The 57,671-nt window shown below is 42.5% G+C and carries 52 protein-coding genes and 1 other annotated feature (2 of these 53 only partly in view); of the genes, 11 read left to right on the top strand and 41 right to left on the bottom strand.

Annotated features, from left to right (window positions below; translation table 11 throughout):
• The 10 genes from icd to dnaE form a co-directional block, all read right to left on the bottom strand.
• On the bottom strand, window positions 1-291 hold the beginning of the coding sequence (gene icd / locus LOR49_RS03030; RefSeq protein WP_338021124.1) for an NADP-dependent isocitrate dehydrogenase. The gene continues 1,005 nt to the left of window position 1, outside the view; the window shows 291 of its 1,296 coding nt (coding positions 1-291); its start codon is at window positions 289-291; its stop codon lies beyond the left edge, outside the window.
• Between the two features lie 30 nt (window positions 292-321).
• Window positions 322-1,437 (bottom strand): citrate synthase, encoded by a 1,116-nt coding sequence (gene citZ / locus LOR49_RS03025; protein ID WP_240374629.1) that lies wholly within the window; start codon window positions 1,435-1,437, stop codon window positions 322-324.
• Window positions 1,438-1,732: 295 nt separating this feature from the next.
• Window positions 1,733-2,206: a DUF441 domain-containing protein gene (locus LOR49_RS03020; protein ID WP_240374628.1), complete on the bottom strand. Its 474-nt coding sequence runs from the start codon at window positions 2,204-2,206 to the stop codon at window positions 1,733-1,735.
• Window positions 2,207-2,288: 82 nt separating this feature from the next.
• A complete protein-coding gene (locus LOR49_RS03015; RefSeq protein ID WP_240374627.1) occupies window positions 2,289-2,684 on the bottom strand; it encodes an FxsA family protein in 396 nt (131 codons plus the stop codon).
• Window positions 2,685-2,812: 128 nt separating this feature from the next.
• Entirely contained in the window at window positions 2,813-4,567 is a 1,755-nt protein-coding gene (gene pyk, locus LOR49_RS03010; RefSeq protein ID WP_240374626.1) for a pyruvate kinase, read from the bottom strand.
• A 75-nt stretch (window positions 4,568-4,642) separates the two neighbouring features.
• Window positions 4,643-5,602 carry a 6-phosphofructokinase gene (pfkA, locus tag LOR49_RS03005; protein WP_240374625.1) on the bottom strand — a complete coding sequence of 320 codons (960 nt, stop codon included), beginning with the start codon at window positions 5,600-5,602 and terminating at the stop codon, window positions 4,643-4,645.
• Window positions 5,603-5,661: 59 nt separating this feature from the next.
• Window positions 5,662-6,648 carry an acetyl-CoA carboxylase carboxyl transferase subunit alpha gene (gene accA / locus LOR49_RS03000; protein ID WP_240374624.1) on the bottom strand — a complete coding sequence of 329 codons (987 nt, stop codon included), beginning with the start codon at window positions 6,646-6,648 and terminating at the stop codon, window positions 5,662-5,664.
• A 5-nt stretch (window positions 6,649-6,653) separates the two neighbouring features.
• A complete protein-coding gene (accD, locus tag LOR49_RS02995) occupies window positions 6,654-7,508 on the bottom strand; it encodes an acetyl-CoA carboxylase, carboxyltransferase subunit beta (protein WP_240374623.1) in 855 nt (284 codons plus the stop codon).
• Window positions 7,509-7,619: 111 nt separating this feature from the next.
• The gene (gene ystJ / locus LOR49_RS02990) at window positions 7,620-8,822 is read right to left on the bottom strand and encodes an NADP-dependent malic enzyme (protein ID WP_240374982.1); all 1,203 of its coding nucleotides are present in this window, start codon (window positions 8,820-8,822) and stop codon (window positions 7,620-7,622) included.
• Between the two features lie 153 nt (window positions 8,823-8,975).
• Complete coding sequence (gene dnaE / locus LOR49_RS02985; protein WP_240374622.1) at window positions 8,976-12,290, bottom strand: DNA polymerase III subunit alpha; 3,315 nt, start codon at window positions 12,288-12,290, stop codon at window positions 8,976-8,978.
• Window positions 12,291-12,458: 168 nt separating this feature from the next.
• On the opposite strand from dnaE, the gene LOR49_RS02980 reads away from it, so the two are divergent.
• From LOR49_RS02980 to LOR49_RS02970, 3 genes are all read left to right on the top strand, one after another.
• A complete protein-coding gene (locus tag LOR49_RS02980) occupies window positions 12,459-12,797 on the top strand; it encodes a YtrH family sporulation protein (protein WP_240374621.1) in 339 nt (112 codons plus the stop codon).
• Window positions 12,794-13,303 carry a sporulation membrane protein YtrI gene (gene ytrI / locus LOR49_RS02975; RefSeq protein WP_240374620.1) on the top strand — a complete coding sequence of 170 codons (510 nt, stop codon included), beginning with the start codon at window positions 12,794-12,796 and terminating at the stop codon, window positions 13,301-13,303. Before LOR49_RS02980 ends, ytrI begins: the two co-directional genes overlap by 4 nt.
• 122 nt (window positions 13,304-13,425) lie before the next feature.
• Complete coding sequence (locus LOR49_RS02970; RefSeq protein ID WP_240374619.1) at window positions 13,426-13,623, top strand: YtzJ family protein; 198 nt, start codon at window positions 13,426-13,428, stop codon at window positions 13,621-13,623.
• Window positions 13,624-13,668: 45 nt separating this feature from the next.
• Here the strand turns inward: LOR49_RS02970 and LOR49_RS02965 are convergent, their stop codons facing one another.
• Window positions 13,669-14,625 (bottom strand): DHH family phosphoesterase, encoded by a 957-nt coding sequence (locus LOR49_RS02965; protein WP_240374618.1) that lies wholly within the window; start codon window positions 14,623-14,625, stop codon window positions 13,669-13,671.
• A gap of 97 nt (window positions 14,626-14,722) precedes the next feature.
• On the opposite strand from LOR49_RS02965, the gene LOR49_RS02960 reads away from it, so the two are divergent.
• Window positions 14,723-15,034: a YtpI family protein gene (locus LOR49_RS02960; protein ID WP_240374617.1), complete on the top strand. Its 312-nt coding sequence runs from the start codon at window positions 14,723-14,725 to the stop codon at window positions 15,032-15,034.
• Window positions 15,035-15,124: 90 nt separating this feature from the next.
• Here LOR49_RS02960 and LOR49_RS02955 read toward each other — a convergent pair whose 3' ends face one another.
• The 4 genes from LOR49_RS02955 to LOR49_RS02940 all read right to left on the bottom strand — a co-directional run bounded on the left by LOR49_RS02955 (window position 15,125) and on the right by LOR49_RS02940 (window position 18,753).
• Window positions 15,125-16,435 (bottom strand): CBS domain-containing protein, encoded by a 1,311-nt coding sequence (locus LOR49_RS02955; protein WP_240374616.1) that lies wholly within the window; start codon window positions 16,433-16,435, stop codon window positions 15,125-15,127.
• Between the two features lie 280 nt (window positions 16,436-16,715).
• On the bottom strand, window positions 16,716-17,402 hold the full coding sequence (locus LOR49_RS02950; protein ID WP_240374615.1) for a metal-dependent hydrolase: 687 nt from the start codon (window positions 17,400-17,402) through the stop codon (window positions 16,716-16,718).
• A gap of 146 nt (window positions 17,403-17,548) precedes the next feature.
• Complete coding sequence (locus tag LOR49_RS02945; protein WP_240374614.1) at window positions 17,549-17,926, bottom strand: hypothetical protein; 378 nt, start codon at window positions 17,924-17,926, stop codon at window positions 17,549-17,551.
• A 68-nt stretch (window positions 17,927-17,994) separates the two neighbouring features.
• Window positions 17,995-18,753: an SDR family oxidoreductase gene (locus LOR49_RS02940; protein ID WP_240374981.1), complete on the bottom strand. Its 759-nt coding sequence runs from the start codon at window positions 18,751-18,753 to the stop codon at window positions 17,995-17,997.
• Between the two features lie 181 nt (window positions 18,754-18,934).
• On the opposite strand from LOR49_RS02940, the gene LOR49_RS02935 reads away from it, so the two are divergent.
• The gene (locus LOR49_RS02935; protein ID WP_240374613.1) at window positions 18,935-19,372 is read left to right on the top strand and encodes a universal stress protein; all 438 of its coding nucleotides are present in this window, start codon (window positions 18,935-18,937) and stop codon (window positions 19,370-19,372) included.
• 39 nt (window positions 19,373-19,411) lie between these two features.
• Here LOR49_RS02935 and argH read toward each other — a convergent pair whose 3' ends face one another.
• The 13 genes from argH to LOR49_RS02870 all read right to left on the bottom strand — a co-directional run bounded on the left by argH (window position 19,412) and on the right by LOR49_RS02870 (window position 33,926).
• Window positions 19,412-20,791, bottom strand: a complete 1,380-nt coding sequence (argH, locus tag LOR49_RS02930) for an argininosuccinate lyase (RefSeq protein WP_240374612.1) — start codon at window positions 20,789-20,791, stop codon at window positions 19,412-19,414.
• Window positions 20,788-21,993, bottom strand: coding sequence for an argininosuccinate synthase (locus tag LOR49_RS02925; RefSeq protein ID WP_240374611.1), 1,206 nt, complete (start codon window positions 21,991-21,993; stop codon window positions 20,788-20,790). Before LOR49_RS02925 ends, argH begins: the two co-directional genes overlap by 4 nt.
• Before the next feature lie 199 nt (window positions 21,994-22,192).
• A complete protein-coding gene (locus LOR49_RS02920; RefSeq protein WP_240374610.1) occupies window positions 22,193-23,383 on the bottom strand; it encodes an acetate/propionate family kinase in 1,191 nt (396 codons plus the stop codon).
• Between the two features lie 44 nt (window positions 23,384-23,427).
• A complete protein-coding gene (locus LOR49_RS02915) occupies window positions 23,428-24,423 on the bottom strand; it encodes a class I SAM-dependent methyltransferase (RefSeq protein ID WP_240374609.1) in 996 nt (331 codons plus the stop codon).
• A 166-nt stretch (window positions 24,424-24,589) separates the two neighbouring features.
• Complete coding sequence (gene ytfJ / locus LOR49_RS02910; protein ID WP_240374608.1) at window positions 24,590-25,003, bottom strand: GerW family sporulation protein; 414 nt, start codon at window positions 25,001-25,003, stop codon at window positions 24,590-24,592.
• The gene (locus LOR49_RS02905; protein ID WP_240374607.1) at window positions 25,004-25,687 is read right to left on the bottom strand and encodes a DUF2953 domain-containing protein; all 684 of its coding nucleotides are present in this window, start codon (window positions 25,685-25,687) and stop codon (window positions 25,004-25,006) included.
• 115 nt (window positions 25,688-25,802) lie between these two features.
• On the bottom strand, window positions 25,803-26,282 hold the full coding sequence (locus LOR49_RS02900) for an RDD family protein (protein ID WP_240374606.1): 480 nt from the start codon (window positions 26,280-26,282) through the stop codon (window positions 25,803-25,805).
• Window positions 26,283-26,293: 11 nt separating this feature from the next.
• Window positions 26,294-27,289 carry a signal peptide peptidase SppA gene (gene sppA / locus LOR49_RS02895; protein ID WP_240374980.1) on the bottom strand — a complete coding sequence of 332 codons (996 nt, stop codon included), beginning with the start codon at window positions 27,287-27,289 and terminating at the stop codon, window positions 26,294-26,296.
• A gap of 33 nt (window positions 27,290-27,322) precedes the next feature.
• Entirely contained in the window at window positions 27,323-28,915 is a 1,593-nt protein-coding gene (locus LOR49_RS02890) for an amidohydrolase (protein ID WP_240374605.1), read from the bottom strand.
• 433 nt (window positions 28,916-29,348) lie between these two features.
• A complete protein-coding gene (gene thiI, locus LOR49_RS02885; protein ID WP_338021123.1) occupies window positions 29,349-30,557 on the bottom strand; it encodes a tRNA uracil 4-sulfurtransferase ThiI in 1,209 nt (402 codons plus the stop codon).
• Between the two features lie 14 nt (window positions 30,558-30,571).
• On the bottom strand, window positions 30,572-31,705 hold the full coding sequence (locus tag LOR49_RS02880) for a cysteine desulfurase family protein (protein WP_240374603.1): 1,134 nt from the start codon (window positions 31,703-31,705) through the stop codon (window positions 30,572-30,574).
• 133 nt (window positions 31,706-31,838) lie between these two features.
• A complete protein-coding gene (locus tag LOR49_RS02875) occupies window positions 31,839-32,216 on the bottom strand; it encodes a hypothetical protein (RefSeq protein WP_240374602.1) in 378 nt (125 codons plus the stop codon).
• Between the two features lie 24 nt (window positions 32,217-32,240).
• Entirely contained in the window at window positions 32,241-33,926 is a 1,686-nt protein-coding gene (locus tag LOR49_RS02870; protein ID WP_240374601.1) for a septation ring formation regulator EzrA, read from the bottom strand.
• 231 nt (window positions 33,927-34,157) lie between these two features.
• On the opposite strand from LOR49_RS02870, the gene hisJ reads away from it, so the two are divergent.
• Entirely contained in the window at window positions 34,158-34,967 is an 810-nt protein-coding gene (hisJ, locus tag LOR49_RS02865; protein WP_240374600.1) for a histidinol-phosphatase HisJ, read from the top strand.
• Between the two features lie 27 nt (window positions 34,968-34,994).
• On the opposite strand, the gene refZ is transcribed toward hisJ, so the two are convergent.
• Window positions 34,995-35,660 (bottom strand): forespore capture DNA-binding protein RefZ, encoded by a 666-nt coding sequence (refZ, locus tag LOR49_RS02860; protein WP_240374599.1) that lies wholly within the window; start codon window positions 35,658-35,660, stop codon window positions 34,995-34,997.
• 135 nt (window positions 35,661-35,795) lie between these two features.
• The gene (locus LOR49_RS02855; RefSeq protein ID WP_240374598.1) at window positions 35,796-37,211 is read right to left on the bottom strand and encodes a sensor domain-containing diguanylate cyclase; all 1,416 of its coding nucleotides are present in this window, start codon (window positions 37,209-37,211) and stop codon (window positions 35,796-35,798) included.
• Between the two features lie 389 nt (window positions 37,212-37,600).
• Between LOR49_RS02855 and rpsD the strand changes: the two genes are divergently transcribed.
• Entirely contained in the window at window positions 37,601-38,203 is a 603-nt protein-coding gene (rpsD, locus tag LOR49_RS02850; RefSeq protein ID WP_240374597.1) for a 30S ribosomal protein S4, read from the top strand.
• A 94-nt stretch (window positions 38,204-38,297) separates the two neighbouring features.
• On the opposite strand, the gene tyrS is transcribed toward rpsD, so the two are convergent.
• On the bottom strand, window positions 38,298-39,569 hold the full coding sequence (gene tyrS, locus LOR49_RS02845; protein ID WP_240374596.1) for a tyrosine--tRNA ligase: 1,272 nt from the start codon (window positions 39,567-39,569) through the stop codon (window positions 38,298-38,300).
• Window positions 39,570-39,645: 76 nt separating this feature from the next.
• Window positions 39,646-39,878 (bottom strand) — a binding site (T-box leader).
• Window positions 39,879-39,986: 108 nt separating this feature from the next.
• Here tyrS and LOR49_RS02840 point away from each other — a divergent pair.
• Window positions 39,987-42,962, top strand: a complete 2,976-nt coding sequence (locus LOR49_RS02840) for a transglycosylase domain-containing protein (RefSeq protein ID WP_240374595.1) — start codon at window positions 39,987-39,989, stop codon at window positions 42,960-42,962.
• A 554-nt stretch (window positions 42,963-43,516) separates the two neighbouring features.
• Here LOR49_RS02840 and acsA read toward each other — a convergent pair.
• Window positions 43,517-45,235: an acetate--CoA ligase gene (gene acsA, locus LOR49_RS02835; protein ID WP_240374593.1), complete on the bottom strand. Its 1,719-nt coding sequence runs from the start codon at window positions 45,233-45,235 to the stop codon at window positions 43,517-43,519.
• Window positions 45,236-45,548: 313 nt separating this feature from the next.
• On the opposite strand from acsA, the gene LOR49_RS02830 reads away from it, so the two are divergent.
• From LOR49_RS02830 to LOR49_RS02820, 3 genes are read left to right on the top strand one after another with little or no spacing between them, the layout of a single operon-like run.
• A complete protein-coding gene (locus LOR49_RS02830) occupies window positions 45,549-46,181 on the top strand; it encodes a GNAT family N-acetyltransferase (RefSeq protein ID WP_240374592.1) in 633 nt (210 codons plus the stop codon).
• A gap of 19 nt (window positions 46,182-46,200) precedes the next feature.
• Window positions 46,201-46,848, top strand: coding sequence for an acetoin utilization AcuB family protein (locus LOR49_RS02825; RefSeq protein WP_240374591.1), 648 nt, complete (start codon window positions 46,201-46,203; stop codon window positions 46,846-46,848).
• Entirely contained in the window at window positions 46,845-48,002 is a 1,158-nt protein-coding gene (locus LOR49_RS02820) for an acetoin utilization protein AcuC (protein ID WP_240374590.1), read from the top strand. The genes LOR49_RS02825 and LOR49_RS02820 overlap by 4 nt, the downstream gene beginning before the upstream one ends.
• Before the next feature lie 90 nt (window positions 48,003-48,092).
• Here LOR49_RS02820 and motS read toward each other — a convergent pair whose 3' ends face one another.
• The 9 genes from motS to LOR49_RS02775 form a co-directional block, all read right to left on the bottom strand.
• Window positions 48,093-48,866, bottom strand: a complete 774-nt coding sequence (gene motS, locus LOR49_RS02815; RefSeq protein WP_240374589.1) for a flagellar motor protein MotS — start codon at window positions 48,864-48,866, stop codon at window positions 48,093-48,095.
• Window positions 48,853-49,665 carry a flagellar motor protein MotP gene (gene motP, locus LOR49_RS02810; RefSeq protein WP_240374588.1) on the bottom strand — a complete coding sequence of 271 codons (813 nt, stop codon included), beginning with the start codon at window positions 49,663-49,665 and terminating at the stop codon, window positions 48,853-48,855. The genes motS and motP overlap by 14 nt, the downstream gene beginning before the upstream one ends.
• A gap of 65 nt (window positions 49,666-49,730) precedes the next feature.
• Window positions 49,731-50,732, bottom strand: coding sequence for a catabolite control protein A (ccpA, locus tag LOR49_RS02805; RefSeq protein WP_240374587.1), 1,002 nt, complete (start codon window positions 50,730-50,732; stop codon window positions 49,731-49,733).
• A 178-nt stretch (window positions 50,733-50,910) separates the two neighbouring features.
• The gene (locus LOR49_RS02800; protein ID WP_240374586.1) at window positions 50,911-51,987 is read right to left on the bottom strand and encodes a bifunctional 3-deoxy-7-phosphoheptulonate synthase/chorismate mutase; all 1,077 of its coding nucleotides are present in this window, start codon (window positions 51,985-51,987) and stop codon (window positions 50,911-50,913) included.
• Window positions 51,988-52,239: 252 nt separating this feature from the next.
• Entirely contained in the window at window positions 52,240-52,677 is a 438-nt protein-coding gene (locus tag LOR49_RS02795; protein ID WP_240374584.1) for a YtxH domain-containing protein, read from the bottom strand.
• Window positions 52,678-52,681: 4 nt separating this feature from the next.
• Window positions 52,682-53,134, bottom strand: coding sequence for a DUF948 domain-containing protein (locus LOR49_RS02790; RefSeq protein ID WP_240374583.1), 453 nt, complete (start codon window positions 53,132-53,134; stop codon window positions 52,682-52,684).
• 214 nt (window positions 53,135-53,348) lie between these two features.
• Entirely contained in the window at window positions 53,349-54,653 is a 1,305-nt protein-coding gene (gene murC, locus LOR49_RS02785) for a UDP-N-acetylmuramate--L-alanine ligase (protein WP_240374582.1), read from the bottom strand.
• Window positions 54,654-55,020: 367 nt separating this feature from the next.
• Window positions 55,021-55,209, bottom strand: coding sequence for a hypothetical protein (locus LOR49_RS02780; protein ID WP_240374580.1), 189 nt, complete (start codon window positions 55,207-55,209; stop codon window positions 55,021-55,023).
• A 165-nt stretch (window positions 55,210-55,374) separates the two neighbouring features.
• Window positions 55,375-57,671, bottom strand: the 3' portion of a protein-coding gene (locus LOR49_RS02775) for a DNA translocase FtsK (RefSeq protein ID WP_240374579.1). It continues 52 nt past the right edge of the window; the window shows 2,297 of its 2,349 coding nt (coding positions 53-2,349); its start codon lies off the right edge, out of view; its stop codon occupies window positions 55,375-55,377.

Below are 57,671 nucleotides of genomic sequence, written 5' to 3'. Positions count from 1 at the left end.
AATTAAGTATTCACGAATTGTATCAAGGGATTCCTCAGGAAGCCATTCCCCTGTTTCATTATATGCTTTTTCCCCGACTAAAATTTCTTTCCAGTGAATCTTTTTCTTTCCGTCATATGCTTTTTCCACAGCAGCATCTAAAACTCGGCTTGAGGCTGCCCAAATATCCGGACCAATTCCATCTCCTTCAATAAAAGGAATAATTGGTTCGTCTGGTACGTTTAGTGCTCCATTATTAGTAGTGATTTTATTTCCATTAGCCATTTCGTATACCTCCTGATAGTGTGTAATTACGCAAACTCAAAAACGGTAACAGCAACATTACCTCTCATCAATAGGAATATACTGCTGCTTCTCTGGACCGACGTATTCTGCACGCGGGCGAATTAGGCGATTATCACTGTACTGTTCCAGAATGTGAGCAAGCCATCCAGAAACACGGCTAGTTGCAAAAATTGGAGTGAAGAGATCATGGTCAATGCCGAGACTGTGATAAACAGAGGCAGAGTAGAAATCAACATTAGGTGGAAGCCCTTTCTCGCTAACGACCATTTCCTCTGCTTTGATGGACATCTCATACCACTTAGATTCCCCTGTTATCGCCGTAAGCTTGCGGGACATTTCACGCAAGTGCTTGGCGCGCGGGTCACCTTTTTTATATACACGATGGCCGAATCCCATAATCTTTTCTTTGTTATCAAGTGCTTTTCGAATATACGGCTCAACGTTCTCCACTTCCCCAATTTCTGTCAACATTGCCATCACTCGTTCATTGGCTCCTCCATGCAGAGGACCTTTTAGAGCACCAATTGCAGCAGTAATGCCAGAATATACATCAGAGAGTGTAGCAACACAGACACGTGCCGTAAACGTAGAAGCATTCAACTCATGATCCGCGTGCAGGACTAGTGCTTTGTTAAAAGCAGTGATAGATGTCTCATCCGGGTTTTCCCCATTAAGCATGTACAAGAAGTTTGCTGCAAAACTCAGGTCTTTCTTAGGTGCTATCGGTTCCTTCCCTTCTCGAATACGGCTGAAACCAGTGACAATTGTCGGAACTTTCGCCTGAAGACGCACAGCCTTACGCTTATTCGCCTCCTCATTCATTTCGTCTGCTTCCTCATCATAAAGAGCAAGTTGAGATACAGCCGTGCGCAAAGCGGCCATCGGATGAACTTCTTTAATTGGATATGCTTTCATGTAATCAAATACTTCTTTCGGAACTTCCATGTTTGCAGCTAAATCTTTCGTTAGTTCATCAAGTTCACTTCTTTTTGGTAAGCGGCCATTCCACAGCAGATAAATAACTTCCTCAAAAGACGCATTGTCGGCTAAGTCATCGATGTTGTAACCTTGGTAGGTTAATACGTCATCAATAATTGAGCTAACACTGGAAGTCGTAGCCACTACACCCTCCAGACCACGAGTTGTGCTCATACCAATCTCTCCTTTACCAGAAATTAAGTTAATCGTATACCCCTTCACTTCCCCACGTGCTGCCGTCAACCTTCAGAAGGCGTTACGGCTTCCACTAGAACGCTCAGTCTGTTACAGGCACACTAAATCGCCGATGCTGGTTACGCGTATGTGTTCCCTTTAAAGTAAGCTATGTAGGAAGGTGATGTGAATCCTATCTCATTATATACATTTTTAACAGTTTTGTGAACGGCGATATAGACAAAAGATGACCCTTGTCTTGCATCCGTTAAAAATTTGACTGCGCCGCATCGCCTCAACCACCAGATGCTGAAAAAAATTCAACCGCTTTCATTACAGCAAAGGCAATGCCTGCACCAATTAAAGGGCCGACCGCTACACCGTTAAAAAAAGCAACCGCCAGTATTGTCCCGATAACAAGAGCTGCGGTGATATGCGGGTCGTTTTGTAAAAGTTCTACCCCGCCTTTTGCAATTAATGCTACTAGTATACCTGATGCAAGCGCGATCCATGCGTAGTAAGATTTCATAGCCTCTCTAAGCTGTGGGAATCCAATTTCTCCTGTTACAATAGGCACTAACACAGATGCTGTCAGAATGGTGACCGCGATCATAATACCTTTCGACTGCATAAACGGAAACACTTTGTCCCCCAGCCCCGTCCATTTAATGATAAAAAGAGCCAAGACAGCTATTATTAACGATTGATTCTTACCAACGAAGGCGATCGCAAGCAAAATCAGCATAAAAACAGTTGCCTGCGAGAACAATTCGACGTTCCATCCTTCCTCATAGACTTTATACTCATCCTACCATAAGAAGCCAGATTCTGTCATGCAACAACGGATGCCCTTATCTCCTTCTTATAAAGATGAATCTCCCCGTGGATAGATAATGTGAGAATAAACGGCTGAGCAGTGCCTTACCTGAACTTCTCGTATAAGGTATAAGCAGAAGAAAACCGAGTGTATCTGTGATAAAACCGGGAGTTAGCAGAACGATACCTCCCGCCAGGATGCAGATACCGTCTAAAATCAGGCCGCTTGGGACTTCCCCGTTCTGCATTTTCAATTGGGCGGTACGGATTACTTGTATCCCCTCTTTTCTTGCAAGCCAAGCACCTAAGACACCGGTTAAAATGATTAATAACAGGGTAGGCCATATCCCGAGCACATTTCCGGAAAGCACCAGCACTGCTATCTCTAACGCTGGGACAATGATTAATAATAAAACGAGCCACTTTCCCATTAAGTTTCTCCTTCCAAATGAGCAAACCAGCTGAGTGAATAGTCATGAGTTGCTCTACTATTATTCGCAAACGGGAAAAAGCTGTTCCCCGTGACGGTGAAGCAGCTTATTACCTATACTACCTATTTTCACAACACACTCGCGTGCCCTTTATAGATATCCCCTCTTGCAGCATCTACCGTTACTTCCTCACCTTCCGTCAGTATGTCCATCGCATTCCTAACGCCGACAATAACGGGAATCCCCAGATTCAGCCCGACTACCGCAGCATGTGAGGTAAGCCCGCCTTCTTCTGTAATCACGGCAGCTGCTTTTTCAAAAGCAGATATCATATCTTTATCGGTACTAAATGCGACGAGTATATCGCCTTCTGTTACCTTTTCATTTGCTTCTGATGCCGATCGGGCAATGACAACTTTCCCTAACGCTGTTTGTCTGCCGATGCCCTGTCCTTTTCCGATGATTTCTCCAATCACATGGACTTTCATGATATTGGTAGTCCCGCTCTCACCTACCGGCACCCCGGCAGTAATGATAACTAAGTCTCCATGTTTGACGAGACCCGCTTTTAACGAAGCTCTCACTGTGCTGTCAAGCATCTCGTCCGTACTTTTAGCAGCCGTTCCTAAGAGCGGTGTCACACCCCAGACAAGTGCCAGTCTCCGCAATACTTTTTCACTGTTCGTAACAGCTATGATTGGTGATTCGGGACGATACTTCGAGACAACTTTTGCTGTGTAGCCACTCTCTGTGCCTGTTAAAATAGCGGCTGCTCCAAGATGAAAAGCCGTGTGTGATACAGATTGGCTTATTGAATTTGTAATGGACTTCCGACTTTCTTTCGTACGCTGTTCCAAAATTGTTTCATATTTCAAAGCCGTTTCCGTTTTCACTGCAATATCATGCATGGTCTTTACCGATTCAACAGGGTAATCACCAGCTGCCGTCTCTCCAGATAACATAACGGCATCCGTTCCATCAAAAATGGCATTGGCAACGTCGCTCGCCTCTGCTCTCGTCGGCCGCGGATTTCTCTGCATGGAGTCAAGCATTTGCGTAGCTGTTATGACTGGTTTTGCTCGCGAATTGCACTTTTTTATCAACTCTTTTTGGGCAAGAGGCACTTCAGCAGGAGGTATTTCAACCCCGAGATCGCCACGGGCGACCATCAGTCCATCCGAAACCTCCAGAATGGCATCAATGTTATCAATACCTTCTTGATTTTCAATCTTGGGGATGATATGAATATCCTCAGCTCCATGCCTTTCAAGGATTTCACGTATTTCCAAAACATCAGAAGGACGTCTGACAAAAGATGCCGCAATGAAATCAACGTCATTTTCAATGCCAAACTCGATGTCTTCCGCATCCTTTTCCGTGATACCAGGCAGGTTTAACTTTACATTGGGCACATTAACCCCTTTTCGGTTTTTCAGCTCCCCGCTATTCAAAACTTTTGTTCGAATAACATCGCTTGCCACTTCCATTACTTCAAGCTCTATTAAACCATCATCTAAAAGAATTACCTTTCCAGGTTCTATGTCATTAGCAAGATTTTCATACGTAACAGAGATTTTTTCCGATGTTCCTTCTACCTCTTCAGTAGCCACAAGTAATTCCTGGCCCTTTACAAGTTGAACAGCACCATCTGTCATATTGTGCGTGCGGATTTCCGGTCCTCGTGTATCCAACAATATACCGATATTTTTATCCGCTTCTTTCGCAATATCACGGATCAATTGGATACGGCTTTGATGCTCTTCATGTGTTCCATGTGAAAAGTTAAGACGGGCTACGTTCATCCCTGAGTCCATCAGCTGCCGTAGCTTCTCGGGTGATTCGCTTGCCGGTCCTATTGTGCAAACGATTTTTGTTTTCCTCATGATATCCCCCTACTCTTTTTCTCCATTTTGCTAAGTATTATTTTCCATTGTATCATATGTTTCTATACCCGCTATTTAAATGGATAATTCCTGAGATAACTGATACATGTCTTTGTTAAAGGGTCGTTGCTCTATTAGACCATCAGCAATTGCTTTGTGGACAATAGTATTATGTTGCACCCCTAGCATCTTTCCAGATTCTCCGTTGATTAATAACTCTACCGCCCCAGCGCCCAGCCTGCTTGCGAGCACACGGTCAAAAGCACTAGGAGAACCTCCCCTCTGAATGTGCCCCAAAACTGTTACACGCGTTTCTAATTGAACAGCCTTTTCAATGGTCTGCGCCAATTCCACGCCGCTCCCCACACCCTCTGCGACAACGATAATGCTGTGCTTCTTGCCACGCTTGTATCCCCTTTGTAATCGTTCGATGACCTCCTCCATGTTGTATGGTTCCTCTGGAAGAATAATCGTTTCAGCACCATCTGCCAATCCAGACCATAACGCAATATCACCAGCTTTCCTTCCCATCACTTCTACTACGTACGTTCGTTCATGGGATGTTGCGGTGTCACGGATTTTATCAATAGCCTGGATGACTGTATTCAACGCGGTGTCAAATCCGATCGTATAGTCGGTACCAGGAATGTCGTTGTCAATAGTGCTCGGAACTCCGACAACCGGGAAATGAAGCGCAGCAAGTCTTTCTGCGCCGCGAAAAGAGCCGTCTCCGCCGATTACGACAAGCCCCTCTATCCCGTGCTGTTCCAGGTGAGCCAGGCTCGCATTTCTTCCGTCTGCTGTTTTGAATTCTTCACAACGTGCCGTGTAAAGCATAGTGCCGCCCCGATGAATAATATCACCGACATCTCCGATCGTCATTTGATGTATCTCATTATTTACGAGCCCGCTAAACCCATACTTCACTCCACATATTTCAATTCCATGGTATATTGCTTTTCTGACAACTGCACGAATAGCCGCGTTCATGCCAGGTGAATCGCCGCCACTTGTCAGAACACCAATTTTCTTCACGTCAATTGTCCCCCCCTGAACCTCATAAAGAAAAAATGCTCTCCGTCACCCAGAAAGCATTACGTAACCTCATTTATCTCTCCACTTATTTCAGAAGCAGATCTGCTGCCAATCTGCTTGAATTTCTCATAGCGCTCATCTTTTAATTCAGCACTTGTACGCTTCTGTAATGTGTCCAGTGATCGTTCCAGCACTTCATCAATGAGGTGCGCTTGCTGCTTCACATCTTTATGGGCTCCACCTCGTGCTTCTTTAATAATTTCATCGATTACTCCCAGCTCTTTTAGGTCAGGAGCTGTGATACGCATTGTTTCTGCGGCCTGCTTTGCAAAACTGGCATCTTTCCACAAAAGAGCAGCTGCCCCCTCAGGGGAAATAACCGAATAGGTGGAGTATTCAAGCATATGAATGTGGTTGCCTAATCCTAGTGCTAGTGCACCACCGCTTCCGCCTTCACCAATAACGATGCTGATGATTGGTACATTTAGTCCCGCCATTTCAAGTAAATTTCGTGCAATTGCCTCACTTTGCCCACGTTCTTCAGCTGCTTTACCAGGGTACGCGCCTTTTGTATCAATGAAACAAATAACGGGACGAGAAAATTTCTCAGCTTGTTTCATGAGTCTCAGTGCCTTTCGATACCCCTCAGGATGAGGCATCCCAAAATTACGTTTAATATTTTCTTTTGTATCCTTCCCTCGTTGATGGCCAATGACAGTGACCGGTTTCCCTTTGTATTTTGCGATGCCGCTCACGATGGCCGCATCGTCTCCGTACAGGCGATCACCATGTAGTTCGATGAAGTCCGTGAAAAGGCAGCCGATATAATCAAGAGTGGTCGGGCGTTCACTGTGCCTTGCTATTTGTACACGCTGCCACGGAGTTAAGTTCGCATAGATATCATTCTCCAACTGAGACAAACGTGCCTCTAACTTACTAATCTCCCCATCTAAGTCAAGCTCTTTTTCAGATGCAAATCGTTTTAGTTCAGCGATTTTATCATGAAGCTCCATCACTGGCTTTTCGAATGGTAAATACCGTTGCATAGCTGTCACCCCTTTTTGTAGCCATGTATATCAAGAATGGCGGCTATCGTTTCTTTCAGCTCTGATCGTGGTACGACTCGATCTATCTGTCCGTGCTTCAATAGAAACTCAGCAGTTTGAAAATCATCCGGAAGTTCTTGACGAATCGTTTGTTCAATAATTCGCCTTCCCGCGAAACCAATCAAAGCACCAGGTTCGGCCAGGTTAAAATCCCCTAGTGAGGCAAAACTAGCTGACACTCCTCCTGTGGTTGGATGTGTCATCACCGATATATATAAGTGGCCGGCGTCATCAAGTTTCTTTAAAGCCGCGCTCGTTTTTGCCATTTGCATCAAGCTTAGTACGCCTTCTTGCATGCGCGCCCCACCGGAAGCAGAGAACATAATAAACGGATACTCCTTGTCTATCGCTTTTTCAATTGCCCGCGCTATTTTTTCACCTGCTGCTGTTCCCAGGCTGCCCATTCGAAATCTTGCATCCATTACACCGATAACCGCCGGACAACCTTCTATTACGCCTTCCCCGGTGATTACCGCTTCCTTTAGATTTGTTTTCTCCCTGTCCTTCGCAAGTTTGCTCTCATATTCTGGAAAGTTCAGCGGATCATGAGCAATAACTTCAGTGTCATATTCAACAAACGTTTTGTCTTCACACAGTGAATCAATTCGCTCGTAAGCAGTCATATTCATGTGGTGCCCGCAACTGCTGCACACCATCAATTGTTTCTTTAATTCTTTTGCATATAAAATTGTTTTACAAGACGGACATTTCGTCATGACACCTTCGCTTTTACTCGACTGCTGACGTTCAGAAGAGATCGTGGCATATTTCTTTTTTTTATTAAAAAAATCTTTTAACACAAAAACACACCCTCTTTTACGAGATACCCTTTGTTCATGACAAGAGAAGCGACCGTTTTTAGGACGATCGCTTGCTATCTAATCATGTTGCAGTCTATCGATTACGATTTTTTATTCAATAATCGCAAGTCGACGTACTTTATCGGCTATTTGCTCAGGGTCTACTTGTTTGCGGGCAACCCCTGTCTCCATAGCGGTTTTTGCGACAGCAGCTGCAACTGCCGGCGCCACTCTACTATCAAACGGAGCTGGTATAACATAATCAGGAGTCAATTCTTCTTCCGCTATAAGATCAGCAATAGCGTAAACTGCCGCTTTTTTCATTTCTTCATTTATGTCGGTAGCAGAAACGTCCAATGCTCCTCGAAATATTCCTGGGAAAGCAAGAACATTGTTCACCTGGTTAGGAAAATCAGAACGGCCAGTCCCGATAACCATAGCACCTGCTTCTTTAGCCTCTTCGGGTATTATTTCCGGATCAGGATTAGCCATTGCAAAAATAATTGGATCGTCATTCATTGATTGTACCATTTCGTTCGTAAGGGCTCCCGCTGCAGAAACTCCAATGAAGACATCTCTATCAACGATAACATCTGACAGCTTTCCTTCCGCTCTATCTTTATTTGTCAGCTTAGCGACGACTTCTTTCATGTCATTCATGCCATGGGTACGTCCTTCATATATTGCCCCTTTTGAATCACATAAAATGACATCATCAACTCCCAATTCTAACAATAGCTTGAGAACGGCAATGCCAGCAGATCCCGCACCATTTACTACCACTTTTATTTCAGATAAAGATTTCTTATTTAATTTAAGAGCATTAATAAGTCCTGCTGCCGTCACGATGGCTGTACCATGCTGGTCATCATGGAATACCGGTATACTTAATTCTTTTTTTAACCGTTCTTCGATAATAAAGCAGTCAGGTGCTGCAATATCCTCTAAATTGATTCCGCCAAAAGACGGCTGCATAGTTTTTACTGTTGAAACAAATTGCTCAATGTCTTTCGTATCTAAGCAAATAGGGAATGCATCTACTCCTGCAAACGACTTAAACAACACTGCTTTTCCTTCCATTACAGGAAGCGATGCTTCGGGACCAATATCTCCAAGTCCTAAAACAGCCGTACCGTTAGAGACAACAGCTACCATATTTCCCTTCATTGTGTATGTGAATACTTCTTCCTTATTATCAGATATTGCCTTACACGGTTCAGCCACACCAGGCGAGTACGCCAAACTTAAATCGTGTGAATTTCTTACAGGAACCTTTGATTTAGACTCAAGTTTCCCTTGGTTCTCCTGATGCATCCGTAAAGCTTCCTCTTTCAATGTTGCCACAAAACCCCACTCCTTCACCAATAATGTCAAAAATGACTAAAAAATAAGATCATTCCACGTCTCTATTATCTTAACTGTTTCAACTTAAAACATATCTTATTATAACAGATGAAATTCACTTGTTCACCCATTATTCTTTAAGACTACTGATTCCTCTGATAAAACATCCTTTAATTGTCTCAGGCACGAATTAGAAGTAAACACCCTGAATTGATCTGATAATTCAAATGTTTTACGTTCTTTTTCATCATACAAAACGACACGGGTACTCCCAGGGTATCTCCTTAGTATCTGCTTAACATGATTCACACGTTTTTTTCGATCGTAAAGGGCTTCAATTTTCAAAAACAATGTTTGCTTCGCTTGCTGAAAAACTTCTTCAAGCGGTAGCACATGGTCAGCTAAAACTCTTCTCCCACTTTTCTTGTCTTTGCGGCCGCCGACTAATACAGGACTTTGTTCTTTGAGAAGCGGGATGTTCCTGTACACATCAGGGAAAATAACAACCTCTGCCTCCCCTTCTCCATCTGTAAGCGTTAAAAACGCCATTGCCTGGCCTTTTTTCGTTCGAATGGGAGTGAGTTTTTCGATCATGCCGGCAACCCAAAATGGAGCAGCAACTGGAAGTGATTCATATAAGGTCACCGGCTGAAAAGGCAAGAGAACGGTGTTATATCTTTCAAGAGGATGACCGGTTAAATAAACACCCGCAACCTCTTTTTCTGCTTCAAAACGTTCACTGTTGGTAAATGGCTCTGTTTGTACATAACGAAAGTTTGTATCACCACCCGAAACAAGGGAACCTAAGTCTTTCTGAAAATCAACAAACTCCAGCGCCTGCCGAAGCGAAGCAAGAAGAACCGCTCGATTATCGTCTAATTCATCAAACGCTCCCGCTTTAATAAGAGATTCAATACCCTTTACAAATTTATTGGCGTCCACTCTCATCAGAAAATCAATAAAACCTAGAAAAGGACTGCGACCTCTCTCGGCCAGTATAGATTCAATTAAATAGCGGTTCACATATTTGAGCGCTGACATCCCAAAATAAATTTGTGATTTGTATGCAAAAAAGCCTGCTCGGCTATTATTAATAGAAGGGGGAAGGATTGTTATCTTCCGATGCCTGGCCTCCCGTAAATATTTACTTAATTTTAAAGAGTCATCTTGGTTCATCGTTAACAGGGCAGCATAAAAATAAGCCGGATAATGGGCTTTCAAATAAGCTAGTTGATAGGCAATATAACTGTACGCCACCGCATGGGAGCGATTAAAGCCATAATCAGCAAAACGAACAATTAAATCATAAATGGATGCTGCCAACTTTGTTGGATATCCTATCCGCCCGGCCTTTTCTATAAAACGCGTACGCTCTTTTTCTAAAACACTGCGGACTTTCTTACTAATAGCACGCCGCAAGAGATCCGCTTCCCCGTATGTATATCCGGCTATGACGGACGCAATTTGCATGATCTGTTCTTGATAAATGATGACACCGTAGGTAGGAGCCAGAATCTCCTTTAAATTTTCATGATAATATTCGGGGTCGTCCACACCTTCTTTTCGTCTGGCATATAAAGGAATATTTTCCATTGGTCCCGGGCGGTATAGCGCATTAACAGCAGCAATGTCTTCAAATTTACTTGGTTTAATTTCTTTTAATGCTTGGCGCATACCTTCTGACTCGAGTTGAAATACTCCTGTAGTATCTCCGGACGCCAACAGCTGAAACGTTTTTTTATCCTCTATCGGCAGCTGTCTTAAGTCGATTTCTATTCCCTCTTGGAAACGGATAGAGCGCGTAATCCGTTCTAATAAGCTTAGATTTTTGAGACCAAGAAAGTCCATTTTTAATAAGCCAATATCTTCTAGTATGTCCATGGAATACTGGGTCATGAGCACTTCATCACTTTTTTTCATTACGGGGACATGATTCGTGAGTTCCTCTGCACTCATTACTACACCCGCAGCGTGGATAGAAGTATGCCGGGGAAGCCCTTCTACTTTACATGCAATGCTCCAAATAGAAGAAGCAAGCGGCTCTTGATCCAGTAATTGTTTAAAAGAAGGATTCGTTTTGGCCGCTTTCTGTAACGTCATATGATGTTCCTGAGGAATAAGAGAAGCCATTCTTTCGATTAAGGCTTGAGGTGCTTGTATAATTCTACCGGCATCTCGAACTGCGGCTCTGGCACCAAATGTCCCAAAAGTAATGATTCTGGCAACACGGTTTCGTCCGTACTTTTTGCTGACATACTCTATTACCTCGTCACGGCGATAGTCCGGAAAATCGATATCAATATCGGGCATCGTTACTCTCTCTGGGTTTAAAAATCTCTCAAATAACAATCGATGTTTCAGCGGATCAATATCAGTGATCTCTAGTAAATAAGCAACGAGAGACCCTGCTGCCGATCCTCTTCCCGGACCGACCAGCATCCCTCTTTCACGAGCAAATTTAACAAAATCAGCAACGATTAAAAAATAATCATCGAACCCCATTTGATGAATAACGGCAAGTTCCATCTCAAGTCGTTTGATCACTGTTTCACTGAGATGCCCAAACCTTTTTACAGCCCCTGCCTCACACCAGGCCCGTAGTGTTTTGTCTGGAGTCTTCCCTTCCGAAAGGGGATATCTTGGCAAAAACCGCTGTTCAAAGTTTATATGCACATTACAGCGTTCGGCTATATCTTTCGTTGCCAGGAGGGAGGTTTCCTCAACATCTTTCGTTATCGCCGGGTCCATAAACACTCCCTTGAATGTGTCCTCAGCCTCGTCTTTTACTTCTTGCAACGAGACTCCTTTGGCAATTGCCTGCAAGGCACATAAAGCATGTCTATCCCCTTCGTTAACCATATGGACATTGTTCCCGGCGGCCAATGGCAGCTCATGTTGAGCGGCAATTTTTTCCCAGACTTTAAGAATTGTACCTTCTTCCTTCACTGGTTGTCTCTCCAAGTATAATGAGTGCTTCTCTGCTGCACGTTTCCAATTTTCAACGACTCGCGCTGCCTTCTCTGTATCTCCATGCCTAAGAAGACTTGCAGCCTCACTGTCTGCGTACGGCATGATAATAAAACAATGTTTGAGCTCCTTCTCTACTTCTTCAAGTGTAATCGTATTATTGCATTGTTTGTATGTAGAAAGCTTGAGCAAGGACTGGTATCCTTCATTATTTTTTGCCAGCAGTACAACAGGATAGGCACTACCTTTTGACTCGAGCCCATTCACCCATAATTCCAGCCCGATAATCGGCTTTATACCAGACTCTTTACACTTTTTATAGAACGGTATGACACCGTACATCACATCCTTATCTGTGATTGCCAGAGCGCTCATTTCCATCCCGGCTGCCTTACCTACCAGCTCGTTAATTCGAACCGTGCTGTCAAGCAAACTATACTCGGTATGGATGTGTAAATGTATAAAGTCCATAGCTGGTTGCTCCTTTATTCACAATTAGCTTTTTCGACCACAATTGGAGAATGTTCTTTCCCCATTATGAAACGCAGTGTAAGAGAAAACAAGCATATAACATTGTATCCAAGCTTATATTTGTATTAAAGAACCGTGTTTTAAAAGGCAGGGAAGGAGGCGTAATACATGATCAGCCGTGATTTTGCCGGTACACTTATAATGGATTTCTTTGTAGCTTTCGGCGTTATTATTGGAGGTTCACTTATCGGGGGGATGGGGGCCCTTCTTATCGGAAAACCACCATTGTCAACGGTTCATGATTTGGCTGCCAGTTTAAAAATATGGGCGTTAGTGGCGGCGATCGGCGGTACATTCGATGCCATTACCTCTCTTGAGCGTGGTCTTATTACCGGCACCCATGCGGATGTCTATAAAACCATTGCAATGATGTGTGCAGCTCTCGCCGGTGCCAATGCCGGCACTATGATCATTCAATGGATTACACAGGAGCAAATATCTCCATGAGAATACCACCGTACTACCGCCGCCCTGGGTGGCAACGTTTTTTTGCAGGGTTAGTGATCGGCTCACTTATTGGTTGGGCTTTTTTTCTCTTTCAATTCGGGGCAGTACACGAAGAACTAGTTGTACAAATTAATAAACAGCGTTTGCAAATTGAACACCAAAAAGAACAGATTGAAGTTTTACGCAGTGAAGAGAAAAAACGAAATGAAGAGAACGAAAAAAAGTTAACCATACAGGAAGTAAAGATCTCTTTCACCAATGAGAAGAAAAGTCGCCTTAATGAATTAGCATTATATGAACTTAAGCAGCAAGCCGAGGAAGAAGTGCAATTTCTTAAGAATAAAAACATTGAAAGCGTTGTGGAAGGAAAAGAACTAATAAAAAAAGCCATTGAAAATAAAGCGTATAAAATAAATGACAACAACTGGAAGTTAAAAATTGAAGAAATGTACATTTACACGAACCTGGAATTGCACATCAAAATCATTATGCCAGAAACAGGATAAATTTTAATTTTTACACAATTCCTCGCGCGTCCCCCATAAAATACGGTATAATAGAAATCACAAAATTACGATATCCCATCTCTATAGTAATTCCAAAAACTCTTTTTAAGGAGGCAGCTAAATTGGATGTAGCAGGAAAGTCTACTGACGAGTTGATATCCCAAAAAGTCGAAAAGGTAAAGGCGGGTTATTCCGTATTCGTAGAGTCAACAGAGCTTATTGAGAAGATACGCAATCTCCTTGCAGAAAATGATATCCAAGTACATGAAGATCAAACAGACCAAGGGTCGTGGTTTATCCCGGTAAACAAAAAAGAATAGACAGTAGTAACGCTCTGGGCTGAGGGAGCCCAGAGTTCTTTTTCGTTATTCAGATGAATCCTCACAAATTTTTTCCAGTTCGCTAATGATTTCTTTTGTTTCTTCCAAATCACCAGCTTTGGCCCCTGCTGCAAGAGTATGACCGCCTCCGCCATGATTGGCAGCTATTTCGTTAATCACTATGCCTTTGGAGCGAAGTCTCACCCGATATCCACCATTGTCTTCTTCCACGAAAAACACCCATGCTTTCAATCCTTGTATGTTTGAGAATGCATTAATTAAAGCTGCAGACTCACTTACGCTGATCCCATATTCCAAAAGCATGTCTTTTGTCAAATACATAATCCCGACGCCGTTATCTGTCAATGTAAACTCTTGAAGAACTTTTCCTTTTAAACGGACAAGTGCTTCACTGTTTTCATAAAAAAGAGTGAACAATTCAGTAGTATCGAACTGATATTCCAACATTTCTGCTGCCAGCCGCAATGTTTTTGGAGTGGTATTTGGGTACTGGAACCGTCCTGTGTCCCCTATAATCCCTGCATATAATAGTCGAGCTGCATGTTGCGTCCACTTCCAACCATATTCTTTTTGGGCGATCAACCCGAGGTCGATAATCATTTCACACGTTGAGCTCGCAGCAGGCTCCACCCACATTATCGTACCGTATTGGTCAACTTCTGGATGGTGGTCAATCTTTATTAGTTGATCTCCTTGATCCCAGCCATCTCCGTCTATTCGCTCCCTATTCGCAGTATCACAGACAATAACGAGACTGTCATGTATATCATCCGCCCTTTGTTCAACAGCTGCTTCATCCGTTAAAAATGCTAAGGATGGTTCTTCTTCTCCTTTCAGAACTACCTTTTTCTCTGGGTAGTTGTGGGCGATTAAAGCGGATAAGCCAGTCTGCGAGCCAATGGCATCGGGGTCCGGCTTTTCATGTCGATATATGTATATCGTCTCGTACTTTTTGATGGCTTCGATTATGTCACGCTGCATCATCATGCTCCCTTTCTATTTAAAATTTGCTATTTGTATCACGTTAGCAGTACAATGTATGAAGTTCAAATACTTACTCTGGAGGTTACAGTGAACAATGATAAAAGCATTAGTTATTGTTCTGGTTATCGCGCTCGCCATGTATGTCTTTTATAAAATAAAAACGTTCCGCACCAAAGCGCCAGCTATGAAAAAATGGGTACAGACGAAGGCCAATATAAGTCTTGGGACTTTTCTTGCTGCTTGCGGTGCAAATCTTATTTTCACGACTCGCGGAACCACTGATTCAATTGTAGGCACGGTTTTTCTTTTATTGGGCCTCGCTAACATTATCCTTGGCTGGAGGGCATATAAAGTATACCTGCCTTATGCAGCAAAAGAAGCTGAACAGCAGCGCATTAATGCATAAATTAAAAATTCAATCAGTGGGGGTTTTCATCCACCACTGATTGTTACGTAAGTCATTCGGGTTTGCGGCTATTAATTCGGGATAAATATCCTACCGGTCAAGGAGCTGGGCCATTAATAACGCTTTCCCTACTATTTCACCTTCATGGTACAACTCCACGTCCACTTTGCCATGTTTTCTTCCTACTTCCAACAGTTTTCCCTTCATATCGATCGTGCTTTCAATCTGAACGGGCTTAATAAAGTAGAGAGTAATATTTTCTACTACGATATCACCGCGCTTATATTTCCTTAATAAACGACTCCCTGTTTCCGTTACAAGCGTCGTTAAAACACCATACGATATCATTCCGAGGTAATTCGTCATTTGCGGAGCAACTTCACATTGGTAATTGTACTCCGATTCCTCATCCATTTCATAAAAGCGCCCTGTCACCAGGTCATCTAATGTTTCACCGACGTGCGGCTGTTTCTGTGTCATCTGCAACGCTTTTAGAACGTCCTGCCGGCTGATAACGCCAAGCAAATGTTTCTGATCATCAATGACAGGAAGCAGTTCGATTCCTTCCCAAACCATAACGTGAGCGACCGAAGCAACAGACGTACGTTCATTCACGGTTATGGGTTTTTTTGTCATAATACGTTCAATGGGAGTCTGCATCTGCTCTCCAAGTACATCTTTGGCCGCTACCATGCCTTGTACCTTCATATTGCTGTCAATTACTGGGTACCTACTGTGACCTGTTCTTCGGTTCATCTCATGCCATTTCTCCACGGCATTTTCCGTGGTCAAAAAATACGTATCTTGCAGTGGTATCAAAATGTCGTTAACTAATACAATCTCTTTTTTGATCAATTGGTCGTAAATCGCCCTATTGATCATAGTAGCAACCGTAAATGTATCGTAACTGGTAGAAATCACCGGCAGTTCCAGTTCATCCGCCAGCGCAATGACGTTATCGTTTGTGTCAAATCCCCCGGTAATAAGCACCGCAGATCCTGCTTCTAAGGCTAGTTTATGTACTTGATACCGGTTTCCGACAATAAGGAGATTTCCTGGTTCTACATATCTCATCATCGCTTCCAGCTTCATCGCGCCAATCACAAAACGATTTAATGTTTTATGAAGGCCATTCCTCCCACCAAGAACTTGACCGTCTACAATATTAACAACTTCAGCATATGTAAGCTTTTCAATATTTTCTTTCTGTTTTTTCTCAATGCGAATCGTACCGACCCGTTCGATTGTACTGACAAGCCCTTGATTCTCCGCTTCCTTAATAGCACGGTAAGCGGTTCCTTCACTAACTTCCAGTTCTTTTGCAATCCCCCGTACGGAGATTTTTTCCCCAACTTTCAGCTCTGTTATATATCTTAAAATTTGTGCGTGCTTAGTTGCCATCCCTTTTCACCTCTTAGGCAAGATCGGAATTACCCAAAACTGTTTCACTACATTACATTATCTGTTATATATTTCATTATACGTTTCACCCTTTGACAACGCAAGCTTTCATCCTTTTTATTGCGTGTCAATTTTATAAATCAAATACAGTTACTGGTCTAGCAAAGAACGGTTGATTCAATACGGGGTCTTCAGCTGGTCAAAAGTTAAAAAAACTGTTCCAAATACCATGTCGGTATATTGGAACAGTTGGACACATTACTATCCTGTTATAGCGGTTCTATTCTAAGTTTATAGATTCCCCCGTTTTTAAAGCTTTTCCTTCTACTGGACGAATTGATTCGACAAAAGCATCTCCATCCTGTTCAATTGCCGGGAAAGTGTTGTAGTGAATAGGTACGACGTAACGAGGTGCCAACCAATCCACGGCCTGCTTTGCATCTTCCGGTCCCATCGTGAAATTATCCCCTATTGGGACAAACAAAATATCGATATCATGCTGTTTACCATACATTTGCAAATCCGAGAAAAGGGCAGTGTCTCCCATATGATAAAGTGTTTTCCCCTCAGCTTCAAAGATAATTCCTGACGGCATGCCCGTATATACAATTTTTTGATTTTCTTCTTCCGTGTAAGAAGAACCGTGGAAAGCTTGTGTTAATTTAACACGCCCGAAATCAAAAGTGTAGCCGCCGCCTATACTAAGTGGATGAGTATCAACACCTTGCCAGCTTAAATAAGTCGCCAGTTCAAACGGCGCTACTACTAAGGAGCCGTTACGTTTTGCGATGTCCACAGTATCTCCAACGTGATCGTTATGTCCATGCGTTAATAAAATGACGTCTGCCTTTACGGCAGATGCTTCCAGACCACACTGTCCATTCCCCGTGATAAATGGATCGATAAAGATGTCTTTTCCATTTGTTTTAATGTGAACGACAGAATGTCCATGATATGTTACTTCCATAAATCAGCATCCTCCTTCATGTCTTCATACTCCATCATTCAGCAGCAACTGACAAATACTGCTCTCATACATAGTCTTCTTGCTTTATAGCTATTTTCCTTCTAAAGAGCAAGATAAACATCAGGAAGAATGGATTTAACAGAAAGTCAAAAATCACCTTTATACAACCACGTATACAAATTTCCCGACTCATCCATCCATCTAACGTCTAAGCGTTGAAGAGAAGCAGCCATATTTCCTTCAACCATTGCTGCTAATTCTTCTTTTGAGGCGTGACGATATGGCTTTATTTGGTTATACAGACCAACCACCTTTTGCTCTGCCTGTTTCCCGTTCGTTAATTCTCCATTTTCTTCGTATGTGAAGAAACCAGCATCGTATTTCCAATGAAATGTCCCTTGTTCCGTTTCTGCTGTTGCTTTAAACATAGTCGTATTGTTGATGGGCTCAGCTGTCACTGTTTGAGTGAACGAGACTAATATTACGGCACCTAATAGAATAGAAAAAAAAGCTCGCGATCTCATATTTATCACCTCATAGAATAAGATGCATGTCACGAACCTTTTTTATACATATGAATGGTTCATTTTTCCTAACGGCGTTTATGTAAAACATCAATCCCGCCAGTTACTTCAATCACAGATCCAGTGATCATGTCGGAGTCTTCGTCGCATAAAAAAGCAATCGTGCGGGCGATGTCCTCACCAGTAGCAGGACGGCCAATCGGCGTCTCTGGGTCTTTTTGCTTTCGTGCCCTGCTGAGATTTGCTTCCTTAAATTCATCCGTAACCACTCCGGGACAGACCATGTTAACAGTAATTCCGTGTTCCGCTTCTTCAACCGATACGGTTTTCGTAAGCGAGACAAGCCCCGTTTTAGCCGCAGCGTATGCGGAACGATATATCCAAGCCGGTGCCGTTTGGGCTCCTTGAAACCCATATGTCACAATTCGTCCATATGTCTGCTCTCTCATGACCGGTATCACTTCCTGAAGCAAGTAAAACATCGCAGTTAAATTACCATCTATCATTTCATGCCATTCTTCTACTGAATAATCCACCAGCTTTTTTCTCGTAAATATGTACGGCCCTGCATTATTTACTAGCACATCAATACGACCAAAGGAGAGCATCGCAGCTGATACAATACTTTTCAAATCCGCTTGCTTTGTCACATCAGCCTGCACCAGCTGGATACGTTCTTGGGCATCTGGCCAATCTGCTTTCATACGGTTGGCTGACTCAACATCATTTCTGTAACTGAGAGTGACCGTGTACCCCTGCTCTAACAACATTTCTGCTGCTTTTCTTCCCAATCCTTTTGTCCCGGCTGTCACAATGGCGTGGCGCATCATTATTCTCCTCCCTACATTTCCTTTTCCTTCATCATACTATGAAAGCGCATATACGTAAAAATAATCGTGTGATTGTTACTCTTGAAGGATAAAGACAACTAATGAAAGGTACTCACAAAATGAAACATGCTGTGTTATACTGTAATTGATACATAATTTTCCCTAGGAGGGATGACCAATGCCTAAATACCAAAATTTACTCGTAGCTGTGGATGGATCAGAAGAAGCGAAAGCAGCGCTGACAAAAGCAATTGAGATAGCTAGCGAAAATAGTGCACAATTAGTAATCGCGCATATTATTGACACGCGTACTTTTGCTACAATCGAACAATATGACCGTACCATTGTTTCCAGAGCGGAAACTTACGGACAAGAACTCCTAGACGGTTACAAGCAAGAAGCTAATCAGGCCGGAGTAGATAATGTCACTACGGTTATCGATTTCGGGTCGCCAAAAGCAAAAATCCCTAAGGATATCGCTAAAAAATACAATGTAGATTTGATTGTTTCTGGGGCTACTGGTTTGAATGCGGTAGAACGTATGCTGATCGGCAGTGTCTCTGAAGCTATCACTCGTCATTCCAGGTGTGACGTTCTTATCGTAAGAAACTCATAAGAAAAAGAGCAGGTGACAGAAATGTCTGCCTGCTCCTTTTTATTTTTCTTCTAACTTTTTCTTCCCTAAAACAATCGCTTTTTTCACTTGTTCAAAGCCTGTACCGCCGGCGCTGTTGCGTCTAGCCACCACTGTTGACGGCTTAAGGACTTCAAAAATATCTTCTTCAAATAAACTGCTTGCTTCTTTATAATCTGCTAATGGAAGGTCAAGTAGGAAGATTCCTTTTTGGATGCATTGAAGTACTAACTTTCCAACCACTTCATGTGCTTCACGGAAAGGCATTCCCTTTGAAGCTAAATAATCCGCTAATTCGGTTGCATTGGAGAAATCGGAATGAGTCTCCTTTTCCATGACCTCTGTATTTACGGACATTGTGTCAATCATGCCTGCAAAGATTTTCAACGATCCTTTTACTGTCGTTACAGTATCAAACATACCTTCTTTGTCTTCCTGCATGTCCTTATTATAAGCAAGAGGCAGTCCTTTTAAGAGTGTGAGCAAAGACACAAGACTTCCATAAACTCGCCCTGTTTTGCCTCGAATTAACTCAGCCATATCAGGATTTTTCTTTTGCGGCATAATACTGCTGCCAGTCGCGAATGTATCATCCAGTTCAATAAATTGAAATTCCTGGCTTGACCATAAAATAAATTCTTCTGCCAGACGGGAAAGGTGCATCATAATCATTGCAGAGGCACTCATAAACTCGAGGATAAAGTCACGATCACTAACAGCGTCAAGACTATTTTCATAAATACCGTCAAATCCAAGAAGTTCTGCTGTATACCCTCTATCAATCGGAAATGTTGTACCGGCAAGCGCTCCTGCTCCGAGCGGTGAGATATTCAATCGTTTCAGACTGTCTTCCAAACGGCCGTAATCACGTTCTAGCATCCAAAAATAGGCTAGTAAATGATGCGCAAACGAAACCGGTTGTGCTCTTTGTAGATGAGTGTATCCTGGTATTAAAGTCTCGACATGGTTTTCTGCCTGATTGATCAACGCTTGCTGCATTTGCTTTATTACTTCCATAATTTCTTTCGTATGCTTACGTAAGTACAAGTGCATATCTGTCGCTACCTGGTCATTCCGGCTTCGTCCAGTATGTAGCTTTCCGCCTGTAGGCCCAATTTCATCTGTTAAAAACTTCTCTATATTAAGATGAATGTCTTCATTTTGAACGGAATATTCCAGGCTGCCATTTTTGGATTTTTGTAATATCTTTTCAAGCCCATTCTTTATAGTCTCTGCTTCTTCTTCTGTAATAATGTTACAAGCAGCAAGCATTTTAACATGGGCAAGGCTGCCTTCAATATCTTCTTCTACCAATTCTTGATCAAAAGGGATGGATGCCCCAAAGGCATCCACCCACTCCTCTGCACTCTTTGTAAATCTTCCGCCCCACAATTTCGTCATACGTTAACACCTTTCTTATTCACCATACTGTGAACCTTCGTTGGCAGACCCCAAAGCTCGATAAAGCCAACCGCTGCGTTTTGGTTAAATTCATCTTCCGGTGTGTACGTAGCAAGCTTTTCATTGTAGAGAGACATCTCTGACTTTCTTCCTTCGATAATCGCATTTCCTTTAAAGAGCTTGACTCTCACGACACCCGTTACATTCTGCTGGGTCTCTTGCAGAAAAGCTTCCAGTGCATTTCTGATCTGTGAAAACCATAGTCCATCATAGATCACTTCAGACAATTTTTTCTCGATAACCGGTTTGAAATGCGCAACCTCTTTTGGCAACGTAAGATCTTCTAGCTCTTTATGCGCCTTGATTAATGTCATAGCCCCTGGACATTCATATACTTCTCTTGATTTAATCCCTACCATTCTATTTTCCACATGATCGATTCTGCCGACGCCGTGTTTGCCGGCAATGTCATTTAACTCTAGGATCAATTCATCAAGTTCGTACGCTTTCCCGTTAATTGCCACAGGTTTCCCTTGAACGAATTCAATTTCAATAACATCCGCTTCATCCGGTGTTTTTTCAAGAGGCGCTGTTAATTCATAAGCACCTTCCGGCGGCGTCGCCCATGGATCTTCAAGGATTCCACACTCATTACTTCTTCCCCAGAGATTTTGGTCGACGGAATATGGATTATCTAAATTAATTGGAATTGGAATGTTATGTTTCTGAGCATATTCAATCTCTTCATCTCTCGACCAGCCCCATTCTCTTACTGGAGCTAACACCTCAAGATCCGGATTCAAGGCTTGAATGGATACCTCAAAACGCACTTGATCGTTTCCTTTCCCTGTACAACCATGAGCGACAGCATCAGCATTTGTTTGTTCAGCTATTTCTACGAGCTTTTTGGAAATGAGCGGTCTAGAAAGTGCAGATACGAGTGGATACTTTTGCTCGTATAAAGTATGTGCCTGTAAGGCAGGTAAAACAAATTCTTCCGCGAATTCCTTTTTCGCATCAATTGTATATGATTGAACAGCCCCTACTTGCAGTGCCTTATCTTTTACAAAATCAAGATCTTTCCCTTCTCCTACGTCCAGTCCAACTGCTACTACGTCATAACCGCTGTCCTTTAGCCATTGAATTGCTACCGAAGTATCAAGACCACCAGAATACGCTAGTACTACTTTCTTGTTTGCCATTTTATAAACACCCTCCGTCTTTAAAGTTGAATATTCATACTGAAGTTATTATTTTTATACATTGATTTGCAAAAATATGAGAGGCATCCGCCTCACATGTAAAATCTGTTTTCAACTTTGATTTGTTGTTATACATACTTTAACAAGCAGAACATGATTTTGCAATACTTATTCATAAAAAAGCATAAAAATTTATTTTTCACTTATGGATTAGACGAAGTGTGTCCCGAGCAATCATCAATTCTTCATTCGTTGGAATGACCATTATTTTGACAGGCGAGGATGGTTTATTTATGAAAATTTCCTTTCCGCTCACCCTATTTCTATCCCTGTCAAACTCAACTCCCATGAATTCCAGCCCCGAACAGACCGCCTCTCGAATAACCGTACTGTTTTCGCCGACTCCCGCTGTAAATACAATAGCATCTACCCCGTTAAGACTGGCAGCATATACACCAATATACTTATGTATACGAGTTGCATAAACACGCAGCGCGATGGCTGCTTTTTCATCTCCCTCTTCTGCTGCTTTAATAATATCTCGAAGATCACTGGATCGTTCACTCATCCCCAATAACCCACTTTTATTATTCAATACGTCTATTACTTTTTCTGCTGTTTGCCCAGTCTTTTCCATAATATAGGGGATAAGCGCAGGGTCGATGTTCCCTGACCTCGTTCCCATTGCCACACCGGCAAGCGGTGTAAAACCCATAGATGTATCAATGGAGAGTCCGTTTTCAATTGCCGTCATACTAACACCATTCCCAATATGACAGGAGATTATTTTTAAGTTATGAATGTCTTCCCCCATTAATTCCGCTGCCCGATGACTCACATATTTATGCGAAGTTCCGTGAAAACCGTATTTACGCACGCGATACTTGTCATAGTATTCATAAGGGATACTGTATAGAAATTTTTCTTTCTTCATCGTCTGATGGAAGGCTGTATCAAATACAGCTACAGCAGGCACTTCGGGAAGAATCTTTTGGACCGCACGAATTCCCACTAGATTAGGGGGGTTGTGTAGAGGTGCTAGTTCACTAAGTTCTTCAATGTCTTTTTTGACCTCTTCATCTATGAGTATGGATTCCGAGTATTTCTCCCCTCCGTGAACGACACGATGGCCGACACCATCAATTTGGGAAAACGAATGAATGACTTCCGATTCTATTAATTGCTTTAACGCCAATTCTAAAGCTGATTGGTGATTCGGTAAGGGACAGGTTTTTTCGACTGTTTTTTCGTTACCTTTAATATAGATGTGAGAGTTGTCCATACCAATTCTTTCTATCAAACCTTTTGCCAGTAAGTTCTCATCCGGCATGTCAAGAAGCTGAAATTTCAAAGAAGAGCTTCCAGCATTAACAGACATTATAACCGCCATGTACTTGGACTCCTTTTTTTCTGAAATTGTTGTTCCTTGCTTGTTTAAGATGGAGTAAATCCCTGTTCATTAAACCATTTATTTATTTGCTGAACCATATCCGCCAATGCTTCCTGCTTGGTAAAGGAAGGCAGCTCAGCGAATAGTGCTTGAGACGGCTGCGTTATTCCCTTTCCTTTCTTTTGCAGCATCCAGATACTTTTGCCAAATTGATCTGATTTAAACATGGACTTCGGAAGCTGTAAAAGCCCGAGAGTGTATGCATGCTCCTTTATAAAACGATGCAGTGCAGGTGCTTCTTCACTTTCAAACATAAAATTAGGGATCAGCAGAACAAAAAAGCCGCCTTCTTTTACATAACCCATGCATTTTTCTATCATCAGATGATGCACGTATGACTTTCCCTTACTCGCTTTTAGAGTAAACTGTTCGGTTACCTCCTCTTTCGGATAATGACCGACTGGCAGATCTGATACCACTGCATCAACCGGGGGTACAGCAAGCTGCTCGATTGCGTCCTGATGAAATAATTCAACATGATGTTCTTGAAGATTTGTAATAACGTAAGCAATATGAAGCAGGGTTTCATCTGCCTCGACGCCGTAAGCCACTGCTTTTGCAGGAAGCTGATTCAACACCGCACTTAACAAATTGGCAGTCCCTGTTGCCGGGTCCAATACAGCTGCAGCCTGATTACCAGCAGTAAGTTTCTGAGTGAGGTATCCCATAAACATTGCTACTGCGTCCGGAGTCATCGCATGATGAGGCTGAACCGCTTCCTTCATACCTTTAATAACAGCTAACTGGAATGCTTTGCGAATCCCCTCTTTCTCTATCTCTCCCGGTATCTCTTCTCGCAACTTTGTTTCCAGTCGTCTTTTCTCTTCTTCCGGAAGGTTTTGAACAATCGATTGCTCTATAATATCCTCCCCCGCTTCCGCCAGCGCATCTAAATATGTCATATCCATATGCTGTTGCAACGAAACCGCTATTTCATCAACAAGCGCATATAATTTTTCTACTTCCGTTAACGGCTGCACGAGACATCGTCCTTTCCTTATCATTCCATCATAACTTCTTACGAAAGTATAGCAGAAACAAGCTTTTTATTGAACACTCAATGGTTGCGCTGAAAATATCCTTCTTTTTTTAAAAAAACCAATAAAAAAAGCCGGGCTAACGGTCTGCCCGCCCGACTTATTTTTACTATGAGAAAGGAGGAGATTCACCGGTGTCGGCTCCCTTCCCTTTCATCATCTCTTGAATTTTTTCCACGGCCTGTGGAGCAAATTCTAATAATTTTTCGTAAAGATGGGTGTTTTCATCTAGATGTACCATTTTTACTCCCGAAGCGTTGACGATGAGAAAGGCAATCGGGGTGATAGAAACACCTCCACCACTCCCCCCTCCAAACGGATGATCCTCAGCTGTGTCACTTTGCCCTTTTTGTAAAAACTCGCTACCACCTGCTGCAAAACCAAACCCAACTTTTGTAACTGGTATGATCACGCTGCCGTCCGGGGTTTCGACAGGATCGCCAACAATTGTATTGACATCCACCATATCTTTTAAGTTTTCCATCGCTGTCTGCATGAGCCCTTCAATCGGATGATCTGTCAATTAAGATGCCTCCTTCTCATTACCCTTTTTTTCTTTCGTCCTTTTCCAAAAAGCAAATATGTCACCGTGAAACAGTCTCGTCACTTTTATTCCAGCAATGATAGCATTCCCGAGTCTCATCGATAACATACATGAAAAGTCAGTATTAAACACCGACTTATTAAAGTAAGGAGTGACATGGAAGATCGGAGAACAGTGAAAAGAAAAGATGGCTGATCCTGCTCCTGCAAGAGAAGATTTCATTGACCACAACATTCCAGTTAACATACCAGACCAGGCTGCGTCCCTTGTACCGATTTCACTATTCCACTTGAATTTCTTCACCTTCACTTTTGACAAAAGTTTCATCAAAATAGGTATCATACCGCTTACGTGGTTTAGAAGTACTTGTATCGTTTCCAACTTGTCTTTTATTTCTGTTGGTGTTTGTTCAACGTGTTTTTCCTCTCGGTTACCTATGTTTGATTTTGCCTTTTTTTTAATCACCACAGCCGATTTCTCTTCATTTAAGGCTATGACGGGGAATTGATATTTTTTGTGAAATACATACCAGACCTTTACGTGCAGTAAGATGTCTTGTCTTTTTCCCTTTTGTGTCAAATGAAAAAATACGTCAATAGGAGTGATCATGATCAGAGCGATAATAACAAGAAGCACGCTTCCTATAAGAGCAATCCATTGCATACATACTCGTCCGCCTTTTTCTTAATTACAACCAGTATTGACATGGTTCTCTATTCATAAACAACAAAAAGAGACGCCTGGAATATTAATTCCCGCGTCTCTTTTTATTACATTTTTATTTTTCCACATGTACGACTCGAGTATCGCCAAAGATGTCATGAATACCTTGTTTTTCATCCATAAAACCAACGATCAAATAAAGCACATTTGTGATGATTACACTTCGGTAAATGAAGCGGCCAATTACCTCTCGAAATATCAAGTCTGACCAGCGGAGAGGGGTACCATCTTTGTGAACTACTTTTATTCCAAGTATCATTTTGCCAAGTGTTTGGCCAAAATATTTGGTCATTACTACGAAATATACATAAGAAACAACCACACTCAAAAGACCTTGCAAAGTAAAAAATCCTAATAACGTAACGGATGCATTTTCCAAAAACATAAGCGGGCTAAGCAAAATGCCGTTTACACTGAACACGATCAGCAGGTCAAACAGATACGCCCAAAACCTCATCCAGAAGCCAGCATATTCTCCCAAGGAAACCGGAACATGCTCCTCGGCCACAAATTCTTCATTTATTTGATTATCCATGCTGATCCCCCTTATTCCGTATACAAGTACATCGCACGCGGCGTTTCGGAATCCATTAATAGCTCTTTAATTCCGAGCAGTTCTGAATCACTTACGAATAAGCTGCGGGCTGATGTACCAAGAAATTGGTTAAACGTAAAGCCACCTTGATAGCGAACAACAAGCGGATCCTTTATATCTTCCTCTTTTTTCATTATCTCGATTGTATCTTCAAGCGTTCCCAATTCATCGACAAGATTAACTTCTTTCGCTTGCTTTCCAGAATAAACACGCCCGTCACCAATCTCACGGACTTTTTTCTCGGGCATGTCGCGCCCCGAGGCAATTACTTTGACGAAGTCACCGTAAAAGTCATCAACCATCGATTGGAGGATTGCTTTTTCCTCTTTTGTCATTTCACGATTTCCTGACATAATGTCTTTATATTTTCCGCTCTTGATTGTATTAAATTCGAGACCAATGTCTTCCGCTAACTTAGCGTAATTAATACTTTGCATGATAACCCCAATAGACCCGGTCACAGTCGCAGGATGGGCGACAATTTTGTCCGCTGGAGCCGACACATAATACCCTCCGGAAGCTGCTGTATTTCCCATCGACACATACACTGGCTTGCCGTGTTCTTGAATTTCTTTTACTTTGTCGTGGATTTCAGCGCTTTCCACTACCCCACCTCCTGGGGTGTTAACACGCAGAATAACGCCACTGACGCTTGCGTCTTCTCCTGCTTTCTCAAGAAGCCGTAAAAACTGCCGGTGGTTGTATGTAGCGGTGTTTACGAGTGAAGGAGCCGAACCGGTATCTTGAATGACTCCCTCCAGTGTGATAATAGCAATCTTGCCACCGCCCTGCCCTGATTCGACAATTTTTTCTTCAATCCCATCATCGCTTCCACCCAATACTTGATCAAAATTCGTTGAAGCGATGGATGTCACTATCTGAAAGCCTACTGACACTACTAAAAGAAATGCAGCGATTCCTACTGCTGCCCATCTTTTACCATTCATCATCTTCATTTCCTCCTTCGCTGTCTGTTAACCTTACTCACCTTTATACTGGAACTTTTCATTGACTACTGTCCCTTTTACCACTGCCGCGGCGATCTCCTCAGCTGGTACGGTCAAAATATCCCGATCAAGAATCGTGAAATCCGCAAGAAATCCAGGGGAAATCTTTCCCATTTCTGTTTCTTTTCCGATTGCACACGCACTTCCTGTCGTGTAAAGGGAAACTGCTTCAAATGCAGTTAGTTTTTGGTCAGGCAAATAGCCTTCATGTTTTTCAAATGGGTACTTTCTTGTAACCGCAGCCTGTATGCCAGCCAATGGATCAACTGGCTCAATCGGAGCATCTGATCCACCTGCACAGGAAATACCGGAATGTATCAACGTTTTCCAAGCAAACGAAGTAGAGATGCGCTTCGCCCCAAGTCGTTCTTCCACCCACGGAAAATCGGACAGAACAAAATGAGGTTGCAAATCAAGTGCTACACTCAGAAGCTGCAGCCTTTCTACAAGATCAGGAGGTGTCATCTGGGCATGAATAATCCGATCTCTAACACCCTCAGGACTGGGATGATCTTCCAACGCTTCAATAACATATTCAAGTGCAAGATCTCCTATCGCATGGACTGCTACCGGCATCTTACATGCACGAGCGTTTTTAACAAGCAACTGCAACTGTTTTCTAGTATGAATAGCAATCCCCGAAGTTTCTCGTTCATCTGTATAGGCTTCCCGCAGGAGTGCTGTTCTGCCGCCCAAGGCGCCATCGGCAAAAATTTTAACCGCCCCGAAAGACAAATATTCACTAAGCGCACCATATTCGTATCCTAACTGATGCATGTCTTCTACAACTTCATGATGTACGAGTAAGTTCATTCGCAATTTTGGGCCTGCCTCGTTAAGGTAGTCACGAAAAATTCCGAGTGTACGGTTAAAGCCTCCGTAATAATTTAAATCTTCCGTGTGGCCTCCTGTCAGCCCTTTTTTTACCATTGCCTGTACTGCGACTCGTAAAGCCTCACGCAGATCCTTATCATCGACTTGCGGCTGAGCCGTTTTTATTACATCAACAGCCCGATCCAGTAAGTATCCGCTGTTCTCACCATAAGCATCTTTAACAATAATGCCCCCTTCCGGATCAGGAGTAGTACTTGTAATGCCTGCTTTCTCAAAGGCAAGAGAGTTTGCAAGTGCTGCATGTCGGCAAATTCTGGTCAACAGCATTGGATTGTTGGGCGCAATTGTATCTAACTCACGGCGGTGGAAGATTTTTTTGTCAGAGAAATGGTTCTCATTCCAACCATCTCCAATTAGCCACTGGCCTGGCTTTAACAGGCTGGCTTTGTCGGTCAATAAGTCTTTCATTTCGATAGAGGATGTACAGGTTGACAGATCCAGCCTAAGCATGGCTTCCCCTAATCCAAGCATATGTAAGTGGCTGTCTGTAAAGCCTGGAAACATTACTGCTCCCTGTAAGTCATGCCAGTGATCGATGTTTTTATACTTTTTTTCAAGTTCTTCTTTCCCACCAATTGCTTGGATCTTCCCGCTCTCAGTTAAGACAGCTTCGACACGTTCTCCTACTCGTTCCATCGTGTAAATCGTACCGTTAAACCACAACGTTCCCACACTTGTCACGACCTTCCTTGATTAACGCTCTTACCTATTTTAGTTGATTGAATCAATTTCAGAAGTACTAGTCCAGCAAATAAATGCGAATAATTATAGTATATAATCATTAATTATTCATTTGGGAAGGCGGCAACTCCAGAGGGAAAAGCAACAGTCCGAAGACCCCGCAGACCTGCTTGAATGGACACAACCTAACTACGCGAGCGTCTATCGCAACGGTTGCATGACCTACATCCTGTAGGCCCGAGGCTGAGGCGTTGCTGCGGCAAAGAAGACACAGTGAGAGCAAGCGTAAGCGCAGTCTCGAACTGATGTCGCCCTTGTGCCTGTAGGTGAAAGCGTCCGCCTGCAGTGGGAATCAACCGTTCTATACTATATCCGAATTGTTCGGATTTCGATAACTTCATTTGAATAATGAAATTGATTCGATTTATAACAAATCATCCATCACTTCTGTTTTTGCAGTGGAGCGGCCAATGGTCAACGTTTCCACGTTATTTACCGCCTTTTCGATATATGGCTCAAAATGAAGGCCCTTTTCATAAAGAGCTGCTTTTTCACGACGTGGCTTCGTTACTGAATCGTCCGGCAAAAAGATCGTGCAACAATCTTCATAAGGAAGAATCGAAAGCGGATACGTCCCGATTTCTTTCGATATATCGACAACTTCTTGCTTATCCATTGTGATAAGCGGACGTAAAACCGGCACATTCGTTACTTCATTGATAGTATGCATGCTCTCCAACGTTTGCGAAGCAACTTGACCGAGGCTCTCCCCGTTCACAATCGCCTTTGCGTTAATTTTTGTCGTGATTTGCTCTGTTATGCGTAGCATCATCCTCCGCATAATCGTCATCGCGTAATGTGAAGGGATATGAGCATGAATGGCTTTTTGCAATTCCGTAAACGGAACAACGTGCAACGTAATCGGTCTGCCAAACGAAGTAAGAACACGCGTCAGATCTTCAACCTTTTTTCGAGCCCGCTCATTCGTATAGGGCGGGCTGTGGAAATGTACAGCTTCAATTTCCGCGCCTCTTTTCATCGCCAAGTAACCTGCCACCGGGCTGTCAATCCCTCCTGACAGCATTAAAGTGACTTTGCCCGCTGTGCCGACAGGCAAGCCACCTGCCCCTTTTGTGCGGCCGCAGGTCATGTATGTTCCTTGTTCCCTAACCTCCACTGTCACTTCCACATCAGGGTTGTGTACATCCACACTGACATTTTCTGTATTGCGCAAAATGTGGGCCCCGACTTGGCGGTTTAATTCCTGGGACCGTACTGGAAAATTCTTGTAAGAACGGTGTGCACTTACTTTAAATGTTGCTTTTTCCCCCTCGTGTTGCCTGTAAGCCTGCAAAGCTGTCTCTTTTATTTGTTCGAGATCATTCATAGATTTCATCGCCAAGCTGAAAGAAGAAATACCAAAAATAACCGAAAGCTTATTCATAACTTCTTGAGGATTTTCACCGTGCAGTTCAATCACCATTCGTCCGTACGTTCGTTTCACTTTACAAGCTGGATGATCTTTTAAAGCATGCTGTACATTTTTTTTTAACGTTTTTTCAAAATCTCCACGATTTTTACCTTTTAAAGCGAGTTCGCCATAGCGAACTAAGATATGGTCGTATATCATTATAATCCCGCTCCTATTTATAACTTTATTTCAGCCACTATTTCCTTTATCGCGTTCATAAACCCTTTAACCTCTTCTTCAGTAGTATCAATGGAATAACTAATTCGAATGGCGCTTTCCGCCTGCTCTTTTTTGGCTCCGAGCGCAAGCAGTACGGCACTCGGCTCTTCCAGCTTTGAAGAGCAAGCTGATTTGGTTGAAACATGATATTGCCGCTTCGTCAAAGCTTGAATTAACACCTCTGGTTTCAAGCCTGGAAAAGATACGTTAATAATGTGAGGTGCCGAATGTTCTTTAGAGGTATTTATAACTGTTCCTTCCACGCCTTCCAAATCGTTAATAAGTTTATTTTTCAATGTTATCAGCCGTGTCTGGTCATATTCCAAGCGTTCCCGTGATAGCCGCAGTGCTTTCGCCATAGCAGTTATTCCAGGGACATTTTCTGTTCCCGCTCTAACCGTTCTTTCTTGACCCCCACCATGGAATAATGGCGATAGTATTACCCCTTCTCTTACATAAAGTGCTCCCGTACCTTTCAGTCCATGGAACTTATGCCCGGAAATAGTTGCCAGATCTATCTTTGCTTCTTTGAAATCCAGCGGCAGCAGCCCTGCTCCTTGCACATGGTCTGTGTGAAAATATAATTTTGGGTAAGCTGCCAACCGTTCACCTATTTCTTTTATAGGCTGTACAGAACCTATTTCATTATTAACATGAATGATCGAAACGAGGATCGTGTCATCTCTTATTGCATCTAAAACATCATCAGGATCCACAAGCCCTTCTCTATTGACCGGAACGTACGTTACAGTAAAGCCGGCGGCCTCTAGTTGGCAAAAAGCCTCTTTCACGGATGGGTGCTCTATTGTCGAAGTAACCAGGTGCTTCCCCCGGTTCATGTGTTTCATAGCAGTCCCTTTGATTGCTAAATTATTTCCCTCTGTTCCACCAGAGGTGAATACCAATTCTTCAGGCTTGATTTTCAGTAAGGAAGCCATTGATTCTCGCGCTTTTCTTAATAGTGTCTCTGCTTCGGTACCGAGACGATGCAGCGAGGATGGATTTCCAAAATACTGGTACGAAGCTTGTTGGTAAGCTTCCATCACAGTGTCCCACGGTTGTGTTGTAGCACTGTTATCTAAATAAACCATGTATACTCCTCATTTCCCGCTCCAAATTTCAGTTTTTTTTCGATTTCTTTCTAGTGATGCAACACCTTATCTTATCACATTTAACCGTAACAAAAAATAAAGAGCTGTCCTTTGATAAGGAACAGCTCATATTCTATCGCACTAGTTCGATTGCCTTATTAATAGATACCGTTCCTTTTGCTGGCCCAATCTGGATAGCAGAAGAAAGGTAGGCATCATTCTTTAAATCTGCTTCTTCTCTTTTAGATAACCGCTTTCCGATAAGCTCCATCCCACCCTCGTCCTTCTGTGTACTTGAAGGAATGGGGACGGGTTTATCTTGAGCTTCGTTAAGCCCTTCTTCAATTGACAGAACCCCCAACTCTTCATCTAGTTTTAACGCGAGCTCTTCTACTGTGAGGTGCTGCTCCGTGACGTCAATAGATTGGTTATCAGCCAACTTATAAAGAAAAAAACCCCAAACAGAAAAACAAACAAAGACAGACATGATAACCATGTGTCTAGCATTCATCGTGTTACCTTCCGTGATTTCCCATTAATTTTCACCGCTGATATTCGTAAGGACATTTGGGTCCAGCTTTTCAATCGCCTGCACTGCGGCCGTGACTGCTTCATCATAGTACCCTCTCCGAAAGTAGTCTTCAGCTGCCTCTAACGCTTCATCGACAGCTTCTGAGTGCCGGCGGTATTTATTCCCATATTGAATGGCTCGCTCAGCAAGCTTAGCTTGTTTCATAGTCGCACGCAACTGCTGGTGCATCTTGGTAACAAATTGTTCAGCTTCCCCCACTAGCTTATTCACGTTGCCCATTTCCACAGGCATTTCCTCGATTGCTGCCCACGCTGCGTCCAGTCGCTCCCCTGCTTCCTCAAGTTCATGCAACAAACTGGCAGGAATCTTGGGTAGCATCGCTCTTTGCAGTGTCATCCTGTCATTTAAGACTTTGCGCCGTTGCTCCTTGAGTGTTTCGAGGGCTTTTAATTCATCTTCCCGGAGTGTGTACAGTAATTCTCTCGATTGACGTACTGCATGATCAATACGCTTAACATCCTTTTGTATCTCTAACAAATTTGATTTCAAGCCGATAAAAGGCAGTTTTTGATTTTCTTGAAGATCCATAAAAACCCGCCATTTTTTTAAACTTTCTTCCATGGCCTCTTCTGCCTTCTGCTGCTTTTTTTCCTCCTCTTCAGGAACACGATAGCTTACTTTTACTTTTTCTCGTTCTTCTTCAAGGTCATCAAGCCGTTCAACAAGGTCTTCCATATCTTTTTTCACAGAGATTATGTTCTCTTCAACAAACAAGCGTGCTTCTGCTTCTGCTTCTAATGTGTCATAGATATAATCTACGTAATCACGAATTTCAACAATTCTCCCCTGAACTCTATCTAATTCTAAATCACCGACAGATTTATAAAGTTCAGGAAGTTCTCGTCGAATTTCTTGAAGCTGATGATGGAAATCATAATGACTTAATTCGTATCCGGCTGTTTCCATCTCCTTCATACCATCTACTGCTTCCTGAATCTCTTTTGGTAAATCAGATTCTATTTCTATAAATAGAACAGGCACTTGCTTCAATTTTGTCTGTTCTTGCGTTACCTGTGCTCCTAATTCTTTTAAAATGTGGTTTGCTTTTATGTAATTACCGGCCTCTGTTTCGACATCAAATTGGGCAAGTGCTTCTTTCAACTCGTTTAAATGTGCCTCAAATGTAGTAGCAGTACTTCCTAAAGAACGCCAATTCTGAGAGATAAACTTCTGCATCTCTAGAAAACGGGCTCTTATTTCCGTGATCCCCTCTCTGCTCTCTTCCTCACTATGTATGAGTTCTTCAACTTCTACAAAAATAGTATGTATCATCTCATCGATGCCTTGGAGCTGGCGATCAACCATACTCAGCATCTCTCTTGCAGAACGGAAACGGTATTTGTTTGCCTGCTCTTCAATATCGAATAAAGTTTCATCAATATTCGGGAGATGGTCTTCAAGAATCTCATCCCATTCATCGCGCCATTTCTCAAACTTTACTTCGGTTTCGCCGGACATCGTCAGCGTTTTGACCTTCGCTATTTCTTCGGCTACTTGTTGATTCGCAATCGTCGTTTTCCGTTTCTCAAGCTGGTCTACTTCCTTATATATTATTCTTCGGAAAACAGCTCCGTAAATAATGACCGCAGCGATTAATACAGCTGCAGCAATAATAATATATACAATCATGAGTCTTCACTCCTGTTTTCCTGCCGTTTCTTTTATCAATTGCAAAGGGAATATAAATGTATTTTCGTCATATTTATCATATTCCCTGCTTTTTTTGCCAAAACCTTCTAAAAAACTTGCTATTCTATGTTGAAATTACATCTTTATGATAACATGGAAATAGTAATTATGTGAAAAATGCTTTCAAAAAGGAACAAATTTTATTTTTCTTCACTGGAAAGGAGTCAAAAAATGAAAATTCACCGTGACGGCCATGTTCATACCCCTTTTTGCCCCCACGGCTCTCTTGATTCATTTAAAAAGTACATTGAAAGAGCCATTAAGGAAAACCTCTCCACGATAACCTTTACAGAACATGCCCCTCTTCCAGCTGGATTTGAAGACCCCGTGCCTACAAAAGACAGTGCGATGTCCCTAGCAGATTTATCGGCTTATGTAGAAGAAATAGAGACATACAAAAAAGAATATAGAAATGACATCACCATTTTAACGGGACTGGAGATAGATTACATCGAGGGATTTGAAGAAGAAACACGGGCTTTTCTTGACCAAGTGGGTCACTTACTTGATGATAGCATTTTATCCGTGCATTTTTTAAAAACAGGTAATGAGTATACATGCCTGGACTACAGTCCAGAGTCTTTTCAAACATTAATTAAAAAGACAGGTTCACTTGAAGACACAGTAAATCTATATTTCAAAACAGTTTTGTTATCTATTGAGAGTAATCTAGGTACGCATAAGCCTAAACGGATCGGCCACATAACCCTTGTACGAAAATTCCACCACGAATTCCCAGTAGTCCTGGATGAAAATAAAATCATGGACTTACTCGATTCCTTGCACGAAAGAGGAATGGAGCTTGATTACAACGGTGCCGGCACAGCAAAACCATTATGCAGGGAGCCGTACCCGCCAGATCATATTGTAAAAGAAGCAAAAAAAAGAGGCATCCCGCTCATATACGGATCGGATGCTCATCAAGCAAAAGATATGATGCAGGGGCTTGAGACAATGATACCAATATCAAGGGAGTCGTAATTAACTTGCCCAAGCGTCGATGTTGGATTAGCTTTGGATGACGTTTCGCTCCCTGTACGGCGACATAAAAACATCCGACTGCTCCTGCGTAAGCATTATCTTGGACGCCCACACGCTTAGCTCCTTAATATAAATCGATATAAAGCGGTTATGCTGTGGATGAAGCTGAAATACTTCACGTACATACTGATGATGTAAAAAAGGCATCGTGACCATCCCTCGAAATTGCATGATCGTCCAATTTATTGGAAGGCGCTCTAATGTGCCTTCCTGCATCCCTTTTTTCAAGACAATCGTATACAAATGTTTCTCTTTCATCAAATAAGTGCTGGTGATTTCCCGAATCAACGTAGAATCAAGTGTCATTTCTCGCAGAACGAACCGTGCCCGCAAATGCTGTTCCTTCATATATTGCAAACTTCTTTCTGCCATCGCCATCAGCTTTATAAACGTATCAGCATGTGTTTCTTTTACAGCACTCTCTAATTCTTGCAAGTATCCCTCAAGAAATCCAACCATCAAAGCCTCTAGTAGTCCCTGTTTTCCTCCAAAATAATAAGAAATCAAGGATAGGTTGACTTCTGCTTTCGATGCAATTTCCCTAACCGTCGTCCCGTGAAATCCTTTATTTGTAAACAAAACGGTCGCAGCTTCTAACATTTTATCCTTCGTATTCCCGGCGTTGTTCAACATTATCGCCTCCTTTAAAACGTAGAAACCTTTTATTAATAGATTCCTTATCCCCCTCCTTAATTCCTTGTCAAAAATATCGACATTAACGTATAGATTTCGTCTTATTTTTCACGAAAAAAAGATCTCTCTTTTCATTTAAGAGAAATCTTTAGGAATACCTTTATACAGCACTTGATTTTTTCCTTGGTTTTTTGCCTCATACATTGCCTGGTCTGCATCCCGGAACAGGGAACTGAGTGTTTGGTCTCTCTCTTTCTCCCAGCATGCCACTCCGCAAGACATTGTTACCCTTGGCCGAGTACATGCCGCAACCTTTTCAGAAATCCGGCGCGCTACCATTTCCCCAGCGTCTGGCAAGCAATTCGGCAAATATACTGCAAGTTCTTCTCCTCCCCATCTCGCTGCAATATCATGGCAACGAATATTCGCTTGAATAATCCCGCTTACTTGGATAATGATTTGATCTCCGGTTTGATGTCCAAATGTATCGTTCACTTCTTTGAAATCATCAATATCAAATAATAAAAGTGTACCTACACTATCTGTGGCGAGAGCTTCGTTGATACATTCTTCAAGGTAATGACGGGAGTATAAGCCTGTCAATTGGTCGGTAATAACCATTTTTTCCAGCCTTTCGTGCAAAGCAGCATTCATAAATGCAAGTGTAGAGTGTTCAACGAGTGACTGAAGAAGCTTGAACTGATGAAAGGTGAATGCCCGAGGTTCTTTACCTAGTATAATAACCGAGCCTTTCAACTTGCCGCTCTGCATCATTGGAACAGCGATCAGTGAATGATAGCCTGTAAATGTATATTCAGGGCGGCAAGTCAATTCACTGATAAAAAAAGCATCCCCCTTCATTTCAAAATGTTTTGATATTTTTAGCGCTGCTTCGAAGTTCTTTGTCTCTTTTAAAAAAGGGTCATTTAAATCCTGCACCTTAGCCGTTTCGTCTAACAGCACAAATACAACTTTTCCATGCGGGACGATTTTATTAATTTGTATCCTCATACTATTAATAATTTCATCAATTCTTAAATGAGAATTCAAGAGACGGGATGTCTCATTTAGAAGCTGAAGATCTTTAACAAGAGTTCTCGACTGCTCATATAGCTCTCTATTTTCGAGAGCATTTCCACCAAGATCTGCAAGTGCTATGATAAACTCTTGCTCCAGTTCAGAGCTCATGACCGGATACGTGCCTAAAATCTGCAAAACACCATAAACACCTTGTCTTCCCCGAAGCGGAACGTATAAAACAGCAGTACCGGGCTCACTAGTTTCCTCAAATTGAACAGTGCCCGTTACATAGGTTTTTTGTATTTGGTCATGTATGTTTTCAAAGCCATACATGAAATTGACGCCAGGGAGATCATTTTTCACTTCCCAATCCTGTGAAAGATGAAGCGTTATCAAACTAGAAGGAAATGCTTCTTGCAGAACAAAAATAATCTCTTTGACTACATCACTGGCATGCATAGAGATATGAAACTTTTTGGTTACACGCATTAACAAATCGATACGTTCCGTTTGTTCTTCCCTGGCATCCATTATTTCACCACCGAATCGTATTATAGAACTATTTTTTTTATTAGATTGTCACTTTCATACCTTCGGCGCATGCCTTTTATACGTATCATTATAAACTATATTCACAAAAATTTCCTTAACAATTTTATAATTTCGACTGTCAGCGGGTTTCAGTTGACTTACCAACTAGTAAAATATATAATGATCTTTGTGTGAAAAGACAGCCTGGACAAACTTGATGTGTGATTTTCATTTTGTTCCTCAACCCGCGGCTGATCCATGGTTGAAGGTGTACTGTGTAACCTCTAGCTGTCGAGGCGAAGGTGCATGAAAACAAAATGCTCGTGTCAGGAGATTGTCATTGTTGTTCTCTTTTCAAACTAATCTAATATAAAAAGGAGGGATCTTGTATGGCACGCTATACAGGACCATCTTGGAAAAAATCACGCCGCTTCGGTATTTCTCTTAGCGGTACGGGAAAAGAATTAGAAAAACGCCCTTATGCACCGGGTGAACATGGACCGACTCAACGGAAAAAGCTATCTGAATACGGCCTTCAGCTTCAAGAGAAACAGAAGCTTCGTTTCATGTACGGCTTGAATGAACGACAATTCCGTCGCACTTTTGAACAAGCCGGGAAAATGGGAGGCGTTCATGGTGAGAACTTTATGATCTTGCTTGAATCCCGCCTTGACAACCTCGTTTACCGTCTTGGTCTTGCACGGACGCGCCGCGCTGCACGTCAACTTGTCACACATGGACACGTAACAGTTGATGGCGGACGCGTTGATATTCCATCTTACCGCGTGAAGCCAAATCAAACAATCGGTCTTCGTGAGAAGTCTCGCAACCTTTCTGCTGTGAAAGAGGCTATTGAAGTAAACAACTTCACTCCAGAATACTTGACACTCGATGAAGATAAGCTTGAAGGAACGTACAACCGTTATCCAGAACGTTCCGAGTTACCTTCTGAGATTTCCGAAGCGCTTATTGTTGAGTATTACTCTCGTTAATCTTTTTAAACTAAAAGAAGAACCGGCTCTTCCCATAGAATGGGGGCCGGTTCTTCTTTTTTTTTATTCGAATGGGCAAACTGTTCAATACTCCCTAGTACTGGATGAGAAAATATTTCTTCTTGCCTCGGCGAATAATCGTAAAGGCATTATCAATCTTATCCTCATTTCCCATTGTTTTTTCAAGCGTTTGACAACGTTCTCCGTTTATATAAATAGCTCCATTACGAATATCTTCCCGGGCTTGGCGTTTGGAGGAGGCAATACCGGCATCGACTAGTACATCGACTAGCGGTTTCGCGTCTTCATTAACGACATGAGTCGGTACGTCTTTAAAACCTTGCTTCACTTCCTCTGCAGTAAGTTCTTTTAAATCACCACCGCCAAATAATGCGTCTGTAATATTTTGAGCTTGTTTTAAAGCATCATTTCCGTGAACAAAGGCGGTCAATTCCTCAGCGAGGCGCCGCTGCGCTACACGTTCCTCCGGTTGAGTCTCCACTTCTTTTTCCAGTGACTGGATTTCTTCTTCATCCAGGAATGTAAAGTATTTTATAAATTTAATGACGTCGCGATCGTCGGTGTTTAAAAGGAATTGATAAAATTCGTAAGGCGACGTCTTGTCAGGGTCAAGCCAAATAGCCCCGCCTTCTGTTTTCCCGAACTTTGTACCGTCCGCTTTTGTCACGAGTGGGATGGTGAACCCAAAAGCACGCGGCGGCTCTCCCTCTACCCCGCCACTCATTCGGCGAATAAGCTCCAGACCTCCAGTAATATTACCCCACTGGTCACTCCCGCCAATTTGAAGCTGACAGCCTTTCTCCTCGTACAGATGGTGAAAGTCAAATGACTGCAAAATTTGATAACTGAACTCCGTAAAAGAAATACCGGAATCGATGCGTGATGAAACAGCTTCTTTTGACAACATATAGTTCAGGCCAAAATGCTTCCCTACATCACGTAAAAAGGAGATGACACTCATATTGCCAATCCAATCATAGTTGTTGACAACTTCCGCTTTCTTGTCCCCTTCAAAATCTAAGTATTTTTGCAGTTGGCCTTTTATACGGTCCCTGTACATATGCACAACTTCTTCTTCGTTTAACGTCCGTTCTGCTTTTTTGCCGCTCGGGTCTCCAATCAGTCCGGTAGCACCGCCCACAAGAGCAAGTGGTTTATGACCAGCGAGTTGAAACCTTCTTAATGTAATAATGGTAAGTAGATGGCCGATATGCAAGCTGTCTCCTGTCGGATCAAAGCCACAGTACAAGGTTACTTGCTTTTCATCTAACAAAGATTCCAATCCATCTCTATCTGTAACCTGATTAATTAAACCTCGCGATTCAAGTTCCTGAATAATTCCCATGTTAAGACACTCCTTCTTTTGTTTACATACAGTTCTTGCTATAAACAACCTAATAAAAACGCCCCTTCACGTAACGTGAAGGGACGATATATATACCGCGGTACCACCCTTATTGAAAGCTATTACTTTCCATCTCGCTTACGGATAACGGGATCCCCCGTCTTCCCATTATCAAGGTATTCTTCTATACCTTAACCCAGGAAGAAGCTCCAGATCGTAATTCACTTTTTTTCTATGTACCGGCTTGCAGCACCGCCGGCTCTCTAAAACAGGGAGAAAAAAGCTACTTCAATCCTTCAACGCTCTAAGTTATGTTATTGCAATCTTATATATCTTTTATCATATTCTCTAGAAACCTGTCAACAAGCCATCGTTCGTTATGCTATAATATCGGTGACATGTAGGGGGAATAATGGTATGAAAGACTTTTTTAATAAACTGAATCGCAAAGTTGAAAAATGGGGAGAAAAATCGGTTTTCAAAAATATACGCATAACATCCCAAGTAATCTGGAACCTTTTACTTATTGGTTCTGTGGCCCTCTTGATGGGAATATTTTTTGCTGGAGGGGCAGGGGCTGGATATTTTATGTCCCTCGTAGAAGATCAGGAGGCTTATAGTAAAGAAGAGTTTGAAGAGCATATTTATAACTATGAGGAAATTAGCGATATTTATTTTGCTGACAAAAAATATTTAGGCAAGATTCCTGCTGATCTGGAACGAGAAGAACTTCCATTGGAGGACATTTCCGAACACCTTATTAACGCGGTGATCTCTACAGAGGACGAATATTTCTTTGAACATAAAGGCATCGTACCGAAAGCGCTTATGCGTGCTACATACCAGGAAGTCACAGATGCAGCTACTCAGACAGGCGGAAGCACCTTAACCCAGCAAGTGATCAAGAACCAGATTTTAACGAATGAGGTCTCCTTTGAACGAAAAGCAAAAGAAATTGCCCTGGCACTTCGAATGGAACAATTTCTTGAAAAAGATGAAATTCTGGAAGCTTATTTGAATATTGTTCCGTTTGGGCGTAATTCAGACGGTCGTAATATAGCCGGTGCACAATCAGCGGCAGAAGGAATTTTTGGCGTAAACGCTTCAGACTTAAATATCGCCCAGGCTGCCTTTATTGCAGGCCTTCCAAAAAATCCTTTTACCTACACCCCGTTTGCCAATAATGGAGACGTGAAAGAAAATTTTGATGCAGCTCTTAACCGAAAAGATTATATCCTTCGTAATATGCTTGAAAACAATTATATTACGAAAGAGGAGTACGAAGAAGCCGCTGCATACGACATAAAAGAACATCTCGCAGAGCCATCAGGCAGTGTTGTAGAAAAATACCCTTTTCTTACATTCGAAACCCAACGTCGTGCTGCTCGCATTATTAGAGAAGATCTTATGAAAGAAGATGGCATTAAATTAAATGAGTTAAAAAAGGAAGAGCAGCAGCAAACAATTGAAGAATATGATGCACGGGCACGCAACAAATTAGCACTGGGAGGATATAATGTCCATCTCACAGTCAAAAAAGAAATCTATGATGCCATGCAGGAGTCCGTAAAGAGTTCACAGTGGTTTGGCCCTGACCGCCAAGGTGATAATGGAACCGAACAAGAGGAAACAGGAGCCATTATGATCGAAAATAGCAGTGGAGCCATTTTAAGCTTTGTCGGCGGGAGAGATTTTGATGTCCAGAATTTAAATCACGCTACGCAGGCTTATCGGCAAAATGGCTCTACGATGAAACCTTTACTCGCCTACGGTCCTGCTATGGATGAAGGTATTGTTCAGCCCGGCACCGTTCTTCCTGATGTCCCCAGTACTTATAGTGATGGCACACCTTTTACGAATTATGGCGGTGTGTACAAGGGGTTTGTCAGTGTGCGGCAAGCACTAAAAGAATCTAGAAACGTGCCTGCCGTTCGAACATTCCAGCGTGTTGATCACGACGTCTCCAGGCAGGCTCTTGAAAAAATGGGTTTTACAAGGCTAGACCCTAATGAACCATTTGAATCGGGTGCCATTGGCGGTTTAAAGTACGGGACTACTGTCGAGCAAAATACCAATGCCTTTACCGTGTTTGGAAACCACGGTCAGTACAATAGATCTTATATGATTGATAAAATAGAAACAAAAGATGGAAAAGTTGTTTACGAGCATAAAACGGATCCAAATCAAGTTTTCTCGACTCAGACTGCCTTTCTTATGACAGACGTTTTACGTGATGTGTTAAAACCTGGAGGAACAGCAGGCGCGCTTCCGGGAAGGATGCAGTTTGGAGGAGACTGGGCCGGTAAAACCGGTACTACCAATGACACGCATGACTCTTGGTTTATTGGGTTCAATCCAAATGTGACGTTTGGAATTTGGATTGGGTATGACACCCCGCAAACAGTTGCTAATTATTATAAAGGGTTAAGTTACGGGGCACGAACACAGCAAATTTGGGCCGAGATGATGAATGCGGCCTATCAATCAAATGCTGAAGTTTTCGGCATTGAAGACCAATTTAAACAACCGGAAGGAATTGTCCGTCAGACCATTTGTGGTATATCTGGAAAACTGCCCAGCTCATTATGTGCAGAAGCTGGTCTTACAACAACCGATTACTTTAATGCCAAATATATACCTTCCCAAGTGGATGACAGTTTAACCCCTTCACCTTTTGTAACTATTAATGGAGCTCAGTACAAAGCTTACAGCTCCACCCCTGCTGAGTTTGTTCATACGGGGGTTGCCATTAAAGAAAAGTATTTTAGCGTAGGGGCAGTAAGTGAATACTTACCTGATCATTGGAGAAACGTTGTTCCAGACCGGAGCGCTCCTAATAATGGCCGTGTTCCTTCACAAGTTACGGGGGTCTCTTATTACAACGGGATATTATCATGGGCAAAACATCCTGATAATGATATTGTTGGTTATCGGGTTTATCGGGTTGATGGAACGAGATTGCGTTCGGTCGCCGGAAATACGTCCACCTCTGTTTCAATACCTAGCGGCAGTTATTTTGTTACTGCGGTTGATTCTATGGGCAGAGAATCGACTAGTTCCGGAGCTGCTCTCGTCGAAAATCCTGAGCCTCAGGAACCTGCTGTAGAAGAAGATCCTGAACCAGAGGAACAGAACAACGACAATAGTGGAGGTTCTGAGCAGGATAACAACAATACCGATAACTCTTCGTCCCCTTCTGATGACGGAAACCAAAACGACAATTCGAATAAGAATCCTAACAAGGATAGCAACAACAGTGAAGGCAGTAATAACGATAAGAAACCAAATGAAAACAACGGCAACAGCTCTAGTAAAGAAAACAACGGTAATGGAAACAATGGTAATAAAAATAACAACAACGGCAAAAATCAAAAAAAGAAAGAAGACAGTTAGATCAACAAGAAGGGCGTGCCACCTTCTACACCAAGAGCTGAGACAAATCTACCACCCGTTACTGAAAAGTCGAACAATAAGTTTGTGAGTTTAAGTGTAGTCAAAATACGAAGACCCCTGCGGGAACAGCACGAGCCGAAGATTATCCAACCAAGACGAAGGAACAAAGGCGAGCTGCTGCTAAATGCGTGCACGTTTGCAGTGGTTCTTCTGCTAAAATTGCGAACGTCCTGCGCCTGCGGTTACTCGGCGCAAAAATAGCAAAGAAGTTATTCTCTTTAGTGTTCTTGTTCGCAATGCAGAAGCCAGCACGTCGTGTGCAAGTACGTCCTGTGGCAAACCCTTTGTGACTAACATCCTGTTGGTCCGAGGCCGTGCCCGTGGAAAGCGAAGTATTTTGACGGAACGACGTCAGCAAGTACTGACTTAACCTAATAATCCGAACTGATTGTATCCAATCGTTCGGATTATTCTGTGATTACTATACTTTTGTCCGGCTCCATCTGTTTGAGCAAAAAAAGCTGCCCCTTAGGACAGCTTTTTTGTATGTTCTATTAATCCTCCATGGTAGAGAGATCTCCTGTTGGTAAATCCAGTTCCCAAGCTTTCAAGACACGTCGCATAATCTTACCGCTGCGTGTTTTAGGCAGCTTATCGCGAAATTCAATTTCCCGAGGTGCTGCATGCCCTGCAAGTCCCTTCTTTACAAATTGGCGAATGTCTTCTTTTAGTTCATCTGAAGGCTCATTTCCTTCTAGAAGAGAAACGAATGCTTTAATAATTTCGCCACGGACGGGGTCTGGCTTTCCGATTACCCCAGCTTCAGCTACAGCAGGATGTTCCAACAACTTGCTCTCCACTTCGAACGGGCCGACACGTTCACCAGCTGTCATAATCACATCATCAATACGTCCTTGGAACCATACATAGCCATCCTCATCCATATACGCTGAATCACCTGAAACATACCAGCCGTCTAATTCAAAATAGCTGTCATACTTTTCTTTGTTGTTCCATATCGCTCTCATCATTGCAGGCCAGCCTTTAGCAATTGCCAAATTCCCCATTCGATTTGGCGGCAATTCGTTTCCTTGATCATCTACAATGGCTACCTTAATCCCAGGCAGTGCTTTCCCCATGGAGCCCGCTTTAATAGTCACCGCCGGGAAGTTTGCCACGATCAGCGCGCCTGTTTCCGTCATCCACCAAGTGTCATGAATCCGCAGGTCAAATACTTTCTCTCCCCAACGAATGACCTCTGGGTTTAGAGGTTCACCTACACTTAAAATGTGACGGAGATTAGATAAATCGTAATTTTTTACGACCTCGTCCCCTGCGCTCATTAACATCCGGAATGCTGTCGGGGCACTGTACCAAACGGTCACCTTATACTCTTCCAATGTGCTGTACCAGTCTTGGGGACTAAAACGTCCGCCGCGAACGACATTAGTCGCTCCGACCAGCCACGGACCAAAGATACCGTATGATGTCCCTGTCACCCACCCTGGATCAGCTGTACACCAGAATACATCGTTCTCATTCAGATCCAGCACCCATTTAGCGGATTGGTATTGCTGGATCATTACGTTGTGGACATGCAAAACACCTTTAGGCTTCCCTGTAGAGCCAGACGTATAATGCAGGATCATTCCATCTTCCCGATCAACCCATTCTATCTCAAGGTCGGAGCTCGCCTTTTCTACACGTGCATTAAAATCAATCGTGCTGTCGTCTTCTTTAACGTCCTTGCCGACAACAAAAAGCGTGTCCAGATGAGGCAGATCATCTACTGGGACACGCCCCAATAATTCGGTTGTTGTGACGATTGCTTTTGCTTCACTGTCTTCAAGCCGGCTTTTAACTGCGCCTTCCATAAACGCTTCAAAAAGCGGACCGACAATGGCTCCCACTTTTACAGCTCCTAACAGAGCAAAATACAACTCTGGACTACGTGGCATAAAAATAAAAACCCGATCCCCTTTTTGAATGCCGGCATCTTTGATAACGTTCGCTGCTTTATTCGTCATGTCTTTCATTTCAGCAAATGTATATGTTTCAGTTCGATTTGCATCTTTATAATGTAATGCTACTTGATTCTTTTTTTTCGGGTTCTCGGCATGGCGATCAATCGTCTCATACGCTATGTTAACTTTACCTGTGTCATGCCAGGTAAATTTCTTTTCCACTTCGCTCCAATCAAAGTTTGAAGCCGTTTGCTCATAATTCTTTAGATTATAATCTCCATCACGCGGTGGAAGTGATTCAACCTTCATATACGACCTTCCTTTCTATTATGTAAATTTTGTTCTAAGTGCCATTATAATATACTGAGAATTTTTCTTCAATTGAATCAATTTCAGAAGTGTTTATTTAGTTGATAAAAACGAACAACAATATAAATAAATTACCAAACGTTCAGTTTTAATGAAAATTATGAATTTTACTCCAATCAAGAATATGCTTCTCAAAATTGGTAACACATTATGATAAAGTAGAAGAGAGTATTGTATTTGTCTTCGCTGTTTTCGGGAATGTTGTATAGGGAACATGAGCTGAACGTAAGAACTAGCAAAAGGTGGTACTTGCATGGAACATAAACAAACTTATTATTCAAGAAGTTTGGAATTTGATGGTCGAAGCCTCTTCATAGAAGGCCCCATTTCCGGCAGAAAAATTCACGATTATGATTTTCACGAAGGACTCGTCGCCTTCCGGCCACCCGAAGAACAGAAAAAAGCATTAATAGGAATTGCCGACCTTCCTGAAGGCCGAATCAATGTGGTCGTTGATGGAAATACAATCATCGGTTATGTAACATTTCTGTATCCTGATTCACTGGAACGATGGTCAGAAGCAAACATGGACAACCTTTTGGAACTGGGGGCAATTGAGATTGCCCGAGAATACAGAGGAGCGAAAATCGGCAAAAAAATACTGGAATTTTCTATGCTTGATGATGCGATGGAAGATTATATTATCATAACGACAGAGTATTATTGGCACTGGGACTTAAAAGGAAGTGGATTGTCCGTTTGGGATTACAGAAAAATGATGGAAAAAATGATGAACGCCGGGGGCCTTGAGTGGATGGCAACCGATGATCCGGAAATATCTTCTCATCCTGCAAATTGTCTGATGGTACGTATCGGCAATCGTGTGGATCCCGATTCGATTGTACAATTTGATGCTGTCCGCTTATCCAATCGTTTTTTCTATTAACTGAAAAGGAGTGCTGTGTATGCTTGTTGAAGACATTATGATTAAGCAACCAGTAACTATTACAGAAGAACAAACGATACAAGAAGCATTAGAACTGCTCCACCAAAATAAAATCCGCCACCTCCCTGTAATAAAGGAGGACAAAACGTTAATCGGTATTGTCTCTGATCGGGATATTCGTGATGCTAGCCCCTCTATTTTTTATTTAGACGACAATAATGAAAGTCTTCTCCACCCTGTCTCAAGAATCATGAAATACCCAGTGATTACAACTCATCCATTGGATTTTATTGAGGAGGCAGCTGTTCTGTATGGGGAGAACGACATAAGCGCTCTTCCAGTGGTCACAGAAGACGATCAATTAAGGGGATTGCTTACCGAAACTGATGTATTGCACACCCTTGTTAAATTGACAGGCGCACATGAGCCTTCTTCACATATTGAAGTGAAAGTCCCGAACAAGCCTGGACAATTAGCCGATATCTCCACTATCTTTAAGGAGCATCACGTGAACGTAACCAGCCTGCTAGTCTATCCGCACAGTGATCAGGGTTGGAATATTCTTACATTCCGAGTACGCACGATGGATCCGCGCAGCATCATTAAACATATACAATCGAAAGGCTACGAAGTGCAGGGACCCCGCTTCCCAGGGTTACAACAATGAGACAAGATGCTATTTTTGTGTACTCGGAAAAACAACTTAACTATAAGTTCAATGACGACCATCCTTTTAATCATTTGCGACTTCATTTAACGTATGACCTTTTACGGATGGCTGGAGCTCTCCCTCTATCCTCCGTGTCACCGCCACGAGTTGCGACGGATGAAGAGATTGGGCTAATTCATGACAGAAACTATATTAACGCAGTGAAAGCAGCTGGGGAAAATAAATTAGATGAAGCGATTGCCCACAGCTACGGGATTGGAACGGAGGACACTCCTACTTTCCCGCATATGCACGAAGCAGCTGCATCGCTCGTAGGCGGGACACTCACAGCGGTTGATATGGTGATGGAAGGAAAAAGCGAACATGCACTTAATCTTGGTGGTGGGCTTCATCATGGTTTTCGTGGAAAAGCTTCGGGGTTTTGTGTCTATAATGACAGCTCGATAGCGATTGAATATATGCGCAGGAAGTATGGAGTCAGAGTATTGTATGTAGATACAGACGCTCACCACGGCGACGGGGTTCAATGGTCATTCTATGATGAGCCGAGTGTTTGTACTTTTTCTATTCATGAAACAGGCCGGTACCTTTTTCCTGGTACTGGAAGTGTACATGAAAAAGGTGCTGGAAAAGGATATGGACTTTCTATAAACATTCCAGTTGACGCCTTCACGGAGGATGATTCTTTTCTGGAATGTTACGAAACAGCTTTCAAGGAATTAGTCGAATTCTATAAGCCAGATGTTATCTTTACCCAAAATGGGGCCGATGCTCATTATTATGATCCGTTAACCCATCTGGCGGTATCTATTCAGACTTACATGAAAATTCCTCAGATTGCTCATGAGCTTGCTCATAAGTACTGCAATGGAAAGTGGATTGCTGTTGGCGGAGGTGGTTATGATATGTGGAGAGTTGTCCCTAGAGCATGGGGGCTGGTTTGGCTAGCAATGACGAATCAAACACATATACTAAAGAAGCCGATCCCCAAAGCTTGGATAGAAAAATGGGAAGACGTGCCAGACACTGACCTTCCTGTAGATTGGACCGACCCCGCGGTTCCTCCAGTTCCACGTCGTGCCGAAATTCAAGAGAAAAATCTCAGAACCCTCGAAAAAGCGTTGTATCATATTAGATTAGAGCAAGGGTAGAAGATTTCCTTCAAACCTTAAAAGGCTGTTCCAAAAAGGTTTTAAACCAACCTTTTTGGAACAGCCCTTATGAATTAGTTGCCCTTTCGCTTATAGATCACCAGCAGCGTCTGTTAATTCTTCCTCAAATTCCGGACTGGAGATCACGATTACAACACGCCGGTTTTTTCCTAAGTTGTCTTCCGTGTCGTTCGGAGCGACAGGCCTAGTTTCCCCATACCCTGTGGCAATAAATCTCTTTGGATCTAAATCGTATTCTTCCGTCAGATAACGAATGACACTTCCAGCTCTGGCTCCGGAAAGCTCCCAATTAGAGGGATAACGGAATGTTGAGATCGGCCGGTCATCCGTGTGTCCTTCTACTTTCACCACATTAGAGAGTGTCTTTAGCAGCGCCCCCACTTTATTTAAAAAGGGCTCAGCATCTTGTAAAATATCCGCTTCTCCTGTCTCGAACAATATTTGTTCCTGCAAGACGAGGACTACTCCGCGCTCATCTCTTGTCGCTGAAATATTTTCGTTAAGATTATTTTCTGCTAAGTATTCCTCAACTTCTTGCAGTAAATCATCCAATTCCTCTTGTTTCAGCTGTCCTTCATCCACTTCGTTTAACTCGTTGAGCGACCCGTCCTTTTCCTCAGAGCCGACATTATTAGCAGGGTTTTCAAATTCAATAATAGAAGGGAGGCTGTTAAACATATCCCTGTTTTGAAAAGAATCAGCAAGTGCTTGAAACTTTTTGGCGTCTATAGCAGACATAGAAAACAACATCACAAAGAATACCAAAATTAATAAAATCATATCGGAAAAAGTGACCATCCACTTTTGGGAATTTTTTTGAGGCTTTTGTTTATTGCGCCTCATTTACTAATTCCTCCGTTTCCTTTATCATTTCTTCTTTTTTGTTTTTCTTGGCAAATGCACTCAGTTTTTCTTCCAAGATCTTTGGGTTTTGTCCTGACTGAACACCAATTACACCTTCTACCACTATTTGCTTAACAAATACTTCATTTTCGGTTTTCTGTTCTAATTTGCTGGCAATCGGCAGAAAAATTAAGTTTGCAAGCACTGTACCATACAACGTTGTAATGAGAGCTAATGCCATGTTGGGCCCCAGTGAAGTCGGATCTTGTAACTCTTGCAGCATAAGCACAAGACCAATAAGCGTACCGACCATTCCCCATGATGGTGCATATTCTCCTGCTTTTTCATATAACAAACGTCCTTTTTGGTGCCGCTCTTCCATTGCTACTACTTCGGCCATCATAATGTCTTTGATAACATCAGGCTCAATCCCGTCTACAGCAAGCATGACACCCTTTTTAATAAACGGATCATCTACCTCTTCTAAACCAGCTTCCAAAGCAAGTAAGCCTTCTCTGCGCGCTTTTGTTGCAAGGGTTACGAACGTATCAATTAACTGAGTAAGATTATGTTCTTCATAATGAAAGGCTTCGCGTGTGACCCGTGGCAGCAGCTTTATTTCCTGAATGGAAAAATTTATTAATAAGGCAGCTGCCAAGCCTCCAACGACGATGAGAAATGAGGCGATCTGCACGAAAAATATAACCGACCCCATATCCGCATTAATAAACACGGCAAACAACATAGTCACCAGACCGAGGATGATTCCGACAGGCGTTAGTAAATCTAATTTTTTCATAGGCAGTCTTAACTCCCTCTGCTAAAAATTTTCCCTAAACTGACAAAGAGAGATGAGCTGTTGCTTTAAAATTTGGTTGAATCCCGATATTCCAAGCGATGAGGGAGAACCACAATCTTATTCTCTACTTCCTCTTTGTTCATATATTTTGTTAACAGCCGCATCGACACGGCCCCTATGTCATACATCGGCTGCACGACGGTAGTCAGTCTTGGCCGCACCATCGTTGCTAGCCGTGTATTGTTAAAACCAATAACTTGTACATCATCCGGTACTAAGGTACCCTCGTCCTGCATTCCGTGAATGACGCCCAGTGCCATTTCATCTGTAGCGGTAAATATAGCAGTCGGTGGGGCGTCCAGTTTTCTTAATGCCTGTACTGCTTCAATGCCGGAACTGTAAGTGTAGTCCCCCAAGGCAACCAGTTTTTCATCAAATGGCAGTCCGCCCGCTTCCAATGCTTTTTTATAACCGCTAAACTTTTGGTATCCATTTAATGGATCTTCTATCGACCCAGATACCATGCCAATCCGCGAATGGCCGGCTTTAACAAACTCCATCACCGCATCGAATGCGCCTTGATGATAGTCTATGTTTACGGAAGGAAGCGATTGATTTTTATCAAGAGTCGCTGCTAGTACAACCGGAACAGGTGATTGCTTAAAATGATTTACATGTTCGTCTGTAACTTCACTGCCCATAAACAAGATACCATCTACTTGTTTTTCCAAAAGTGTATTGATCAAATGGATCTCTTTATCCTTGTTTTGGTCAGAGTTTGATAAGATAATGTTGTATTTATACATCGTTGCGATATCCTCAATCCCGCGCGCCAACTCCGCAAAAAAGGTACGGGAAATGTCTGGAATAATAACCCCAACTGTCGTTGTCTTTTTACTTGCCAGTCCTCTTGCTACTGCGTTAGGACGATATCCTAATTGTTCTATAGCCTCCAGGACCTTTTTTCTCGTCGTTGGTTTTACATTGGGATTGCCGTTTACTACACGTGAAACGGTTGCCATTGATACTCCTGCTTCTCTTGCTACGTCATATATAGTTGCACTCACTGGATTGCCTCCTCTTTTTTCCTTTCATTTGTTTTCATACGTATAGAGCTATCATATTATAACTGGAGGAGGTTCCGCAATTCCCTTCCTTAGTTATATCGGCGTGATCGTAAGTTTTTGCATAGATTTTCACAAGAAAAACGCCTTCTTTGAATAAGAAAGGCGTTTTACGGTTCTCTTATCGTTTATACAATCCAGCTTCACGAAGAGATTCAACAAACTCATTAAACTGTGGTATATTCATTTGCTGTGCTGAATCAGACAAGGCGACTGCCGGGTCTGGATGCACCTCTGCCATTATAGCATCAGCGCCAATAGCAAGCGCTGCTTTAGCTGCCGGAAGCAGCAAATCCCGGCGGCCGGTAGAGTGCGTTACATCTACAAGAACTGGAAGGTGTGTTTCCTGCTTTAAAATAGGGACTGCAGAAATATCAAGAGTGTTCCGAGTTGCTTTTTCATACGTTCGAATGCCACGCTCACAGAGCATAATATTCTCATTGCCTTTTGCAATAATGTACTCTGCTGCCTTAATGAATTCATCAATTGTTGCTGACAGGCCTCGTTTCAAGAGTACAGGCTTATCCGAAGCCCCAGACTCTTTTAACAAATCGAAGTTCTGCATATTACGTGCACCTATTTGAATGACATCAATATACTCAGTGGCCATTTCAATATCCTGCGGATTCATCACTTCACTAATGACTACCATATCCAGCTCATCCGCTACACGACGCAAAATTTCTAAGCCTTCCACGCCGAGTCCTTGGAAGTCATAAGGCGAGGTCCGGGGTTTAAAGGCACCACCGCGCAGCAGGCGCATACCTTGTTCTTTCATTGCCGACGCTACTTCGTAAACTTGATCGTAGCTTTCCACCGAGCAAGGCCCGATAATCATACGTTGCGTGCCGTCTCCTACGGTTTCACCTTTTAAGTCTACTATCGTATCTTCCGCCTTTTTCTTTCTTGAGACAAGAAGCGCTTTACGATTGTCATCTTCTTGAAGCTCTAAGCTCAGCTGAAAAATTTGTTTAAATAGATGCTGTAAAGTAGACGTAGAAAACGGGCCATTATTGTTTTCAGCTATCATATCAAGCATCTTTCTTTCACGGACTGGATCAAATCGTTTTTGTCCGGCCTTGCTTTTCACTTGGCCGATTTCCTGAGCTATCCTGCCTCGCTCATTAACCAACTCTAATAATTGTAAATTAACCCTGTCTAGTTGTTCCCGTAATGCTTCAAGCTGTTCATTACTCAATATTCTCCACTCCTCTCGTACGATTCCCATATCTTTCTCTTAAAAACAAGAAAACTTATTTTTATGATTAGGGACTATTATATACGAAGTTATTCATAATGTCACCCTCTCCACTTTAATAATTAAACGCTTTTAAGTGATAAAGTAAAAAACCCTATAATGAAAGGCCTTTTTTGGGTGACAAAAAATAAACCGCCCGCAAAAAAACATACGGACGGTCTCATCTGAAATTACAAAGAGGTCACACACGCTTTATTCGCGAGTTGCTCCTTCTTCCGTTGAAGCATGCAACTGTCTAACATCACTTTCTACTGACTCAGCCATAGCGGAAGTTTCAGCTGCACCTAAATCATTCGACAATTCATCAGCCAGTTCATCTGCCGTTTTCTCATCATCGTCCTGTCTTTTTGCAACTTCTTTCACACGTCCATACCATTTGTTCGACTGCTCTGAAACATTCTTAGCCAGTGACGAAGATTTTTCTTTTGCAAAGGAGGCCCACTCAGAACCTTTCTCATAAGCATCAGAAGTAAATTCACTTGTTCGTTCACGAGCTGTCTGTGCTCCCTCTGTAATATCACTGCGGAGTTCTCTTCCAGATTTAGGGGCAAGCAACAGTGCAGCAGACGCACCAACTATGCCTCCAATTAATGAGCCAATAAAGAAATCTTTCGTATTCATTTCTGACATGCGATCACCCTCCAGTATAAGACTTTACTTCTTTAGGTCTTTCCGTTTCTGTCTTTCTCTTCTGCCATTTTCCATATAAATCAATGGCTGCGTTTCCCCACTGCATTACTTGGGCAACTTGTTCAGATTGCTGTCTTGATTGGCGGGCTGCCGTTTCAGACATTTCTCGAAAAGAGCGGCTGACAGATTGAAGGGAATTCCCCACATCTTGAAGGGACGCAAATAAACCGTTCAATGATTCGGTCTTGTGTTGGATGTCCTCCACTATGTTATTCGTTCTGTGCATGACCTGTTCGGATTCATTAGTAATACCTTGAATTTGTTCTTCAAAACGTTTTAGGGTTTCCGCAACATCATTCATCGCTCCGGTAGCTGTTTTTAATGTTTTAATGATGTAGATAATCAATACAGCAATTGAAACAGCAACAATTAGAGCACTAATATAAACGAGTTCCATTGGACGGTTCCACCTCCTATTTTGGTTAGTCCACCATCAATCACATACCACTCTTTCTTCTGTCTGAAACACATTTTTCAAAGAACGGACTTGTCCTTTTAAAATCCCATAACGGAATCTTCGATAAAACACGTAACAAATCCTGCTGGTTGTTTAAAAAAGATACAATGAAGCCGAAAATAAAAGCCCCTTATCCAAGAAAGGGGCGAGAAAGTTAGCTCTCTTGCTGTGTTTGTTCATAGGCCTCTTGAAACTTTTGAATATCACCAGCCCCCATAAACAATAATACGCCATCTTTGTATGCAGCCAGATCTGCTACTTCTTTGTCTTTTATACAATGAGCACCTGGTATCTTGTTTTGCAAATCTTCTATAGTCAGTGCCCCTTGCTGCTCTCTTGCAGAACTGAAAATATCGCACAGATAGACATGATCTGCTCTTTGCAGGCTTGTAGCAAATCCATCGAGAAATGCCTCTGTTCTAGAAAAAGTATGCGGTTGAAACACTGCAACGATTTCACGATTAGGGTACTTTTGCTGAGCGGCTTCTATTGTCGCTTCAATTTCGACAGGGTGATGAGCATAATCATCGATCAATACTTGGCTTTGCAGTTGTTTTTCTGAAAAACGGCGCTTTACTCCTTGAAAGTTAGCTAACTGTTCTTTCACGACAGAAACAGGCACATCTTCATAATGACAGAGAGTAATCACACCTAATGCATTCAGTACATTATGCCTGCCATAACCCGGTATCGTAAACGTTTCAAAACGATCTCCGCGGATGAGTACATCAAATGTTGTTCCGTTTTCCGTGACTTTAATATTTTCCGCATTGAAATCATATTTTCCATCTAAGCCATAATACATAATAGGTACTGGTGCATTTAACGTTTGTAAATGTTCATCGTCCCCGCAGGCTACGATCCCCTTTTTAACTTGATGGGCCATTTCCTCGAAAGCAGAAACTACATCCCCCATATCTTGAAAATAGTCAGGATGATCATAATCAATATTTGTGATAATAGCATAGTCAGGTTCATAGTTTAGAAAATGGCGTCTGTACTCACAAGCTTCGAAGGCAAAGAAAGAGCTGTTTTCTTCTCCCTTCCCTGTTCCATCTCCTATCAAATAGGAAGTAGGTCTGTAGGCACCGAGTACATGGGCTAACAATCCTGTTGTGGATGTTTTCCCGTGAGATCCCGTCACTGCTATCGATGTGAATTGCTCCAGAAACTTCCCAAGAAAATATGGGTAACGGTACACGGGGATACCTAATTCATTGGCTCTTTTCACTTCTTCATTGTCATCCCCATAGGCGGCAGAGGCAATGACCGTATGTTCTTCATGAATGTTCGCCTTTTGAAAAGGAAGTATAGGAATTCCCTTCTTTTCTAACGGTACCTGTGTAAAAAACCGCTTATCCACATCAGAACCTTGGACAGCAAAGTTCATATCATGGAGAATCTGAGCCAGCGCACTCATTCCTGATCCTTTTATGCCTATAAAATGATAGGTAGTCATAATTATGGCCCTCCATCTTATCCTACTGTCCGTCCTGCTTGGCGAAACAAGCATCAAACGGACTAGAAACCTTTAAGTTTCCAAAGGTTTATGTACTATTTTGCACGTTTTTTTATTATATCAGAAATGACAACCTGCTCCAATAAGGCTTAACAATAGCTGGTGCACTTCCATTTTCCGGATAAGGCGGGCTGCTTCTTCTTGATAGTATATACATTGACAGCAGCCGACGTGCGTCTTGAAATTTATTCCTTCCCGTATTGTGTCTATCCTTCACCTTTTTATTCAGAAAGAAACTGTCTCAATAGGAGGTTAGGAAGCTGTCGTGCATCCGTCTACCCCTCTTGAGACAGTTCTCCAAAATCTTTTAATGAACCACAGAATCTTTGCAGCGTTCCATGATTACAGCTCCTACAATTTCTTGTACGTCTGTCTTACTCATTTCCCGCAAACCATCCTGAAGTACAATAGGAACATGACGTTCTTCCTCTTTTAACAATTCTAAAGCTTTCGGATACATAAATCCTACCAAAATATCTAGCTGAATCTGTTCCATAAGAGATCCTCCTTTATTGGTGAGAGTCTACTTACGTAAAATTCAGCCTCTGCTGCGACAATAACGGCAACGGTACTGGATTGTTAGATTGTCAAAAGGCTGGTTTTAATGCGATGGTTCTGTGTAACTCTTATCTTATAGGACCCACGCCAAGTTGACAAGAGATTAAACGGTAATGGTGTCTTCAATCTCCCGAGCCGTCATCAAAACCCGGCGTGGTTTACTTCCCATTGATTCTGATATGATCCCTTTTGCTTCCATTAAATCGATTAACTTGGCAGCTCGATTATACCCGATGGAAAAGCGTCTTTGCAAAAGGGAGGAAGAGGCGCTTCCCTGCTCTGCAACAAACTGACATGCCTCATGAAACAAATCATCCGTGTTTTCTAGACTGTCAGATCTCTTCTTCAAGTCCGCTTGGTTAAATAAAAAAGACGGTTTCTGCTGGACTTTTACAAAATCCGTCACTCGGTCGATTTCTTCATCTGTTACAAATGCCCCTTGTACCCGAATCGGTTTTGGCGTGCCATTTTCATAGAAAAGCATATCACCTTTGCCAATAAGCCTTTCTGCTCCACCTATATCCAGGATCGTACGCGAATCCGCTTGTGAGGAAACAGCAAATGCTGTTCTGCTTGGAATATTCGCCTTGATTAACCCTGTTATTACGTCAACAGAAGGCCGTTGTGTTGCTAGTAACAAATGTATGCCGCAAGCTCTTGCCTTTTGAGCAATCCGGCAGATCGCTTCTTCCACCTCCTGCGGGGAAACCATCATAAGATCGGCCAGTTCATCAATGATGATGACGATGTACGGCATTTTTTGAGCATATTGCTGCCGCTTCACCATTTGCTCATTGTATTTTTTAATATCTCTTACTCCTTCATGTGCCAGCTTTTCATAACGAGCATCCATTTCTTCTACTGCCCATTTCAACGCAGCAGTTGCCTCTTTTGCATCATTGATCACCGGTGTCACTAAATGTGGAACATCCTTATAAGACGCAAGCTCTACCATTTTTGGATCAATCAGTATCAGCTTCACTTCATCCGGGCGTGCTTTGTACAAAAGACTAAGCAGTACAGAATTAATACATACACTTTTCCCAGAGCCCGTCGCCCCCGCTATTAACCCGTGCGGCATTTTTTGCAAGTCAGCGACAACCGGGTTCCCAGAGATATCAAGCCCCATCGCTACGGTTAAAGGGGACGTGCTGCGCGTAAATACATCACTTTTTAAAATTTCACTTAGTAGTACAGCTTTGCTTTCCAAATTAGGCACTTCGATACCGATCGCTTTTTTTCCCGGTATCGGCGCTTCCATTCGGAGGTCTTTCGCTGCCAATGCCAGTTTAAGATCGTCCGCTAAGTTAGTTATCTTATTTACCTTTACCCCGGCTTCAGGCTGCACTTCAAAACGGGTAACAGCCGGCCCCTTTGTAACATCTGTCACTCTTGCTTTAACATTAAAGCTATGAAGCGTTTCTTCCAGCCGAGTTTTTTGAGCTAGAAGCACATCCGCTCCAGTATCTTTCATCAGCGATGGTGATTTTAATAAGGTTAGCGAAGGAAACTGGTACCGTTGACCGCTTTGCCTGTTTTCTGTTGACTGAATGACAGAGTTTTTTTTGTTTTTAGCGGGATACATAAGTACATTGTATGGTACACTATCTGCCTGCTTCGCTTTTGTATCACCAACTGTATTTTTTCTTTCTGCTGCTTCCTGTCTGCGGCGCTCTTTTCTGTTTAGCATCGGCGGCTTCTGTGCAAGGACTTCCTCTTCCTCACCGTTAGCTGTATCCTGTCTCACGTCCATGTCTTTTTCTGAATGCCAGCTAGCAGACGTTGTGGCTTCTCCCGTTCGTTCCTCCCGCTCCGTCTCTTGTTCTCTGCTTTTTTCAACGGGGACTCCTTTATCCGAACTAGAAACCGACTCTGGATCATTCTTCATACTATATTCTGATTCCTCCGAGTCATGACGCTCTCTTTCCTGACTAACCAGGAGATGATCATTTTTTTCTGTATTCATTTTGTGAATGGAGTTTGATTTTCTTTTTAAACTATCCGGATGAAGTACTGCCTTTTCAAAGCCAAACACCGGCGACGGTATGTCTTTAGCCGCAAAATTACTTCCTTGAAAGTAATTTTGTGGTGACCGCTCCAATTCCCAATTTTCGCTGATCCATTTTTCCGACAAAGAAGTCTGCTTGCTTTCAAAAGCTTCTCCCGGGGGTTCCTCCTCTTTCTTTAATACTTTCAAGTGCTCCTCGTGTTCGTTGTTAAAGACAGAAGACAGTTCCTCCTTATCGGCATACTCTTGTTTTGGATAGTGGTGCACCATTTTTACTGAGGTGCTTTCCCTGCTTATAACACGGGGAGCCTTTTCATGAAATCCTTTGTAAACGGAAGGACTAGAAGCTAAAGAATCGTTCTTTCCAGATCCTGTGTCTCCATACTCTTCCC

Source organism: Bacillus piscicola (genome assembly GCF_022458745.1).
Classification (GTDB): Bacteria; Bacillota; Bacilli; order Bacillales; family Marinococcaceae; genus Alteribacillus_A; species Alteribacillus_A piscicola.
Note: the sequence above shows the minus strand (reverse complement) of the source record. Positions and strands in the feature narration are given on the sequence as shown.

What these genes read in the sequence shown, in the direction of transcription:
- citZ (WP_240374629.1), bottom strand. Translation starts at nt 1,437, where the DNA reads ATGAGCACAACTCGTGGTCTGGAGGGTGTAGTGGCTACGACTTCCAGT.
- LOR49_RS03015 (WP_240374627.1), bottom strand. Translation starts at nt 2,684, where the DNA reads ATGGGAAAGTGGCTCGTTTTATTATTAATCATTGTCCCAGCGTTAGAG.
- pyk (WP_240374626.1), bottom strand. Translation starts at nt 4,567, where the DNA reads ATGAGGAAAACAAAAATCGTTTGCACAATAGGACCGGCAAGCGAATCA.
- accA (WP_240374624.1), bottom strand. Translation starts at nt 6,648, where the DNA reads ATGCAACGGTATTTACCATTCGAAAAGCCAGTGATGGAGCTTCATGAT.
- ystJ (WP_240374982.1), bottom strand. Translation starts at nt 8,822, where the DNA reads ATGCATCAGGAGAACCAAGGGAAACTTGAGTCTAAATCAAAGGTTCCT.
- dnaE (WP_240374622.1), bottom strand. Translation starts at nt 12,290, where the DNA reads ATGGACTTTATACATTTACACATCCATACCGAGTATAGTTTGCTTGAC.
- LOR49_RS02980 (WP_240374621.1), top strand. Translation starts at nt 12,459, where the DNA reads ATGATCAGCCGTGATTTTGCCGGTACACTTATAATGGATTTCTTTGTA.
- ytrI (WP_240374620.1), top strand. Translation starts at nt 12,794, where the DNA reads ATGAGAATACCACCGTACTACCGCCGCCCTGGGTGGCAACGTTTTTTT.
- LOR49_RS02965 (WP_240374618.1), bottom strand. Translation starts at nt 14,625, where the DNA reads ATGCAGCGTGACATAATCGAAGCCATCAAAAAGTACGAGACGATATAC.
- LOR49_RS02960 (WP_240374617.1), top strand. Translation starts at nt 14,723, where the DNA reads ATGATAAAAGCATTAGTTATTGTTCTGGTTATCGCGCTCGCCATGTAT.
- LOR49_RS02955 (WP_240374616.1), bottom strand. Translation starts at nt 16,435, where the DNA reads ATGGCAACTAAGCACGCACAAATTTTAAGATATATAACAGAGCTGAAA.
- LOR49_RS02950 (WP_240374615.1), bottom strand. Translation starts at nt 17,402, where the DNA reads ATGGAAGTAACATATCATGGACATTCTGTCGTTCACATTAAAACAAAT.
- LOR49_RS02945 (WP_240374614.1), bottom strand. Translation starts at nt 17,926, where the DNA reads ATGAGATCGCGAGCTTTTTTTTCTATTCTATTAGGTGCCGTAATATTA.
- LOR49_RS02940 (WP_240374981.1), bottom strand. Translation starts at nt 18,753, where the DNA reads ATGCGCCACGCCATTGTGACAGCCGGGACAAAAGGATTGGGAAGAAAA.
- LOR49_RS02935 (WP_240374613.1), top strand. Translation starts at nt 18,935, where the DNA reads ATGCCTAAATACCAAAATTTACTCGTAGCTGTGGATGGATCAGAAGAA.
- argH (WP_240374612.1), bottom strand. Translation starts at nt 20,791, where the DNA reads ATGACGAAATTGTGGGGCGGAAGATTTACAAAGAGTGCAGAGGAGTGG.
- LOR49_RS02925 (WP_240374611.1), bottom strand. Translation starts at nt 21,993, where the DNA reads ATGGCAAACAAGAAAGTAGTACTAGCGTATTCTGGTGGTCTTGATACT.
- LOR49_RS02920 (WP_240374610.1), bottom strand. Translation starts at nt 23,383, where the DNA reads ATGGCGGTTATAATGTCTGTTAATGCTGGAAGCTCTTCTTTGAAATTT.
- LOR49_RS02905 (WP_240374607.1), bottom strand. Translation starts at nt 25,687, where the DNA reads ATGCAATGGATTGCTCTTATAGGAAGCGTGCTTCTTGTTATTATCGCT.
- LOR49_RS02900 (WP_240374606.1), bottom strand. Translation starts at nt 26,282, where the DNA reads ATGGATAATCAAATAAATGAAGAATTTGTGGCCGAGGAGCATGTTCCG.
- sppA (WP_240374980.1), bottom strand. Translation starts at nt 27,289, where the DNA reads ATGAATGGTAAAAGATGGGCAGCAGTAGGAATCGCTGCATTTCTTTTA.
- LOR49_RS02880 (WP_240374603.1), bottom strand. Translation starts at nt 31,705, where the DNA reads ATGGTTTATTTAGATAACAGTGCTACAACACAACCGTGGGACACTGTG.
- LOR49_RS02875 (WP_240374602.1), bottom strand. Translation starts at nt 32,216, where the DNA reads ATGAATGCTAGACACATGGTTATCATGTCTGTCTTTGTTTGTTTTTCT.
- LOR49_RS02870 (WP_240374601.1), bottom strand. Translation starts at nt 33,926, where the DNA reads ATGATTGTATATATTATTATTGCTGCAGCTGTATTAATCGCTGCGGTC.
- hisJ (WP_240374600.1), top strand. Translation starts at nt 34,158, where the DNA reads ATGAAAATTCACCGTGACGGCCATGTTCATACCCCTTTTTGCCCCCAC.
- refZ (WP_240374599.1), bottom strand. Translation starts at nt 35,660, where the DNA reads ATGTTGAACAACGCCGGGAATACGAAGGATAAAATGTTAGAAGCTGCG.
- LOR49_RS02855 (WP_240374598.1), bottom strand. Translation starts at nt 37,211, where the DNA reads ATGGATGCCAGGGAAGAACAAACGGAACGTATCGATTTGTTAATGCGT.
- rpsD (WP_240374597.1), top strand. Translation starts at nt 37,601, where the DNA reads ATGGCACGCTATACAGGACCATCTTGGAAAAAATCACGCCGCTTCGGT.
- tyrS (WP_240374596.1), bottom strand. Translation starts at nt 39,569, where the DNA reads ATGGGAATTATTCAGGAACTTGAATCGCGAGGTTTAATTAATCAGGTT.
- LOR49_RS02840 (WP_240374595.1), top strand. Translation starts at nt 39,987, where the DNA reads ATGAAAGACTTTTTTAATAAACTGAATCGCAAAGTTGAAAAATGGGGA.
- acsA (WP_240374593.1), bottom strand. Translation starts at nt 45,235, where the DNA reads ATGAAGGTTGAATCACTTCCACCGCGTGATGGAGATTATAATCTAAAG.
- LOR49_RS02830 (WP_240374592.1), top strand. Translation starts at nt 45,549, where the DNA reads ATGGAACATAAACAAACTTATTATTCAAGAAGTTTGGAATTTGATGGT.
- LOR49_RS02825 (WP_240374591.1), top strand. Translation starts at nt 46,201, where the DNA reads ATGCTTGTTGAAGACATTATGATTAAGCAACCAGTAACTATTACAGAA.
- LOR49_RS02820 (WP_240374590.1), top strand. Translation starts at nt 46,845, where the DNA reads ATGAGACAAGATGCTATTTTTGTGTACTCGGAAAAACAACTTAACTAT.
- motS (WP_240374589.1), bottom strand. Translation starts at nt 48,866, where the DNA reads ATGAGGCGCAATAAACAAAAGCCTCAAAAAAATTCCCAAAAGTGGATG.
- motP (WP_240374588.1), bottom strand. Translation starts at nt 49,665, where the DNA reads ATGAAAAAATTAGATTTACTAACGCCTGTCGGAATCATCCTCGGTCTG.
- LOR49_RS02795 (WP_240374584.1), bottom strand. Translation starts at nt 52,677, where the DNA reads ATGTCAGAAATGAATACGAAAGATTTCTTTATTGGCTCATTAATTGGA.
- LOR49_RS02790 (WP_240374583.1), bottom strand. Translation starts at nt 53,134, where the DNA reads ATGGAACTCGTTTATATTAGTGCTCTAATTGTTGCTGTTTCAATTGCT.
- murC (WP_240374582.1), bottom strand. Translation starts at nt 54,653, where the DNA reads ATGACTACCTATCATTTTATAGGCATAAAAGGATCAGGAATGAGTGCG.
- LOR49_RS02780 (WP_240374580.1), bottom strand. Translation starts at nt 55,209, where the DNA reads ATGGAACAGATTCAGCTAGATATTTTGGTAGGATTTATGTATCCGAAA.